This window comes from Shewanella sp. ZOR0012 (assembly GCF_000798835.1).
In the GTDB taxonomy this organism is placed as follows: Bacteria; Pseudomonadota; Gammaproteobacteria; order Enterobacterales; family Shewanellaceae; genus Shewanella; species Shewanella xiamenensis.
In genome coordinates this window covers 3,313,399-3,356,546 of sequence record NZ_JTLE01000094.1, presented here as the reverse complement: position 1 = coordinate 3,356,546, position 43,148 = coordinate 3,313,399, and the positions used below count along the sequence as shown (strand labels likewise).

Sequence of the window (43,148 nt, the reverse complement as noted above, 5' to 3'; positions counted from 1 at the left end):
TGAAGAAAAAAACTGGGAGGCGGGGGCTTTGCCCTTCCAATAATAGGAGGCTGCATGCGCCATCTGGATTTTACCTTGGCTAACGCCATCGAATACAGCAAAGGCAGGCATTAATTCTCCCGCGCCGTAGACGCTAATGTGCAATCGGCCGTGGGACATCTCATCGACAAGCGTGGCAAAACGCTCAGGGGCCATGCCTAACCCAGGAAAATTTTTTGGCCAAGAAGTGGCTAAACGCCATTCAATCACCTCTTTAACAGGAGGCCCTTCAGCAACGGAAATAGACTCCGCATGTTGAGATGAGGGATTACAGCCAGTCACGCCAAAAAACAATACTGCTAATAACAGCCCCCCCAAATAACGCATCACGCACTCCCCGCAACAAAAACTGTTAACCACATGAAAAATAGCACTCTTTTTGTAGAAAATAGGCGCTTAACTCGATAAATAGAACATATTGTTAACACAGAATATTCGACAGGGGAACCTAAGAATGAGACCAATTTGACTTAAAACAAAAAGCCACTTTAATAAAGTGGCTTTTTGTTTTAAGCATGACCCGTCCTAAATAGCGTTAATTAGCCGCGACAATTGGGGGTTTTAGGCACCTCGACGTTCGTCGCCCATTCACTTTGAGTAAAGGTATGAATAGATAGCGCGTGGACACCATTAGCTAACTCATCGGCTAAACAGTTGTTCACCAAGCGATGACGGGCAAGCAAACGGAGCCCTTCAAATTCATCGCTGACCACCACAACTTTAAAGTGAGTCACTGAATTAGGAGGTACATGATGACGATGACTTTCGTTAAGCACTTCTAAATAGGTTGGTGAGAAGCTCTCAGTTAACTTCTGATTGATGGTCTCAGCCACTGTGCTCTGCACTTGGGTATTGGACATATTCAACTCTCAATATGGGTAAATCCAGTGGCCGCAGAGTACTGCTTCAAGTATAAAAGATCAAATTTCAGCGCCCGTTTTGCAACTTAAAACCTAACAAATCCGACAACATTTTGAATTCAATAACCTTTCAATTATCCATGATAATTAACGATAAGTTGCCTAAATGTGTAGTTCCAACAAGGCTCTGTGACCTTTAGGCGCTTAGGTACACTGTGCAACCAGTCACGTTGCATAGGCCAGTGCATAATTAATAAATCACCACTATGTAAACTAATCGTGTATTTAAGCTTGCTATGTTTATGTTTAATCACAAAATCACGAGTCGCACCTAAGCTGATGGAGGCAATATCGCTGCCGTGGGCAATTTCAGGTTCATCATCACTATGGGCCCCCATACAATCCTGGCCATCGGCGTAACGGTTAACTAACACCCCATTACTGCCAAGGCTAAAATCTCGCTGCAATTTATCGCGTAATTTTTGCAGATACTGAGGCCAAGGCAAGGCGCGAATAAATAGCCCCGAATACATATAGTCACATCCCAAATCGCCATACCAAACCTGCTGGCGAGGGATCGAATGGTATCGTCCAAACACTTGAATTTGCGGGCGAGTAAGCGGATATGATTGCGCCTCATTAATCAACGCATTTTGCTGCGCCTTACCTAGATAATCCCGCACTAAGGTGATAGGTGGTTCGAGTTGTCCAATATCGAGGCTTTCGATGGCAAGCACATCATCAGGTGTATCCAAAGGATAATCCTCAAATTCGAATCCTAATTCAGCTTGTTTCATACTCCCACCTTATGCACAGTTCGCCCTTTCGACAATCAGCCTAACGCCAATGATAGTAGTGTTTTACGTAGGTTTGCGCAGCGTTGCGAGTCAACAGTGTATCCAGCCTCAGTCTGAGGATTCAAATTTGACCAGTAAACTTGGCTGCCATGGTACGGCATCAAAGACATACTTCAAGGTATACAAACTAAGGCAAACATCGCAAGCGGCCATGAAATCTGCGATAATCAGCGCCTTATTTTTATTGGCACAACACAACATGACGACACAATTTTCAGTAGCAGGAATAGAACTCGCACTATTTCGCTATCCCGCATCGCAGGAATCGAATCTTCAAGCGTGGGATGCCGCAGACGAGCATTTAATCAATAGTTTGATTGAAGGTGAACAACCAGCTGTGCCAACGGCCATTATTAACGATAGTTTTGGCGCCTTAAGTTGCGCCCTCTCGCGTATCAATCCCAACTGGCCGCTTCGCGTTGAAACCGATGCCAGAACCAGTTTTTTAGGTGCAGAGCAAAATCATCATCGCAATCAGTTGCCGATGGATAACCTGCAATGGTTTACCAGTAGCGACACCTTGCCTCAAGATGTCGCCTTAGTGTTGATGAAATTACCGAAGAATCTCACCTACTTTGCCCACCAGCTCATGCGCCTGTCGCAGGTATTACCGGCTGGCTGTCGCGTCTTAGTTGGCGCAAAAGCCAAATCAATCAACGCGAGTTTACTGGCATTATTTGCTAAACACTTGGGGCCAGCGAGCGCCAGCCTTGCATGGAAGAAAACCCGCGTGATCACTTGTATTAGTGATGGTAAGCCAAGAACACTGCCAAATGAAATCATTTGGGATATTCCAGAGTTTAACCTGAAAATCAGCAACTTAAGCAACGTATTTGCCGCCAACAAGCTCGATATTGGCGCACGAATTATGCTCGACAATCTACCCCAAGGAAAGTTTAAAACGGTTGTCGACCTTGGCTGTGGTAATGGCGTGCTCGGGCTTCGTGCCGCCCAATTATATCCCAATGCCGATATCCATTTTATCGATGACTCCGAAATGGCTGTTGCCTCGGCAAACGCCAATTGGACAACCAATCAACTCCCCCAAGGTAAGGGACATTTTCATTGGGATGATTGCATGAGCCACTTTCCCGATGATATAGAGCCTGATTTAGTGCTGTGTAATCCGCCCTTCCATCAGGGCGAAGCCATTACCGATCATATTGCTTGGCAAATGTTTTTAGATGCCCGTCGTCGGTTAAAAAATGGTGGGATTTTACATATAGTGGGCAATCGTCACTTGGCTTACCATGTGAAATTACAACGCTTATTTAAAAACTGCACCACCGTTGCCTCAAATGGCAAATTTGTCATCCTGCAAGCCCAAAAATAGTCCTTTCTACACCGCGAAACTGGCGCTAGCGATTAGCGCTGTTTTCGCAAAATTAGCTCAGATGCTCATCATCAGAATGTTCTGAACAGCGGCTTTTAACTAGCCGCCGCCCTAAGTTGTCAGTACAATCCGCGAAAGCAAATACATAAAACTAAACGACCTAGACTTTTATGTACCTGATTTATATGGATAGCGTATTTAGGATACTGATATGCAGTTAAAGGATGACGTAGAGCAACTCAAGGCAGAATTGACGCAATTAACGTTGCAGCACCTCGCGCAGCAATCTTCACTTGACCGCCAACTAGCTGAGTTCTCAGCCAAACTCGATTCCTTAAGCTTAAAGCTTGAACAGCAAAATTATGGCTCCACTCCAACGAGCAGCATAACTGAGCTAACCGCTGCCGAGTCATCCCCGATTGCGATCACAACAGATACCCACGCAATAGCGAGTCACGCCGCTCTGCAGTCCGAAACGGTTTCACATCCTATTAAGTCACAAGCCCCAGCCACGTCACCTTGGCAGGATGATCCATGGCAGCGCCAAACTAACCCGCGCTCTCGCGAGCAACATGATTCGCCACAAGCCACTGATATCGAGCTGATAAAGCAAACTCGGGTAGAACTAGGTGTTCAAGCAACAAGCCAAGTTGAAGCCCAAGTAGAAGCCTTTTTATCGCAAGGCGTTGCCGCAATAATGGCTCCCTTTGTGGCCATAAAAGAACAGCTAAAAGGCTTCTATCAACATTATCAAGCGAAGGGCTTGGGGCCAGTGTTTTTAATGACTGTGGCCGGCATTATTACCCTCACCCTAGGTTTTGGTTATCTGCTGCAATATTCCATCAATCACTGGTTTTCTGAACTCGGTAAAGCATTGCTCGGCTTTGGCTGTGCTAATGCGATAATCGCTGGCGGCATTTTTATCCGTCAAAAACGCCAAGGTATGGCCGACTTTGGCTCGGGAATCGTTGGATTAGGGCTGATCTTAAACTACCTGTGCGCTTATTTTATTGGCCCCTATTTTGAGATTATTCCCAACGGCGCCAGCTTTATTCTATTGCTATTGATTACCTTAGCGGGCTATGGCCTTTCAATGCGCCTCGATGCCAAAGTCATTGCGGTCATCGCCTTAATTGGTGGCTCAACGGCACCAATGATGCTGTTATCCCAAAGCTATGCGCCGCTGCTATATATTCCCTACTTACTGCTGATTGGTACTGGGGCATTAGCACAAAGCCGCAAATTGCAGTGGCCATTACTGCTTGAAATGACCGCCTTATTACATATCGCTTGTATTGAAGCCTTCAGCTATTTTGTCGATTTACCACTCCAGCAATGGCACGGCGAAGCTGTGCTGGCCGTTTTGAGTCTTAACGCGCTCTTTTATCTCTATGGGCTAGCTGGGCTTATCGTTAACTCATCGACAACATCACTAAGCCATAGGGTATTGGCACTGCCGATTGCGTTATTGGCTTTTGTGATTTTTGAACTGACACAATTTACTGCGTTTGCAGGGGAAATCTTTATCGCTAACGCACTAGTCTGCGTAGGGCTATACCTTAAACTTAACAATCGGCTCGCTAAATCCCAATCTAGCCTCTTGCTAGTGTTTGGCGGAAGCTTTGCCGCCTTTGCGGCACTTTATCTGGTAAGCCATGATTTCTTAGGATTAGTATTGCTACTCGAGGCAATATTGCTGTTGTGGATTGGGCTCAACGAAAAACTGATTTCAGTGCGCGCCGAAGCCTATGTCTTGCTAGTGATGGGACTGGCGCTCAATGCCTACAGCCTACTCTCGGGCTTGACCTTACTCGAACTCGGCGGCTTATCGCCAGTGGGTGCCCTTGGCTTCCCCCTTATCGCATTAGCTTTAAGTGCTGGCGGATTGTTATTTACAATCAATCAATTAAAAACTAATGAATCAACACTCTCCACCTTAGAAGGGCAACTCTGTTATCTGCTAAAAGAAAGCCTCAGCGGGTTTTATGTCGCGACGCTATTGATTACAGCTTATCTTGTTAGCAGTGATTACTACCTCGCCATTATGCCACTCCTTAGCCTGTTACTCTTATATTTAAGTAGCAAAGACAAACTGGTGGTCAGTGAGTTTGCCGCCTGGCTATTGCTGCTACCATTGCTATTCGCTGTAATCGAAGGCATTACTCTCTCCGGCAGCATGAGTTTTAGTGCACAGCCACTGATGGCCAAACTCGCGCGGATTGAATTGTTCGCAGCCCTATTATTGGGTCATTATTGGTATCGTAGATGCTATCCAGAATCCTTATTCGCTCAGGCCGCTAAACAGATACAAATCGGCTGTTATCTTCTTTTACCACTGTTTTTATTACCTAAAGTCATCCGCAGTTATTGGGAGTTTACCGCAGCCGCATTCTGGCTTAGCAGCCTATTCAGCCTTGGACTTGCCTATGTGGTTAGACACAAAGCCCTTGAGATTGAAACTAAAATTCTGACCTGGCTTGCCATACTCACCACAGCGAGCTTATGTCTGATTGAAATCTGGCAAGGGCTTATTGCGCTGCTGATTGGCATGCTTGTTATGGGATTTGTACTCATTCGTTATCGCACTCTCCCCGACAGGTGGCGGCTACTATTAACCCTTCAATGGCAACTGAGTCCCTATTACTTTGCACTGCCGTTGGCCGTACTTGTCTATGGATTAAATCGCACTGATGTGGTGGCTTGGTCGATGACGGCTTTAGCGCTCAGTGGCTACTTTGCACTATTACTCCAAAGAGGGACTAACCATACGGGCGAAAAGACCAGCTTATTCGGTCACATTGCCTGTGAAATCCAAGCCGCAGTGCGCTCAAGCTACAGTCTTGCCTACGGTCTTTGCCTTGGCCTAGCGCTGCTGCCTATCCTGCTGCATTTTGAGATATCGTTGAGAGTAGATTTGAATAATGCGTTACTGATCCTCTGCGAATTTACCGCCTTAGCATTGCTTGCCACGCTGATATTACGCCGCGGCGTTGCTATCCGTTTACATCGACGCTTCTTACCGCTGCAATGGTTAAAATGGGGTTGGCATGGATTACTTGCGCTCAGCTATCTCACCTGGAGTTATGTATTTGATAACATGATTGCCGCGCCGCTCAGTGCGATTTTATTAGTGGTGCATGGCAGTGTATTGATGTTTATCAGCTTAAAACCCCAACATGCGGATATGATCCGCCTCGCCGCAGGGATCTTTACCTTAGCCACGCTCAAGGTGTTATTACTGGATATGGCGTCCTTCGAACTGGTGCAAAAAGTCATCGCCTTTATGTTAATTGGAGTCATTTTACTGAGCGTATCTTACTTCTATCAAAAAGCGCGTAACCGCCTTCAAGAAGCAAATGAGTAAGAGACGTTTATCCTTCAAACGCAAAAGGCCGCTTCTACTAGCGGCCTTTTTCAAACACATACGATGATATGACAAACTTTACATCAATGCTTTTTCCAGCGCCTGCGAAACATCGGCGATAATATCGTCGATATGTTCAATGCCGACGGAAATACGAATGAGATCTTCAGACACCCCAGCTCTAGCAAGTTCATTCGCATCCAGCTGTCTGTGGGTGGTGCTGGCAGGATGACAAGCTAACGATTTCGCATCACCAATGTTCACTAAGCGCAAAACCATCTTCAGGGCATCAATAAACTTACCTCCCGCGATTTTACCTTCCTCTGGCGTTACCGCTTTAATACCAAAACTGATGATCCCAGAGGCTTTACCGCCAGTGATCTTTTCACAATTCTCACGGTAAGGACTGCTCGGCAGAGCACCATAATTTACCCAGCTAACGGAAGGATGCAGTATCAAATACTCGGCTAACGCGAGCGCATTAGCACAGTGACGTTCCATACGCAGACTCAGCGTTTCAAGTCCTTGTAACAACAGGAATGCACTGTGGGGTGAAAGTGCCGCCCCCGTATTACGCAGCGGCACCACACGGCAACGTCCGATAAAGGCCGCGGGGCCAAAGGCTTCGGTGTAGACCACGCCGTGGTAGGAAGGATCGGCCTGATTTAGCAAGGAAAAACGTTCTTTATTCGCCACCCAATCGAATTTACCCGAATCGATAATCACACCGCCGATGGTTGTACCATGGCCGCCAATGTATTTGGTGAGGGAATGAATAACGATATCGGCACCATGCTCAAACGGGCGACATAGTACTGGCGTGGCGACAGTGTTATCGACAATTAAAGGCACACTATGTTTATGGGCAATCTCGGCTAAACGTTTAAGGTCGACAATATTACCGGCGGGGTTACCGATAGACTCACAAAATAACGCCTTGGTTTTGGCATCGATTAAAGCTTCAAGTCCTTCAAAATCATCAAAGGCCGCCATCCGCACTTCCACTCCTTGGCGCGGCAGCGTATGGGCAAACAGATTGTAAGTACCGCCATAGAGCTGGCTGGTGCTGACGATATTATCGCCAACCTGAGTTAGAGCTTGAATCGCATAGGTAATAGCCGCCATGCCAGACGCCACAGCAAGCGCACCAATCCCGCCTTCAATGGCGGCAAGACGCTGCTCAAGTACGCTGGTCGTTGGATTCATAATCCGAGTATAAATATTCCCAGCAACTTTTAAGTCAAATAAATCAGCACCATGCTGGGTATCATCGAAGGTATAGGACGTCGTTTGATAAATAGGTACCGCAGCAGCTTTAGTCGTTGCCTCAGACTCATATCCGTGGTGTAACGCCAGTGATTCAAGTTTCATTTTTGCTTCCTTCCCCTGAAAAATTCCCAACCATTGCGCCTAAGCCAACACAAACATTGGGGGCACTTTGCGAAAATAGACACTAAAACCGCACAAGATTTGTGCACTGCACCCAAGCTACCAGACGGCCATCTAGAAGTCTAAACATTTTTATACATAGTGCTTTAAAATTTAACTGCTGCAATTAAAGAACAAGTATTTTGAGTAAAATAAGTTTCACCCATTTATCCGTTATTATATTGTTATTAATATGACAATCATTTTCAGGCTTGCTTTATTTTTTTAGTTGGCCTATGGTATGGACAGTTTATTAGTCATTAATCATTAACTCTGTTAGATGATTAATTTAATCTTAAAATTATATGGAGATGTAGCCCGTGTTAAAAAATGCATTTTCATTACTCAGACTTAAGTCAGCTTGGTTAATGCTGAATACACTTGATTATTTATCCCGCGCGGTACGCCTGTCTCTTAAATTCCCAGTTTAAGCCGAGTGCTACTCGCACTCGGCATCTGATTACCCACATTTCAATTTATTGCTCCTATTTTTATGCTGGGGCTTAGCTGTTATCTAGCTCATATTTGGGGTAGCTATGTTTTATTCTTTTTTTAGTAATCTATTTCAGTCTTTTATGTTGAAAACAGAAACCTATTACTTGCAAAACAGTTTTAATGCCTCATTACGCCCCACCGCACTGGCGGCGGTGATAGCAAAGCTCGATCAACTTAAAAGTGAAGAAACCCTAGATAAAGTGACCGTTGGGCGTGAAGTGCTCCTCGTTAATCAACAGGATCAGCAGGAGTATCGTATAGAACTGGTATACCCACCTAGACACAAACCAAGAGCGGGTCGCTACTCTGTCATTTCCGATTTAGGTGTGAGCTTACTGGGCCGAGCCAAAGGTGAATATGCTGAGGTAAATATTTTAGGTAAACCTGTGCTGTTTATGGTGAAGGATATTTCCCTTAGCAAGAGACAACCTAAAAATTAACGGCAAAACTAACAGGATTAGAATAAAGCATGTTCAAATTTCAGTGGCAACATGCTTTTAGGTCGCTATTTGCGGCGGCATCTAGCACAGGCATAAAAATATATTGGAGGATACGATTTTGAAGTTATTTACTGGCCGCGAAATAAATTAATAGCAGAGAGCTAACACTTACTCCTCTTAAAAACTTACTAAGTATGGCAGCGCTTATGTAGAAACCATAAAGAGGTCAAAGTGTTTTATCTCGCTCAGAATGCTTTAAATTATTCAAATTTATCGATAGATTAATTTGAACTAACTGTCGGTGAGAATGCGGCGCTACACTCGATAGTTTGACTTTACTTAATCTCATTTTAGTTAGGAGTATTTTCCATGAGTAAAGAAAAAGCGAAAAAACCGCCGATGAAAACCTTAAAAGAGAAGCGACAGGATAAGCGGAATCGCCAAAAAGCCTCCGATTAATGCCTGTTATAAAAATCCCTTAAATCCTCTCTTTTATGACATAGGGTGCGGCAATAGCCGCGCCCTATTTTTATGCCAGCTGGCGGCGATATTGCTCGGGTGAGTATTGAGCATATTTTTTAAACATCACAATATAGGGTGAAGTTTGGTTATAGCCCAATGTCAGGGCAACTTCTTTGATTGATAAGCCTTCACGTAGCAATTGCAACGAATAAATAAACTTATGTCGCTGACGCAATTCAGTAAAACTCATTCCAAGGCGGTCTTGGCAACGCCGAGCGAGTGTGCGTTCTGTGGTATGTAATTCACTCGCCCAGCTTTTAAGGCTTATTTGACTGGCTGGCTCGAGTTCAAGTTGCTGCAAAATAGGTTGCAACAGTTTATCTGTACTCGAAGGCAAAAATTGTGGCTGCGCCTGACCTAAGATTAACTGGTCAATTAACACCTCAACCAAACGTTTATCCGCATCCGTTTGTGCAACACGCACCTGCCGCTGGCGGAGATCGTTCACTATTGCCTGCGCTATCGGCGTCACCGCAAGTAAACAAGTTTCATCAGGAAAAACCTGCGCCCGACTCGTAACAATATTCAATGAGCAATAATGGATACTGCGGCGGGTGTAACTCTCATGCTCTACGCCTGCTGGCACCCAAATCGCATATTGGGATGGCGACAAAAATCGTTGTCCAGCCGCATGCAACTCCATAATGCCACCACTGATCAGCTGTAATTGCCCCCAAATGTGGCTATGTTTTGGTGTAATGGTATTGGGCAGAAAGGCTTCATAGTTGAAGAAAATATCTGCCACTGGCGCTTGCTCAGAATTAAGTGGATGGTAAACAGGGTGCATCGTACTCCTAAAACTCGACTTTACATCCAATCAAAACATCGATTGATGCGGTGGTTGTCTATCGAGGAACTGACATTGTCTTTTAAGCAATATTTATATCATAAAAGACCAGCAATAATAGCGACTATCTATGACAGCACGTTTGCCACTAGGCATCGGCTCGTTTCCCCCAATGAAGACTGACCTATGTTGTATTTATTTCCACTACTCGCCGTAATGATTTGGGCGGGTAACGCCATTGTTAACAAACTTTCCTTTGGAATTATCGCCCCTGAAGCCATTGCCTTTTATCGCTGGTTTTTTGCCATGCTTGTGCTTACCCCTTTTATGCTCAAAACCGTCTTGAAAAAACGTAGAACAATCATTCCTCTACTACCGAAATTAGCGACCTTAGCCTCCTTAGGAATGGTATTAAACCAAAGCCTTGCCTATTTTGCCGCCGCGACGACAACCGCCACCAATATGGCATTAATCAACTCGTTAGTACCTATGATAAGCCTGTTTTTAGCGGTACCTTTACTCAAGCAAAGGCTCTCGCCATTAGTTTTTGCTGGCAGCCTAATCTCACTGCTGGGCTTAGTGTTTATGCTAAGCCACGGGGATATGGCTAATCTGGCGATAGGGGTTACTGAGGGGGATTTATTATTACTTATCAGTGCGTTTGTGTACGCCCTTTATGGGGTACTGCTAAAACGCTGGCAGCTACCGATATCGACGTGGGAATCAGTGTATATTCAGGGCATTATCGCTGTGTTGATGTTAACTCCGCTGCTGTTTAGTGCGCCAAGCGTCACGATTAGCAGCCAAGCTGCACCACTTATTGTGTACGCCGCCCTTGGCGCATCACTCATCGCCCCTTGGGCGTGGATTAATGGCATTAGCAAATTGGGCGCCGAACGCACCAGTATTTTCTTCAATCTAATGCCAATTCTGGCGGCTATATTTGCGGCGATAATCTTAAATGAGACCTTAGCCGTTTATCACTACCTTGGCGGTTCAATGGTTATCTTGGGGGTAATGTTAGTGCAGATAAAGCCCAAACCTAAAATATCAGCCCTAAGCGCCTGTGCTGATTAAATCGACTCAATAGCCCCATATCAGTGGGGCTTTCCTACGATGATTCTCCTTAATTTTCTGTTGTTGCTGCAAACCACAAAATAGCGACTAAGCTATTTAATAAGCAATTTTGTCAGTACGTTATGGAGTACCCTATGTTTAATAGTATTCGAGTAAAGTTTTCGCTGATGTTTGCCATTATGGCGACCGCCTTGATCGTTATGGCAATTACTGATGCTATGCAAAGCCGCTCAACCCTTAAGCAAATGCAGGAGTTTAGTCAGTTATTTAATCCTGCGATTTCAGCCATTCTCAACGCTGACCGCGATCTCTACCAAGCACAGCTAAGTGAAGAAGTGTTACTCAGATCCGATCTGGGTAGTGATAGCCGTAAAAGTGAAATAGATAACTGGCAAGAGAATGTCGATCAGGCTCGCGATCGAATGGGGGAGTTTAAAAAACTCTTGCAGGATCATGCCCAAGTATTGCAATCCACCAATGGCTTTGAAGCACAGTTTTCGCTCTGGTATCAAGCCTCATCTGACGTGATAAATGCAGTAAAAAATAGTCAGTTCGACCTAGCAAGACAACTACACGAAAGCAAATCCAAAAAAGAGTTTAAAGCCCTAAGAAACATCTACAATGCCGCAGGTGAAGCCGCCGACAATCGCGTTAAAGAACTGGATTTACAAGCCACCGAGCAGGCTACAGCCCAAACTCAAATGTCAGTTACGATAGCTACGCTTGTCGCTATTGTCGCCCTCGTGATTGCCTACTTTGGCCCTAAGATTATTGTCAACGCGATTCAAGACATTACTAATAGAATTAATGACATAGTCGATGGCGATGGCAACTTAACCCAACGAATTCCTATCACTCGCCAAGATGAAATTGGCGAACTGGCCAATGCTTTTAACTTGTTCGTTGCCCAGCTGCAACAGATGGTAATCGCCATTATCAGCCAAACCAAAGATGTGAGCCATACTGTTGAAAACCTAGCGACTAAATCAGCTACTACCATAGGGATCAGCCACGAGCAGGAACAATTTGTCGACACCATAGTTACAGCCGTAAATGAAATGAGTGCCGCGGTAAGGGAAGTGGCCAGCAACGCCCTGCATACTGCTACCGAAATCACTAAGGTCAATGATCAGACTATTGAGGGGAAAAAAATCCTCACGCAATCGGTGCATCATATTCAGCAATTGTCTGAATCGGTTAAAAATGCAGTCGCTGTTATCGAAAAGCTCTCCGTCAACTCCGCTAACATTGCCTCGGTACTGGATGTGATCCGCTCAATTGCGGAGCAAACTAATCTGCTCGCTCTTAATGCTGCCATTGAGGCTGCTCGTGCTGGTGAACAAGGGCGTGGTTTTGCGGTGGTCGCCGATGAAGTACGTACTCTGGCGAGTCGTACCGAAACGTCGACTCAAGATATTCAGAGCATGATCGAAGAATTGCAGCGGGGCGTTAATGATGCGGTGAAGAGTATTGAATCAGGCGCCAGCCTCACCCATTCGACGGTTACCCTTGCCAGTCAGACACAAGATGCCTTAGATCAGATCCTAAATTCCACTTCTAAAGTCAGTGAGATGTCGACTCAAACCGCGACCGCAACAGAAGAACAAACCCACGTCACTGAGGAAATCAATCGTAACTTGACTGAACTGTCTGATAAAACAAGATATTGCAATATAGTGATCCAAGAAACACAGCAAATAGTGGTCAATACCCGAGCCATTTGTAGCAATCTACAAAAAGAAGTCTCGCGCTTTAAAGTCGCTTAAAGAGAGGCATTTGAGATACTGACCAAGCCCAAAAGGATTGGCCAGTTTTTATTTAAAACAATGGCTTGAAGAAAACAACCCGATAGGTACATCAAACTGCGGCACGTCAACCACACCGCCCTGGTACCGAGCATGTTTAAATATAACGGTTAACAGACTAACTGGCCGCCGAGCTGATTAATTTTATCTTTTGCAGCTTTAGCTGAAAGATAACCAGCCACCTTGGTTAGTGCATCTGCACGCCATGCGAAAGGCGCTTGAACGCTAACAACACGCTCATTAGACGCATCAAAGCTCATCATATCGACATTACCTGTCGGCAGTAATAATGCTGGACAACCTAGGCTCAATTGCTGCGAAACTCGTGAGCTTGCCAGAGCCATATTGCGGACTGTTATCTTCTGGCTTAATCCATTTGAGCCTCGACAAAGCACATCCAAGGAGGCAGAACCAAATACTCGCAAGTCCCCTCCCGCATTGACCCAACCACCAGAAACCCCTGCACGACGTAACTCACTTACTGCCATATCAACCGCATACCCCTTGGCGATACCGTCAAAAGTAACAATTAATGGCCGAGCTAACCGCGCTTGGTTCCCTTTAATTTCAATATCTTGCCAATCGCCCTGCAAAAGTAGCGGCATACCAAGGTAGCAAGGTAACGCCCCGCGAGACATCATTTCACCACCAATGGTGCAATTAAATAAGTTGTCGCTAGCTTTACCAAACCACTTGGCTAATTTAAATACCCTTAGACTATCTTGGCTTAGGGTGACCCAATGGCCAGGCTGACGGTTTAGAAGATTTAACTCACTATCTTGCTGATGAAAACTTAATAAACGTCCAATTTGTGCAATGCGAGAAAAAGCCGCAGTAATCGCAGCTTGAATGGCTTGCTCATCGAGTGTTGGTTGGCTGGGTTCTTCAACTACCGATTCGACTGCAATTTCAATTAACGTGCCCAGTAATGGCTTAGCTCTTCGTATCACGATGCTGCTGGCTATGTGAGGTGTGGATGAAGGATCACCGTTTTACCGCATCTGGTTACTAACAGCAAGAGTGGCCTTAGTATGTTATGCGAAAAGATACCCGCAAAATTAAAATGTTAAAAACTAACATAACTCCTCACACTCTCAGCACGTAGTACCGTGTCAAAAACAACAGAAAACCTAACAACACCGAATCGTACACCAACTTAAGATCCACTAAACTGTATCAGCGGTGGAGGAAGAAATAGCCCCCTATTGCTATATTACTGAGTAATCCACATTTAGCATTGGCTAACAACAACCAGTAAATCATTAATAGAATAGTTTTAATATACTGTTTATTAAGATTAAAAATTAAGACAAACCACGATTTAAACCTCTTTTTAACGAACAGATTACAACGGAAGTAAAAACATCTAGACGTCTAGATTGACAGTAAATTGGCAATCCAATATGCTTGGCACCAAGTTGCTAGGATATGATGCCAAGGCGACATAGATTTAGAGCGAGTTTGACTGCCAAGGAGCACGCAGACAACCCGCCGAGTAAAAGAGAAATTACATTGAGTCAATCAACCCAAACCACTGCACCGAGTAACCCGGCATCATTTGTTGCCCTGTTACCCTTATTCGTTTTTTTAAGTCTGTTTATTGGCGCAGGCGTCTATTTCCAAAGCCAAGGTGTGGACTTTGCTTTCTATCAATTACCGAGTGTGATTGCTATTTTGCCGGCCATTATTCTGGCTTTGGTGTTATCAAAGCAAAAATTAAATCAAGCCATTGATACCTTTATTGGTGGAATTGGCCATAGCAATATTATTGCCATGTGTTTAATTTACTTGCTGGCTGGCGGCTTTGCGGCGGTAGCGAAAGCCACTGGCGGTGTCGATGCAACCGTAGCCTTAGGTTTATCTCTTATTCCCTCAAACCTATTACTGCCAGGCTTTTTTGTGATTGCCGCCTTTATTGCAACGGCCATGGGTACCTCTATGGGTACAATCGCCGCCGTGGCACCTATCGCCTTAGGCGTTGCCGACCAGGCACAAATTGATTATGCCCTGATGGCAGGTGCCGTGATGTCTGGCGCCCTGTTTGGTGATAACCTCTCAATTATTTCGGATACCACGATTGCGGCCACTCGAACTCAAGGCTGTGATATGAAAGATAAATTCCGCGAGAACCTGATTTTTGCTATCCCAGCTTCACTGCTGACCTTTGTTGCCTTTGTCATCGCAGGACAAGGCCAAGCCGATCTAGCCGCTCAAGATATCGACTTTATTAAGGTGATTCCTTACCTGACGATTCTAGTATTAGCAGTTGCAGGGCTAAACGTGTTTGTCGTCTTAACCTTAGGCATACTGCTTGCGGGAGCCACTGGTTTGCTGACGATGGACTATGGCGTGATCCAATTTGGTAAGGATATCTACGCGGGCTTTAGCAATATGCAGGAAATTTTTATCCTGTCGATGTTAGTCGGTGGTTTAGCCGCGCTGATGCAGCAACAAGGTGGTTTAGCCTTTGTGAGCAAACAGATTGAAAAGCTCATCACCCGTTTCTCAAAAGCTCAAGGCGAAGCCTCATGCCGCGCGGCCGAATTAGGGATGGCGGGAATTGTAGCCGTGACCAATAGCTGCGTTGCTAACAATACGGTGTCGATTGTTGTCACTGGTGACATTGCGAAAGATCTCGCAGAAAAACACGGCGTAACACCTAAACGAGCTGCCAGTGTACTCGATATTTTTGCCTGTATTATCCAAGGGTTAATACCCTATGGTGCACAAGCGCTGTTAATCGCCTCGACATTTAGCATCACACCGCTAGCAGCCGTGTCCTATGCATGGTATTGCATGATCCTCGCAGCAGTAGCCATTGCAATTGTCATTTTCCGTAAACGCCACTGATGTAGTTAAGTATCACAAGGTTTATTGAAAGCAACACAAAACAAAGGGAGCCACTTGACTGGCTCCCTTTGTTTTAAAGGTTAAATGCAGCGCTATTTAGAATACTTGCCTTCATGAAGGGATTCAGGCAAGTTACACCCGATTATTCAACCTTGCCCCTTAACCCACACCACTATTCATTAAAAGCCAAATGAATCCAAGACAGCGTGAACCCAGTTTTTACGATTTACATCGCCTAATCACTTGGTTGATTGTGGGAGCCGCACTGCTCAGTGCGATAGGAGTGATGGTTGCTCTGTATGGACAATACCAAACCATGGGCGTTAGCGCCCTATTTATCCGCGCCGATTTTTTAGGGGACTATACCCACTCGCCCCTTGCCTATGTGTTTAATTTAGGATTATTGGCCGCAGGGATTTGCATGCTGATCTCTATGGCTGGGCTGTACTTACTCAAGCTCGATAGCTTTAGCCAATATATTGCACTCACAGGAGTTTGGGTTGGCACTTCGGTGATTTTGATGGGCATTTTTCCGATTAACTTTTTAACCATGCATAGACTGGTTTCCACTAGCTATCTCTTAAGCACGCTAACCTTGCATGCCTTAGTGATTATTGCCGGAGTCGTTCCTAAACTTATCTGCCCAAGGCCCTTGTTTTACTTGAGTTTATTAAGTTTTATCAGCGCTATTAGCCTGAGTTTACAACTGGATTGGAGCCAACTGGATTTTCCGCCCTGTGATATAGACAATCATTTCTGTTTGGTTAGTGCCAATATGTGGCTGCAAACGAACCTCAATATTATTTGGTGCTTAAGCCTTGCATTTGCGATGCGTCGTTTATCCAAAATCCTGTATTATCGCGCCCAAGTCCATCACCCGTTTTAACTTAATCATTTATGCGTCTAGCTAAATACCTTGCCCAATGTGGCATCAGTTCACGCCGAGAAGCCTGCCGTTTAATTGAGGCAGGACGCATTACGCGAAATGGTAAGATTGCCACACATCACGACCCAGTCCAGCTCGATGCAGATGGTCAATGCCTTGATAGTATTTGCTTGGATGCAAAGCCTGTATTAGGCAGCGAAACTCCTACCTATTGGCTATTCAATAAGGCCGTAGGTACAGATTGCCGTTTACTCAAAGACGATAAATCCAGCTTGATCCACTTACTGCCACCAACACCAAGACTCTACCCCGTCGGCAGATTAGATAAGGATTCCCGCGGATTATTGCTGCTCACTAACGATGGCGAACTCACCCACAAACTGATGCACCCCAGTTTTGCCCACAGTAAAACCTATCATGTGCAGCTAGAGAGGGCCTTCACCGATGAGTTTATTAAGCTAATGGCCAGCGGCGTAAAGTACAAAGAGGTAGATACTCTCCCCTGTAAAGTTCGTAGGCTTAGTGAAGATAAATTTGAAATAGTGCTGATCCAAGGCTTAAATCGGCAAATTCGGCGGATGTCCAGCGCCTTAGGTTATAAGGTTATCGATTTACAGCGAGTGGCCTTAATGACACTCAGCCTTGAAACAGTAAGCGAAGATAATTGTACAGAAAGCAAAGCAGCAACAAACACTCTACCAGAGGGAGAAATGCGACCGCTAACACCCACTGAAATTACAACGCTAAAAGCCGCACTAGCGATATAGTCAGATGAGGTGTGGTAACGAATCTCAGACCAATGTGACGTTACGCCCCATAAACCATTTATTCAGCTAAAAGATTTTAGACTGAGCAGCGCTAACGAGGTAACCTGAGCTCGGGATAAGTAGAGCCGCTGAATAGGCATCTTTTCGGGCCTCTGTGCGTTGGTCTGTCTAACCATAGCTCGCGATGCCGTACGACTGAGCGCCTTGATATACACAAAAATCTGCGCATTCAGTCAGAAAGAAAATATTTTTATCTTCAAAAAAAATCACTTATAGCATTGATTTAGTTTGTTAAATTTAGATTTTTTCGACACTCGTTACCCCGAGTTCAAGTAAGGTAAATTATTATGCTTTCAACATGTGAGTGGTTTATTGTGAATTTGGGTGATGCGCTTATATCACAATCAACATTAAGCGCACATCAATATCACCTAACCAAAGTTTATCAACAAGCTGGTAGCCCTGAGAATCTGCTGGCAGTATTTAAGCACGAATCCCAAGATCTCCATTGCCACATAAAGCTATTTCTTACTTCAGAATTTCAAGAATTAGCAATGTTAGATGGCGCCGTCAGATGCGTTAAACCTAATTTTAGCGGTACTAGCTATTTGGCGGGCAATCCGAGTTATATGCTCAAAAAATAGTGAACAACTACACATAGAGGCTATACAGCACCCGTATTGCCAGCAGAATCAATACCACACCAGAAAGTTTATCAATCAAGCCCGCTTTTTCCCGCAACTTAGGCAATATACTCGAATGGGATAACACTAACGCAATTAAGGTGTACCATAGCCCATCAACTACCAGTGGTGTTAGTACTATAAGTGCTTGACCTGTAAAACTATCTGCAACCATCACAAACTGGCTAAACAGCGCTAAAAAGAACAGCATAATCTTAGGATTGAACAGGGAAATCGCGATACCATCGCGCGCCGCCGTGAGCGTATCCGTCGCCTCCCCCGCCGTAAGTTTTGCCTGCATGCCACCGTTTGAGCGTAATGCTTGGAGCCCCATCCATGCCAGATAGAGCGCGCCTAAAATCGCTATCCCATTAAAAACCAAAGGCGCATTTTTCAGCATTACCGCAAGACCAAGTAGCGTGACTAGCGCATAGACCCCTATGCCAATCGAGTGCGCCCAAGCACACACAATCCCTTTCCCGCGACCACCGCCTAAGGTATGACGCACGACCATCGCCAAACTCGGCCCAGGGGACATAGCGCCCAAACAACAAATCGCCAATAGTCCCAACCAAGTACTAAAGCTCATTTTCACCCCTTTAAAGCATAAAAAGGCCCTCAAAAGGGCCTTCACAGGAGTGGCAGTTTAACACTGGCCTAGCAATACGGTCACTCTCATTTCACCCCGTTGGGATGATAAAAAGCGCGAATATCTTGCACCAGTTGCGCAAGCGATGCAGGCTCTACATACATCATATGACCCGCCTTGTAGTAATGCATAGTGACGCGGCTATTATCAATGCCGTTATCGGCAAAGGTATTTTCAGTCGCAAAGAAGGGCGTTGCGAAATCAAAATATCCGTTACCGACAAAAATACGCAAGTCTTTATTCTCGCGCTGCGCCTGTCCTAAATAGGGTGCCACATTCACATAATGCATTTGTTTACCGCTAATATTCCAGTTCCAGCCACGGTTAACATCGGTGGAAAGCACGTTGAAGGGGCGTGATAATTTAACCCCTAAATCCTCATACAGATATTGATGGATAGCCGCTGTATAAGCACCATCAATACCATATCCTGACGGGTCGTTATCGGTCGAGTCACCGCCACTGTCGTAATCTTTGCCAGTATAGCGACTGTCTAACCGCCCGATGGTCAAATCCTGATCCCTGAGCAATTCCTTGGTATAGCGACTCGCACTCACCCGTAAATTTACTCTGTCGAGGTAGGACTCACTCAAGCCCGTAAATCGCGCCAACTGTTTGCGTACAGCTTGATAATCACTTTGCGCTAAACGGCTGCCCTGTAATAGGGCTAAGGCGTAATCCTTTATAGCAAATTGACGCGCCTGTTCGACAAATGCTTCGAGCCCCAAGGCCTTATCGGCATCACTGACTTTGTTATGATAAAACGCAGTCGCCGCCATGGTCGGTAAAAAACCAATGTAGGGTTGGTTGTTGCCCGGTTGATAGCGAGCGTGACTAAAGTCGAGAATCGATGAAATCAGCATCACGCCATTGACAGAGATATCGGTCCAGCCGCCTTGGAGTTCATCCACTAATGCCGCGGCTCGCGTCGTACCATAGCTTTCACCGGCAAGGTATTTGGGCGAATTCCAACGCTTATGTTCAATCAACCAACGGCGGATAAACTCGGCAATGGATTGGGCATCTTCTTTTACGCCCCAAAAATCGGTGCCTTTCTTCTCACCCAGGGCGCGGCTAAAACCGGTACCCACAGGATCGATAAACACTAAGTCAGATTCATCGAGTAATGAGTAATCGTTAGCTTCAATCCGATAAGGTGCCGCACCATCATCTTTGGCATCACCGGGCACAATCACGCGTTTGGGCCCAAAGAGTCCCATGTGCAGCCAAAGCGAGGCTGAACCTGGGCCACCGTTAAAAATAAACGTGACTGGGCGTTTACTGCTGTCCTGCACATCATCCCTTAAATAAGTAATAGAAAAAATACTGGCCTGAGGCTCACCCTTATCATCCTCTAAAATGGTCTCCCCACTAATGGCTTGATAACTGATCTTCTGATTTTGAATCGTCATTTTATGCTTAGTGGTCACCACCTCTGGCACTAACTTATCCACTTTGGCTTCGCCTTTTTGAGCAGGCTCGGCATGGCCGACCATGGACACAGTAAATAACAAGGGCAGCAACATACTTGCCCATGTTAGCCCTGCGGGCGTTGACTTTTTATTTAGCACTCGCATCAATTATCCTTCCCTTCTGTAGTCATTATTTTGTGGTCTTTTTATTAGTGCACCAGCTTACAAAGACTGCGCACTCGGCGCAAAAGCACAATTGCAACTGAATGCGTCAAAGGTTTAATCGGCTTTTAAAACATAAATTCACGCAGATTTAAGCTGTTAGCCGCTAAGATAGAATGGATTATCGGAAACTTATGCAGGCATCTATGGGCACTATCACTCTCATCAGTCTGGTCATTCTCGCATTACTTGTGGGCGCGATTGGTCTGTTAATCTGGCAACGTAGCAAAGGTAAGCGCATTCCACTGGCGGTGATTTTTGTATTGGGATTTTTCGCCGTTGGCCTAGGCGGAATTATCGGTTTTGTGCATAAAGGCGAAGATTATCAAGCCTATCAAAAGCTACAGTGGCGCACGCTGGCCCCCGAAAAAATCGCCCCACTGGTCGCCCAAGGCTACACAGTGTTTGTGGATATCACCTCAGACTGGTGCAGCATTTGCCAAACCAATAAGGCTGAAGTCACCCATAGGGAGCAAGTGGTGAATGCACTGATGGCCGACAAGATTATTTTGATGCAGGGAAATTGGAGCGAAGCCGATTCCACCATCGCGAACTACATGCAACATGAAGGAGTACCGGGTACACCTTACAATAAGGTCTATGGTCCAAGGGCGCCTAACGGCATAGTACTACCGTCTAAACTCACCATCGATGCCGTGCTTAATGGCTTAGCCCAGGCTAAAGCCTTGTAATCTATTTTGCTTATTTGGCTTAATCTTCAAAAATGGAGTATTGAGAGCGCAATAAAAAAGGCTGCATCGCAGCCTTTTTGCACACTTCAAATCAGTAGAAAGCAATTTTCCGGAAAGGTGGGCAGAAAATCACTCCGTACTCTCAACAGCCGTCTAACCCCAAAACACTATAAAAATAGTTTTATAACTAGCGAGTTACTTAAATAAATATCTTAGCAAAGTAATGCATATTCCCATATAAGGGTAAGCGTACTGGTCTATTTCAACCTCGCCAATAATATTTATGAAACATTTTTATAACAATTTAGCAATTTAAGCCAGTACTAAATAAAACTTTCTATTGATTAAAATATAAGCTTTTTATTATCAACAAGTTAATGGTCAGACCTCTAAGCTAGCCTCTAAACCATTCTATTCAAACATGACAAAGCAACTCGCGATATATCGCGAGACGACTCAAGGGGTTATACTCTGGGCACTCATTCGTATTAAGGAATCAACGGAATGACATCAACACAGCCCGCCGTAATGCCCTTGGATAAACATTTTCTGCCAGAAAATCAGTTACTACTCAATGCCGTGGGTGAAGGCATTTATGGGTTTGATTTAAATGGTAATGCTGTCTTTATCAATCCCGCCGCCGAGCGCATGACGGGCTGGAAGAATGAAGAGTTACTCGGCAAAAATATCCATAATTGCCATCATCATAGCCATGCGGATGGCAGTCATTATCCCCAGGAAGATTGCCCCATCTACAACACCTTAAAGGATGGGATTGCAAGGGAAATTACCCACGATGTGTTTTGGCGTAAGGATGGCAGCAGCTTTCCTGTGTATTACAGCTCTACGCCCGTCTATCGGGACAACAAACTTATCGGTGTAGTCGCGATATTTCGCGACATTAGTATTCAAAAACAAACCGAGCAGTCGCTACGCCAGGCTTTAGCACAGGTTCAAGCTCTGTCGGAGCAACTGGCCAGCGAGAATCATTATCTCCAAGCCGAGTTAGCCGATAAGACCGGCGATGTGGATATTTCGGGCAGTAGCGCGGTGATCCGCCATATGATCCAGCAACTGCATATGGTGGCCAATACCGACAGTACCGTATTGATTTGTGGCGAGAATGGCACAGGCAAAGAGCTGGTTGCCCGCAACTTACATCAACTGAGTCGCCGCAAAGATAAGCCCATGATCAGCGTTAACTGCGCGGCATTTTCAGCCTCACTGTTAGAGAGTGAGTTGTTTGGCCATGAGAAAGGCGCCTTTACGGGTGCGACTCAACAGCGCAAGGGCCGCTTCGAACTCGCCCATCAAGGTACACTGTTTCTCGATGAGGTGGCCGAATTAAGTTTGGAGGCGCAATCTAAGTTACTGCGAGTGATCCAAGAGCAATCCTTTGAGCGACTCGGCGGCAGCGAAACCATCAAGGTCGATATTCGCTTAGTCGCCGCCAGTCATCATGATTTACTCAAACGCGTTGAACAGGGCTTATTTCGAATGGATCTCTATTACCGCTTGAATGTCTTCCCAATCCAAGTGCCACCGCTCAGGGCGAGACTGGAGGATATGCCCGAGCTTGTCAGCCATATACTGCACTCCCTTAACCGTAAGCTGGGTAAAAAAATCCGAGGGGTAAGTCAAAAAGGCCTAAAAAAATTAATGGCCTACAGCTGGCCTGGTAATGTACGCGAATTGCAGAATATCCTTGAGCGTGAGGCTATATTATCTCAAACGGATATTTTACATATCCATGCCATGCCCACGAATCACCTACAGACTCAAACCGCGGCTTCACCATTACAAACCTTGGCCGAGGCAGAAGCACAGCATATTGAGCAAACATTAAAACTGCTGAACTGGCGTATTTCGGGCGCAAACGGCGCTGCCAGTGTACTCGGCGTCCCGCCAAGTACCCTCAGATCGCGAATGAAGAAGCTCGGGATTACACGTCAAATCACTAATGATGAATAGTCTCAAAAACGCGATATATCGCCAATTGACGATATATCGCGACACACATAAAAACCAATCTAATTTAAATCAATAAATATCAAATAGTTAAATGCAAATTATTTTGGCCTAACGCTTGCTATAGGGAGCCGAATCTTATTTAAGCCGTTAGGACAGCATATGCCCAAGAGTGACACCCAACACAGAGAGAACGCCAAACATCCCTCTGCCGAGCAATTTATCCCGGTAAAAAATATCCAGGCGGAAGATAAGCCTGCACACAAAAGCAGTGACCAGATTCATTTCCGAGAGCAGAAAGGCTATTTTCAGCGTCTCAGAACCACAATGAATAGCCTGTTAGTACTGCTGTTTTTTGCACTGCCGTTTATTTCATTTGATGGTCGGCAAGCGATACTGCTGGATGTGAGTCAGCAACAATTCTTCTTTTTTGGCCTCACGCTCTGGCCACAGGATTTCACCTTACTCGCTTGGGTGTTTATTGCCGCGGCTTTTGGCCTCTTTTTTATAACCGTGTTTTGGGGACGGGTCTGGTGCGGCTATCTTTGCCCACAAACCGCGTGGACCTTTATGTTTGTCTGGCTCGAAAGCAAAATTGAGGGTAACAGCAATAAACGCAAGTTGCTCGATAAGGCGCCATGGTCTGCGAGTAAACTCGGTAAAAGAACGCTCAAACACAGCCTGTGGGGATTAGCCGCCTTGATTACTGGCTGTGGATTTATCAGTTACTTCATCCCAGCCCGTGAACTCTACTTGGATATTTTTACTGGCAACGCCGGCTTTTGGACAACCTGCTGGGTATGGTTTTTCGCGATTTGCACTTACTTAAACGCTGGCTGGATGCGCGAACAAATGTGCTTACACTGCTGTCCCTATGCGCGTTTTCAGGCCGTGATGTTCGATGCCAACACCAAAACCGTGACCTATGATGCCGCACGCGGCGAAGCCCGCGGCCCCCGTAAACGCAAGCAACAAACCGAACTCGGTGATTGTGTTGACTGTAATTTATGTGTTGAGGTCTGCCCGACGGGGATTGATATTCGCCAAGGCCTTCAATACGAGTGCATTAACTGCGGCGCCTGTGTCGATGCCTGTAATGAAACCATGCAAAAATTCGACTACAAACAAAACCTTATTAGCTATGTTAGCGAGAATGAATTAAAGGGCATCACCCATTCCAATTTGCGCTCGCCACGCTTTTTAGGTTACGGCGCTGCCGTTGTTATTATGTTGGTTGTAATAGGTTTAGATCTCTCCAATCGCAGTGAAATTCAGCTTAACGTCATTCGCGATAGACAGAGTCTGTACCGCGAAACCGCCGATAACAAAGTTGAAAATACCTACCAGCTGAAGATCCGTAACAAGACTCAACAAACCAAGCAATACCAACTCGCGGTCAACAGCGAAATGCCATTCAGCTTAATTGCCGACCCGGTAATCACCCTCGCGGCGGGTGAACAAGCAGATTACCCCGTGACAGTGTTAGCCGATAAGGATGCTATCCCTGCGGGACGCAAACTTATCGAATTCTCGGTAACGGATGTCAGCGAACCCAAACAAAGCGTCAGCCAAGAAACCGGCTTCTTTAGCCCTTAATTCATAGCCTCAATGCTCCCATTTAGCCGTAGACAACCAATAAGACGCCATCGATTGAGCGTCTTATTGGTTTTTAAAATGGCCACATCCTATTGCGCGCCCTTTTCTTTCCCCCAATTCACCTACCAATTGCTATAAAAATGCCCCTAAAACATCAACACGCCCTAATATACCCAAGTTAATAAAGACTTAACTCTACTCCGCCCATATAGAGTAAAAACACTATTTTTAACATAAAGATAGTAGCAATCTTTGGATAGAATTATTTGGCGATAAAGATTGACCTTATAGGTTGAATCCTTCTAATCTAAACACTCGTTTGATTTTAAAATAATAATAACGACTAAACCGATTTGAGGTAGTTAGGCATGGCATACGATCAAGAGTCACAACTCGAACTTGGCAAATACTCTTCACTCATAGACTTAATCGAACGCACTAGCCAACGCTTTGGCGATAAAACCGCATATGCTTGCTTAGGTAAAAGCAGTAGCTTCAATGAGATAGAACGTGATTCACGCTATTTTGCTGCTTATTTACAAAATAACACTAACCTAAAACCTGGCGATCGGATCGCGATTCAATTACCCAACATTACCCAATTTGTCATCGCCGCCTATGGCGCACTACGAGCAGGCCTGATTCTCGTCAACACTAACCCGCTTTATACTGAACGTGAGCTTATCCATCAGTTTAATGACTCAGGCGCTAAGGCCTTAGTGGTATTGTCAGATCTGTTGCCAACCCTCGCCAAAGTGGTTGCAACCACACCAATTGAATTGGTGATTTCGACCCACCCGTTAGATCTTATCGATCCGCAAGTTCAGCCCAAAACGGGGCTTAAAAATGTCGAATTCTGTCACGTATTAAAACAAGGTGCAGAGCTACCGTTTACGCGCTTTATGCCCGCCTTAGGCGATTTAGCCGCGCTGCAATATACCGGTGGCACAACGGGTCTTTCTAAGGGCGCAATGCTGACCCACGGTAATATGCTCGCCAATGCGGCGCAGGTAAAATCCCGCATCGGCAGTGTTATCACCGAAGGGGAAGATACCTTTGTCGCGCCACTGCCGATTTACCATATCTACGCCTTTATGGTGAACTTGGTGCTGTATTTTGAATGTGGTGGTTGCTCGGTATTAATCCCAAATCCCCGTGATATTAATGGCTTAATCAAGACGCTGGCGAAATACCCCTTCACCGGTTTTGCAGGGCTTAACACCTTATTTGTCGCCTTGTGTCATCAACCTGAATTTAAAGCGCTGGATTTCAGTCATTTAAAAATCACTATTTCTGGCGGTACAGCGCTGACCGCTGCCGCAGCCAATCTATGGCAGCAAACCACAGGCAATACCATCAGTGAAGGTTATGGCTTATCCGAGACCTCGCCAGTGATCTCGCTCAATGCACCGGGATATCAAAAGATTGGCACTATCGGTAAGCCCGTTCTCGGCACTGAGGTCAAACTGTTAGACGAAAACGGTAATGAAGTCGCGCAAGGGGAAGCCGGTGAGCTCGCCGCCCGTGGCCCACAGGTGATGCTAGGTTATTGGAATAATCCCCAAGAAACGGCTAATGTGATGACGGCTGATGGTTTCTTTAAAACGGGGGATATTGCGATTCTGAACGAGGAAGGCTTCCATCAAATCGTTGATCGCAAAAAGGATATGATTATTGTCTCTGGCTTTAACGTCTATCCTAATGAAGTCGAAAACGTGCTTGCTAGCCACCCAAATATCATCGAATGCGCCGTAGTTGGCGTAAAGGATGAGCACTCTGGAGAAGCAGTCAAAGCCTGTATCGTGCTCAAGGATGACAGCCAAGACCCTGAACTGATGAAAACCACCATCATCAACTTCTGCCGCGAGCAACTCACTGCCTACAAGCTACCTAAGTTGATTGAATTTATGCCGCAGCTACCTAAGAGTACCGTGGGTAAAATTCTGCGCAGAGAGCTTAAAAATCAGCCTTAAACTTGTGTAAACATCAGTAATTTGAGCAGTCTTAAATCCAAAACAAAACCCCAGGTAGCACTCTGGGGTTTTATTTGAGCCTCTTTACCCAATCCAAGTCTTACTCGCTCAATGGGTTAACCTCATCCGTTAGCAGCTGCAAAGTGGCAAACTCTCGATATAAGGCATTGGTTTGCATTAGAGTTTGATGCTTACCACAGGCAACAATTCGCCCCTTATCAAACACAATAATTCGATCGGCATTAATTACGGTTGCAAGCCGATGGGCGATGATCAGCGTAGTTTTACCCGCCATTAACTCATCAAGCGCCTGCTTCACTTTTTGCTCACTCAAGGCATCGAGTGCACTGGTGGCCTCATCGAGTAATAGGATGGGCCTGTCGGCTAAAATAGCCCTCGCAATGGCAATGCGTTGTTTTTGCCCGCCGGATAAACGCACACCACGCTCACCCAAATAGGTTTGATAACCTTCATTAAATTCACTGATAAACTCATGGGCACGGGCCGCAATACAGGCATCAATCACTTCCTGCTCGCTGGCATCAACGCGGCCATAGCGCACATTTTCCAGCACACTGGTGGCAAAAATCACTGAGTCCTGCGGCACCAGCGCAAACTGCGCCCGCAAATCCTTTGGTGAAAGCTCAGCAATATCAATCCCATCCAATAAGATACTGCCAGATGACGGCACATAAAACCGCTGTAATAACTGAAATAGCGTGCTCTTGCCGGCACCACTCGGGCCGACCAAAGCCACCCGCTCGCCGGCATTTATTACAAGGTCTAAGTCGCTGAGCACTAACTGAGTTTGCTCGGGATAATGGAAGTTAAGTTGTTGCAGTTGCAGCTCGCCGCGTACTTTATCTGGCAGAGTTTTAGGCACCAGTGGCGCCGGAATATCGACCTCAGTTTCGGCTAATTCGATTAAGCGTTCTGCGGCGCCCGAGGCGCGTTGGATTTCCCCGACCACTTCACTAATGGTCGCAACCGCGCCTGCCACCATGACCGCATAAAACATAAAGGCTGAGAGTTCGCCGCCCGTCATCTTACCTGACATCACATCGTGGGCGCCGACCCAAGTCACTAGCGCAATGGCAGCAATACTGAGGAACATCACTGAAGAAATCAGCAGCGCGCGGTAACGAATGCGGCCGCTGGCGGCGGTCATCACATCTTCGACACGGCCATTGAACAGGCTGCGGTCCTTATCCTCATGGCCATAGGCCTGCACTGTGTGGATCTCATGCAAGGTTTCATCCACATAGGCACCGAGATCCGCCACCCTATCTTGGCTTTCGCGCGCTAAGGTACGCACTTTTCGGCCAAAGAAACCGACAGGCCCCAACACCAAAGGCACGGCCAGTAGCACGAGCAGTGTCATCTTCACGCTGGTGATCCCCATCATCGCCAGCCCACCAATAACCGTCACGCCAGAGCGCAGTGCCATAGAGAGACTCGAACCGACAACGGTTTGCAGTAAGGTTGAATCGGCGGTAAAACGTGAAATCACCTCACCAGTGCGCACCTTGGCATAAAATGCCGGAGATAATTTAAGTAATTGATTATAAACTGCAAGCCGAATATCGGCACTGACACGCTCCCCAAGCCATGTCATCAGATAAAAACGGCAAAACACCGCAGTGCCACTCACTGCGGTGATCAGCAGCACCAATAGAATAATTTCATTCAGTCGCTGGGCATTATCCTTAATAAAACCTTCGTCCACCATCAGCCGCACGCCTTGGCCGAGAGATAACCAGGCCAAAGAACCGATCAATAAAAATACAATCGCCGCAACCACTCGCAAACGATAGGGCTTAAGAAATTGCCAAATCCATGGCAATACTGCCCGTTGGCGAACCGAGGTGTGTGAAGATTGTTGAGACACAATGGACTCCAATAATGGTCGAAGAGGTGGAATGCTCGAATCGGTGGGCTCTATGAGCGGTTTGTTCACTCTTGTTATCCTTCGGCTTTATTTGTCATTCAACTTAGCACAAATGACAATGAACTGAGCACACAAGAAAGCGCACACGATAACCAAAGTGATGCTAGCAAAGCAAAAATTCAAGGCTAAGAATATAAAAGCCAAAAATAAACCCGCATTGATAGCGGGTTTATGATTGTGCCTTGAGTAGGGCAAGATCAAAGCACAGAGTGTAAAACACAGATATCTAAGCTACCTGCATATCTTCAGGCGTTTTTGGCGTGCCGTGGTGACCATCGCGCTTCCAGTTCACATCAAGCAGTTCGCTGCCTGTCAAACTAAAGGCTTGGCCAAAGCCTTTGACATACAATCCTTGATGTGGCGCTAACTTGTACAGGTTAAAGTCCGTCAGCGCCGCCAAATTATCCGACATGTCGCCAAAACGTTTAGATAACAGGCTGACTCCTTTGCTAAACGAAGCCGTATCACGTGCAACCGCTTGAGCCATGGCATCAAAGGTTAATCGTTTGCGAGCGAATACAGATTTGGCTTCAGCTTCATCCTCCACCAGCATAACAGACACTTTAGTCGACTGTTTAAGATTATGGCCGTGGCGCGCTAAATCACTCACCAAGATATAAAAACCATCGTCCGCTAATGCAAATGGCGCGTAACTGGCATTAGGTTGACCATCAGTATCGACGGTGGCGAGTTGTAAGGTTTTACGTTGCTGTTTAAAGGTCTCAATTTCAGGTAACAGTTTGTCTCTTAAACGCTGTTCTTGCTCGGAAGTTTCAGGCTTCATATTGGTTTCCTCAATAAATTACGTTCATCAATGTTAATCAGCAAAGGAGGCGGCCAGCGCTTTAAAACGGTGCACTTGCTCAGGAAAAAGCACTCTTTGCTTGTCACGTCCTAAATAAACTTTAAATACCACCTCACCCTGAGGTCCAAAAAAGTTAATTGAATGGCTCTCGCTGCCCCTAAAAGGTCTGCTGATTAAGGCTATCGCCCGCATGCCATCCAATTTAAGATGGCCATGTAAGCCATCCCCTTTGCTGTAGAGGTTGTAGTAGCCATGGGCAAATTTTCCTTGGGGAAAATCGCCTTTAAATTCAAATACACTGCCCGAAAGCATCACTATGGTAGTTAACGAACCCCACTCGGGTAAGCTTTGTAGTAACTCGTCCATATGGGCCAAAGGTAAAAACACTCGCTGCGCTTGAGGTAAGGCGGTAACCACCTCAAGCTCAGCAATCCCTAACTCACTGGCCAATTGTGCAGGCATTAAATCTGGTTGAGTTTCAAATCGTTGTCGCAACATTTGCTGGGTTTCAGCATTTGAATCTCGGCGACTCAGCACGTTATCCGTGTTTTCAATGTCGACTGTTTGGGTCATTTCCTAGATCCTCTATCCCAAGGTTTAGAACATGTAGCGTGCAGACAGCTTCATATTACGGCCAGGCTGATACAAGGTTTGCCATGCCTGCAGATACTTCTCATCACCAATGTTTTCAATGGCAAAATCAACTCTCAGGCCCGACATCACGCCCATCGCGGGCTCCCATGCTAGGTACACATCCCAAAGAGTGTATTCATCATATTTTGCAACACTGTAACCTTTGGGTGTATTCGCTTGGCTGGCCACATAGGTCACTCGCGTGCCTAGCTTCATATCGCCTTCCATAATCACTTGGGACAAGTCGACATTAAACTTATTGGCTGGCATCCCTTCGATATAATCGCCAGTGTTACGGTCTTCTCCGCGGGTTTGACCATAATTCATCGCTAAACGCGTTTGTCCGATGCGATAACGACCGCTGAGCTCAAAGCCCGTTAATTGAGCGTCTTCCACGTTGTTCCACGAGGTTGTTTGCTCGAGTCCTGGTATCCCCCGAAATGGATTAGAGACTTGCTGAACAATAAAATCGTCCACATCATTACGGAAGATGTTTAAGGTAATGGCTAATTCATCATCACCAGCTAAGTCATTGAAGCGAAGGTCAGCTTTAAGCTCTTTATTACGCGCCACTTCAGACTTTAGGTCAGGATTCGTCGCAAAGGTGTTACATAACCCTTTGGGTAAAAAACCCGGTATTGGCGGAATGCAGTAATGGGTACCGCTAGAGAACATTTCCTCCACCGTCGGCGCTCGGAAGGCCTGATCATAGCGCGCACTTAAGGTCAGCCATGGCTGCGTTTGCCAACTTAATCCAAGTGAAGGAGATAGCTCAGTATCATCAGCAGATGCATTCAGGTTATGACTCTCGTTTTTAAAACTGTCATAACGCAAAGCAGCATCGAGGTTTACCGTTTGTGTCAGTTGCACATCCGCCCGAGTAAAAGCTCCCCATACCGTTGTTTCGCCATCAATATCCTCAGGACGCTGCCCAACCTGTCCCTTATCGTCTCTAACGGTTTTAAGGGTATCGCGATAGCCATCCACACCGTAGGTCAACTTAGTGTTACCGAGTTGAGAACTATTGTTCACATTAACGCCAACGGTGCGGTATTCAGTGCTATCTAATTGGCCTTTAGTGACGCGGTCTTCATCGTAATCTGTGCTATTCCAATAAACCTGCACATGAGTATCCAAATAAGGATTATTGGCTGGCGCTAAGCTGTAATTGAGGGTGATATTTTGATCGTCCGTTTTGCGGCGCACTAAAGGCACTGAGCTACTCACAGCCGCAGAAGGATTACTTGGCACCAATTCATTAATCTTGTTAACTCTTGCCGATAACGCTAAGCGCGAGGCTTCATCAGCCTGCCAGCCGAATTTAGCCAATCCACTGCTTCCTGAAGAAGCGCTGTTGGCTAAGGTTTCATCATTGCCGGTATTAATATTGTTGGAATCAACATAACTGCCATTGAGCAACCAATCGACTGTTGCTTGCTGGCCATAGACTGCGGCGCTGGTTTTAGTGCGGTCGCCATTGGTGTCATAGCCTTGCTTGACATAACCACCAAAGGTTTCATTTGGCGCTAAAAAATCCTGAGCAGACTTAGTATTTTGTGCAACAACACCGCCGAGGGCACCACTGCCCCACAAACTACTGGCAGGACCACGGATCACCTCGATAGATTTAAGTAGTTCAGGGTCCATAAAATAGGAACCGCGATGGCCAGAACTGGTATTTTGCCTCGCACCATCGATCGTTTGTAAAACACGATCACCGCTTAAACCACGAATTTCGACGCCCTGAGAGGTCGCTCTTGGGCCATTTGTTAAGTTAATATTCGCTTCGTTTTTTAATACTTCGGCAACCGATGAAGCCTGTGAAACGTTAAGCTGCTCTTCTGCGACAACAGCCACACTTCGACTGGTTTCAGACACTTTCTCACTCAAACGCGTCGCACTCACTAACACTTCATCAAATTCAGTTTCGATAACCCCCTGTTCAGCACTCTTCTGAACCGCAGTGGGTTTGACGCCTTCTTCAGCCGCTAACGCAAAACTTAGCGCCGTACTACTTAGTGCCATCGCAACGGCGATCACTAACGGCTTTTTGTTCATATTATCTTCCTCAAATTATTAATTTTATTAATCAATTAGTATCTAAAAGACCCGTAACAGTCATTCGCCTACCTTGGCATTTTGCTAGTTTTTTGAGCATTCACTTTAGCAATTGCAGGCACTCTAACTGAGAATATAAATTTGATCAAATAGAAATCATTATCATTTGCGATCTTATTTATATTTATGTATCTTAATTAGCAATGATTGATGAGTGAATGCTTTTGGAATTGGAAGGTTTGCCGTGACACCAAAACGATATTTAGCTTTTGGCGCATTAACTGTTGCGATTCAAACGGGTGTGATTGCATCGCAGCCTTCGATTTCATTACCGAAGGATCTTAACGAATCTGCTCAAATGCACGCATTCAATGAGGTAAACAAAGCGGTTACCTTAAGCTTTACAGCACATCATTCAGTGGAAAAATCAGCGGTCATATCTGAGCTAAACAGTACGCCAGCGAATGCAGATCCCGTGGATACGATCTCCCCAAATGTACCTAATGCAAGCTCGTCTAATGCCAAGGTAGCTAATGCCCGTTTGTCTAATGCCAGTAAGCGCCAAACGGCGCCAAAACGAACTGATACGGCGACAACTGAAATGGCAAGGCAAGCCCACGAACCGACCACAGCTAAGCCGCAAACTGTTAAATCCGCTGAACAAAACAAGCCAACGCCGAACACATCCTCTAAGGCAGATGCGACAACGGCTATGAAGCTAATGGCTGCAAATACACTGCATCAACAAGAAACAGAAGAAATAGCAAAATCTTCTGAGCGAGAGATATCGCAAATGGCAGAAATCAAGACTCAAGATAATGCAGCTATTAACAACAGCGATGTGACACCCACAAGTGCCAGCAAGAACACCAAAGCCACTCCCGAGGTTATCGAGCTGGCAACACCCACTTTTGCCAGTCAACCTCCCCAACCAACATATCCGCGCATGGCGCGAAAAAAAGGCTTGGAAGGAACCGCAACAATTGAAGTGATGTTTAACGAATTTGGACAACAACTCGCCCTCACGTTAGTCAAAAGCTCTGGTGTCAGCCTGCTGGACCAAGCGGCACTAGAGGCGGTAGAGACTTGGCAGTTTGAGGCGCCAAGCCCAAAACTGGCGAGCCATTACAAGGTGAGGGTACCGATTCGCTTCGCCTTAAATTGATCCTGTGGCGATGCAATGCTTAACCACGCTAATCCTATTGCAACGAATTTGGCTGAATGCTTGATAACAGATCTAACTATAGAGACTCACCGCTTATGACTGACTTTTCTACCCTACATGGCCAGCTCGGTTCACTCACCTGGCCTTTGCTGATATGTGCATTCCTTGCCTTGATGATTTGCCTTGAGCGTAGCGCACTGTTTTTACAACAATCCGTAGCGTCAATCTCCCCAAAAAAACAAGCTTGGGTTAAAGAGCTACGCCACTCTGATGCCAAACCGACAAGCGAAAACATTCAAGCTTTACTCTCTAAAACCAGCCATCAGCAGGATTTACTGGCCCGTGGCGCAACACTGCTGTTAGCGCAAGCACATCAACCCAAACCACTTAGGGAAGAATTACTCAGTCTATGGCTGAATAAACAACAAAGGGAGCTGCAAGCGGGCCTTAAGATTTTGCAAGTGATAGGGATTATTAGTCCGCTACTGGGGTTACTCGGTACGGTGCTTGGGTTAATTGACATGTTTGCCCAACTTAGCCAGTCCCAAGGGCCAGTCACTCCTGCGCAACTCAGTGCGGGGCTTGGTCTGGCGATGAATACTACCGCTGCAGGTCTTATCATTGCGGTGCCGACCATTACCGCCGCGCATTTATTCGGGATCTGGGCGCATAGCCAATGCTTAAAAGCGAGCCATGTGCTGAATCAAATTAACTTATGGTTATCCGGTGTAGACAAGCTACCACTTGAGCAAGACTTATATCAGGCATTCGCTCGAGGAAATCAGGCCAATCAAACACCTAACACTTCACACGCCGCATCTATTGAGTCTCAGCCATGATAAGCACTCACCACACGTCGTTACCCCAAGCAGGGATCAGTGCCTTAGAGCCACTGCCCAGCGTCGATCTTACGGCATTGATTGATATTATTTTTATTGTTTTAGTGTTTCTGTTACTCACGGCAAATAGCCGTTTGCTGAGCTTACCCGTTGATGTACCTCAAAGCCCAAGCAGCGCCATTACTGCACTCGAGCATAAGCAATCGATAGCCATCAATATTATGGCGACTTCACCCTACTGGGCGATTAATGGCGAAAAATTTGCTGATTTAACCGCATTTAATTCAGCCTTTGAAGCGCAGTTAACGGCTCAACCACAGGCCACCGTCATTATTGCTGCCGATAAGGCCGCGCCAGTTGAACCGCTAATGCAGCTACTGGCACTTTTGCAGGGCAACGCCATTAATCAAACCCAAATTTTGATGGAACATTAACCCTAAACCTTAACTCAATCGTGTTTTAACCCGTTTACCCTGCAAGGTTGATAACACCTCGACCTTGCTTTTAGATGGATCAGGAGTTTACCCATGTTGTTTCAAGCTGTGCGTTATCGATTTAATAAACTCAGTCAACCGACCGATAGCAATGTATTCAATAAATGGTTGTGTCTACTCCCCGCAGTCATAGCACTCGTTTCATTTAATGCTTGGAGTGCAACTCAGGATATAAAGTTGGTGAGCGCGGGGGCGGGTGTCACCGAGTTAGTGCTGGCGTTAGGGGCGGCCGATGAGTTAGTGGCTGTCGATGCCACCAGCTATGTGCCTGAACAATTAAGCTCAGTCGCTAAACTGGGATACCACCGCATGCTTTCAGCTGAAGGCATTATGGCACTCAGCCCTACACTAGTTGTAGGGTCCGACGTAATGGGCCCAGAAACCACCCTTAACGTACTAAAACAAGCCAATATCAAGGTAGTGCAATTACCCTCAAGCGCCGATGAGCAACAATTAATGCGCAATATCGATACGCTGGCACAATCGCTTAATCGAACAGACAAAGCGGCCCCGCTAAAGCAGGAGTTGCATCAAAGGCTAGATAAATTAAATAAGCAAAAACAACAACTCAGCCAACATAATGCTCAGCCAAAAATCCTCTTTATGTTATTACAGGAAGGACGAGGAGCCCGAGTCGGTGGCAAAGGTACCGCTGCCGATACCATTATTGCGCTATCGGGCGCAAAGAATATTGCAGACTTTGAAGGCTACAAGACATTGTCCCAAGAGGGCATTCTCGCCTTACAACCGGATGTGATTTTACTGTCTAACCGCAGCGAAAAAACTGACTCGCAAACCAACACTCAAACAACCCAGGCTCTATTAAAGGAGATGCCGCTGCTAGCGCATACTCCCGCAGGCCAAAATGGCCATATCCAAACCCTTGCCCCGCAAGCTTTACTAGGAGGCTTAGGCATTAGCGCCATTGGTGCTGCCGAAACGCTTGCAGATACCCTGCTCACTCAAGGTAAAACGGCGGGCAAATAACCATGTTACAGTATCGCTGGCTTTGGCCCACAATGATGATGATCCTCATCCTGAGCAGCTTACTCTCGGTGAGTGTCGGTCCCGTAAGCATTAGTCTTATGGACTCCCTCAGTGCGGTATTTAATTGGGCAACCCAGCAAAGCATTGGCGATCTTGCACCCCATGAGCAACTGGTGGTAAGTAACGTGCGTCTCCCCAGGACCTTGTTAGCCCTTACGGTAGGCGCAATTCTTGCTCAATGTGGCGCTGTGATGCAGGGATTATTCCGTAATCCACTGGCAGACCCAGGTATTATCGGGGTGTCATCGGGAGCCGCATTAGGTGCGGCCATCTGTATCGTGTTATTTCCCGACGTGGGATCTTTTATGATTTCCCTTGGCGCCTTTCTCTGTGGGTTAGCCACAACCCTGATCGTTTATCGTCTGGCGAGTAACGGTTTAGGCACATCTGTGGTGTTATTACTGCTTTCCGGCGTGGCGATTGCAGCGCTAGCAGGAGCGGGCATAGGCGTACTGACTTATCTCGCTAATGATATGGCATTACGTGACTTAACCCTTTGGCAAATGGGCAGTATTGCGGGAGCTCAATGGCAATATGTCGGCCTGTGTTTACTGGTATTAGTGCTGCTGAGTTGGCGTTTTCAGCGTGATGCCATGGCACTTAATGCCCTGCTACTGGGTGAAGCTGAAGCCAGACATTTAGGGATTGATGTCGACCGTCTTAAGTTAAGACTCATCCTACTCTGTGCATTAGGCGTAGGCGTGAGTGTGGCCGCAACAGGGATTATCGGTTTTATTGGTCTAGTGGTTCCCCATTTAGTGCGGATGATTTTGGGGCCAGATCATAAACGACTTTTACCCATGAGCGCCCTCTTGGGCGCTGCGCTTTTAGCCTTAGCTGACATAGGTGCGCGGGCATTTTTACCCCCCGCCGAATTACCTGTCGGCTTAGTCACAGCACTTATCGGTGCGCCATTCTTTATCTTTTTACTCCTGCAACAACGCAGCAAATTAATCTAAGCGAGAACTTCATGGCTATGAGCTTATCGGCTGCGCCCGTCGCTAAACAACATTTTGAACGTACCCAATTAACCGTGGATAGGCTCAGCTACGCTATCGGCGATAAGGCGGTGTTGAACAACATTCGCGTGCAATTTCAACCGGGCAGTGTCACCGCACTTTTAGGGCCTAATGGGGCAGGCAAGTCCACACTTTTAAAGGCACTGTGCCAAGAGATCCCCACTGCGCAAGGCAGCATCAAGCTTGGCCACTGCCAACTGGTGGATTGGCCAAGGGCTGAACTGGCAAAATCTCTCGCCGTTCTGCCTCAACATGCCAGCTTAACCTTCCCCTTTACCGTGGATGAAGTGGTGGCAATGGGGCTTTATCCCTTAACCTTGAGTCAAAAAGAAGGCCAGCAGTTAGTCACAAAATGGCTTGCCGAAGTGGGTGTATTGCATTTAGCTCGGCGCAGTTACCCCACGCTTTCTGGGGGAGAAAAACAAAGGGTGCAACTGGCGAGGGTGTTAACGCAGTTAAGCCAATCCCCCTTCCCGCCGATTTTACTGTTAGATGAGCCAACCTCAGCACTGGATCTGGCGCAGCAACACAAAGTATTAGCGCTAGCAAAAAATCTCGCCCACAAGCACGCCTACACTGTGATTGTGGTATTGCACGACCTCAATCAGGCAGCCCGTTACAGCGACAGAGTTATCGTCCTCAAACAGGGTGAAATCGTCAGTGAAGGTACACCTAACGACGCATTATCGATTGATATAATTCGCCAAGTGTGGGATTACGAACCTGAGTTTATTTCGGCACCACAGGGTGGTTACCCACTGATTTTTTAATGCAAAATTGACTTCACTAGCGCCTTTAGCGGCACAGTTGTGGGTATAATCGCTGCAATAGACAGCTAAAGTCACAGTGTGAACAGATGAAAACCACTATCTCAACAGAAACCCAGCAAGATGCCCTAGCTATGGCGAAGGCCACTCAAAAACCAGGACAAACCAAAGAACAAACTAAGCTGATTGCCCAAGGGATTGAAAAGGGCATTGCCGAATATAAAAAACTGCAAAAAGCCAAAGCTCGCGAGCGGGATAAGCAGAGAAAACAACAGTTAAGGGCAAAAAACCAACAAGTAAACGCGGCTGGCGAGATGGATGACGGCGAAGATTTTTCGCTGCCACAGACTCAATTTACTCCTATTACTTGGGCAGCCATCGCCCTGTTAGCCCTTAGCTGGCTAGGTTTTGGGGCATATATCTTCCTTTAACGGGGGAGATTCGCGCGTATCGTATCAAAGTAGCCAGTCAGCTCCTGTGGTATAAACTCTTGTACAATTAGCGCCTTAGTGTCGATATTGCCAGCCCTTAGCTGGACTCGCCCCGTATCGGGTAAAAAGGCCAACTCAAGCCAGTTGGCTCTATCGGGGTAGCCATCGAGTGTTAGGCAAAGCGCGTTATCCCGCTCAATCGCAGACTGACAATCCCAGCATTGGCCGATAAGATCGAGCAACACTTGCCCGCTTTTCATATCGGTTAATCTGGGCGCGTACACCCAATGGGACATGCGCATTTCGTGGGGGATCGTCTCAAGCTTAACGCGGCCCTGTAGGAAAAACTGTTCGGTTAACATATTCGGATCATCAAAGTAGTTATCGTGTATGAATAGATCGTGTATGAATAAAAATGACTCGGTAATGGCCTGATTAACTCTCTGGTTTACTGATTAACTATCTGGTTTATAAGTAGATTAACTCATTAAGCCTTCTAATCGATTCGCAAGCCGCTTGGCTAAGCCTTTTTGCCAAGCCGCACTCTTGGGCTGGCTGTAGAGCCTATCTTCCCATGCAAAAATCTTGTTCATGCCATGATAAGCAAGCCACGGTAAAGGTTCAGGTTCCCAAGGCGTTAATACTTGCTGAACCGGGGCATTAAAAGCCCAAGGCATAGTAGTAAGCGGCGTATCACGCGCTAAGATCAAGTCCACCAGCGTGCGGGCAAAAAGATTGGCAGCCCCAACACCTTCGCCGCCGTAACCACCAATAAGCCCCAATCCTACATTTTTATCGTAAATAGCGTGGGGCGCAAACTGCCGTGCTAAGGCTAAGGTACCGCCCCAACCATGAGTAATTTGCACATCCGCCAATTGCGGAAATAACGCCAACAATAGCTGATAGCGAAAGCCAAATTCCCCTTTAAAAGCCGATTGACGATGGCTAGCGGAAGATTGGGCATTAAAGCACTCGGGATTAAATCCAAATTCAGTCCGCACTTTAGCGCCAAATCCGTAGCCACCACGGGCGCCAAATATCAAACGGTTATCAGGACTTCGCTGACCATAGGTAACGATGCGGCTAGCATCACTAAAGGTCGCGCGATTAGCTAAACCAATGTCCTGCCACATTTCATCCGTTAACGGCTCAGTGGCGATCAGTAAACTCTGAACAGGTAAGGTAAATCGTCCCAATTCACCCAATTGGCGAAGATAGCCTTCAACGGCGGGCACCACAATCGCCGCACGAACATTTCCTTGTGGCGTCTGTAATTGGGTTTGCGCATCACCAAGATACACCATGTGATTTACTGGGGTATGCTCGTAGATCTTCACCCCTAAACTTTGCACCAGATCAGCCAAACCACAGACGAGTTTCGCTGGGTGTATCCGCGCACAATGGGGTGTATAAAGCGCCGCTTGGCCGTAGGCCATGGAGACTTGTTTATCGAGTTCGGTTTTATCCAGCCAACGAATATCTTCTTCACCAAAGCCATCTGCGCGCCACTGTGCTAATTCGGCTTGAATATTGGCTAATTGCTCAGGATAACGCGCGGCTACCCGTAAATTGCCGCCATGGTGTAAATCACAGTCGATATGATGCTTGGCGCAAACTGCGGCAACTTCAGCAATAGTTTGTTGGATCAAGGCTTTTGCTATTAAGCGCGACTCACCTTGAAGCTGATTAAGATAGGCTACATCGCCACTAAAACCGCCCATCAACCAACCGCCATTTCGCCCCGAAGCGCCTTGGCCAATGGTGTCAGCCTCAAGAATCACCACGGATAAATTGGGCTGGTATTGCTTAAGATAATAGGCCGTCCATAGTCCTGAATAGCCCGCGCCAATAATGGCGATGTCTGCGGCAATATCATGTTGTAGCGCAGGTAAAATAGTTCTTTGACTTAATTTAACTTCGGTATCAAACCAAAATCCGCGCTCTTTCACGCCACTGATTCACTTAATGCCACGGTTTCACTTAATGGAGCGACGCCGATAATTGAGGCAATTTCCTCGAAATGTGTATCAACCCACGCACTGCTAATTGGCCCCCAGGTCAAAATGCGATAATAACCTGCATTGTTTCGACTGCCATCTTGCACAAATTCGACGCAAATACCGATATCTTCAAACGCGGCGATAGCATCCTGCAATGTCCGCCTCGGCATTCCAGTCAACTTATTGAGTGATAACAAGTTATGTCGATCATCGTCCATTAAATGCGCTAAATATAACTTACGTAAAAACGCCTTATGTTGTTTCGATATTGACTGAGTAGCAGATTCGAGGGGCATAAAAAATCAATCCAAATATTGACCAAGTGAATATAAAACTACTTGATATTCAGTGAATAAGAAATAGCCTCCATTCAAATTATTCGAGCAAATTGACCCGTTTGACATCTGTTCCCACAGATACATTTTCGCATTTGCTTGTATAAGCTCTCCATCACTGTTATTTGTAAAAAAGATTAATCAATGGGAGAGCCAACGATGGGCCAAATGATGACCGCACAGCAAGTGCTATATTTCTGGTTTGAGGAAATCTCACCTCAATCTTGGTGGATAAAAGACCCAACATTTGATGCACAAATCCAATCTCGCTTTGAAGACCTATTAAAACAAGCCAAGCGCGGTGAGCTTGCGCATTGGCGCGTGACACCTCAAGGTCGTTTAGCCGAAATCATCGTACTGGATCAATTCTCGCGAAATATCTATCGCGACACGCCAGCAGCGTTTGAGGCCGACACCATTGCGCTGGTCCTTGCCCAAGAGGCTGTTGCACTCCAAATTGATAAGGAGCTTTCTCCCAAACAAGTACCCTTTTTGTTTATGCCTTTTATGCATAGCGAATCCCCAGCCATCCATCAAGTTGCTGTAAAATTGTTCAATCGAGAGGCTGCAATCGCTAATCTCGAATTTGAACTAAAACACAAGGCTATTATCGACAGATTCGGTCGTTATCCTCATAGAAACAAAATATTAGCTAGAGAGTCGACAGCAGAAGAAATCGCTTTTTTACGCCAGCCGGACTCGTCATTTTGAATATAAACAAGCTTTATTCAGATAAAAATAACTGTGGCTATAGATTAACAAACTACACTTACAATGATATGTCAGGGGACAACTCTGGGCATCATGAGATGGCCAATGGTGTGAAAGGTAACAGTGCGTAATGAAACAAACTAACCATATTTCCTGCGTCTCTAGAATGACCTGTATTCGCTACCCATTGCTAGCAGTAATTGCATTATTGTATCCCCAATTAATCCAAGCGGCGGAACTGAAAATTGGCGTGAGCCTCTCCATTCCTCCCTATGTCATCCAAGAATCTGATAGCGGCCTAGAACTCGATTTGCTGTATCAAGCACTTGCAGTCAAAGGGCATACCGCCAATATTGAATATTTGCCTTTAGCACGCACTTTCCATGAACTTAGGGAGGGCAAACTAGACGGCATAATCAACGTAAAAGAAGGCATGATCGAAAACGTTTTCTACTCTAATGTGGCGATTCGTTATCAAAATTGCGCAATCAGCCTAGAGAAAAATAACTTTTCGATTAATAGCATTAAAGACTTAACGGATAAAAAAGTCGTTTCCTTTCAACGTGCAGCAAGCTTCTTAGGTGATGAATTTGCTCAAATGACTAAAGCTAATCCTAGTTACCAAGAACAAGCTCGGCAAATACAGCAGGTTTACATGTTGATGAAACACAGGGCTGATGTAGTGGTTATGGATAAGAACATTTTCACGTACTATCTTAGACAGGCATTTATTGAGGGAAAACTCACCGAAGTAGAGAGTAAACAGGTGGCGGTATGTCATCGCATTTTTCCACCGACTGAGTATAAATTTGCGTTTTTAAGCGAGCAAATCCGTGACGACTTTAACCTTGGGTTAAAACAAATTACCGAAGATGGGACACTGATCGCCTTACAAGAAAAATATCGGCAACTCATGTCCCTAGAGAATGAAGCTGAAGCCTCAAATACCATTGTGGATCAATCAAAACTCAAGCAAGATCCTTTATAAGTTAACTACTTAACTACTAATACTGGGCATTTCGCCAATCTAACAACATCTTGACTCACATGGTGCTTTAAAAAATCCACTAAGCCGCTGCTGCCATGGCTTGCAATCACAATCATACCCGCATCGGCTGACTCAGCTAAAATCTCTTCGCTCGCATCACCATGACGAACAATACATTTAACCTTTAGTCCAACCGCTAATCCCTGCTGCATTTGCAGCTGTAGACTCTGCATTTTTGTCTCCACAAACTCGGCTAACTGTTGCTCAAGTGTCGCGGGAGTATCTACCGCAATACCATAACAATGGGCACTTCTTGCAGGGCTGACAACATGCAGCAAACGGATATCTACGTGATATAGATTAGCCATTTCAACCGCATAATTAAGCGCATGGGCGGCAGTTGCCGAAAAATCCGTAGGGCATAACACTTCTTGAGTACGCATAATTTTATCCATCACTTAGGTTGTTGTGCCCAATATTAGGGCAAATGGCATTGCTTATAATCTGTATTTTATCGCAGTAAATCGGGACAAGCAGCTAGGCCGTAAAATTAATTATGCTTTAGCAATCAAAAACAAAGGGCGCCTTAGCGCCCTGTAATCTACCCAATACAGACTATTTCACGACCAATACAGGGCATGCCGCGCCATTGGCAACAGCTTCGGCAACATTCGTATGTAAAAAGTGCGAAATTCCGGTTCGTCCATGGCTAGCAATAACCACCATACCCACATCCTTACCATTCGCCTCCTCGAGGATTTGATCGACGGGGTCGCCGCGGCGGATAAGGGTGGTAATCGGTAATTCGGTCTTGAGTCCCTCGAGTAACGCCTGCATTTTAGTTGCTGCGGCCTCCTCCATGCTTTTAGCGAGCTCCTCAGGGGTAATCGCTAAAATCATAAAGTTTTCATCACCAATAGGTTGCTCAACAACGTGTAAAATCTTTAGCCCTACATGGTATAGATTTGCCATTTCAATAGCATAACGTAGCGCATGGGCCGCAGTTTCCGAAAAATCTGTGGGCCAGAGTATTTGACCTGAACGCATAATCTGTTCTCCTTAATGGCTAGTCATCGTGAAGCTCATCTTTGAGCCAAGTAATGGCATCCAGTTTGTCAACAAAAAACTTAACCTCGGCCGGAGTAAACCAGTTTGCCAGCTTTGCCATCACTTCCTGTAGAGTCGTTTTACCGACAATAGCAA

38 protein-coding genes and 1 pseudogene (1 of these 39 running past the window's edge) are annotated in these 43,148 nt (G+C 46.0%); 21 read left to right on the top strand and 18 right to left on the bottom strand.

What is annotated here, in order from left to right; all coding sequences use genetic code 11:
- From L976_RS16335 to L976_RS16325, 3 genes and pseudogenes are all read right to left on the bottom strand, one after another.
- Positions 1 to 366 (bottom strand): annotated as a pseudogene (locus tag L976_RS16335) (ABC transporter substrate-binding protein); the annotation flags it as partial.
- 212 nt (positions 367 to 578) lie between these two features.
- The gene (locus L976_RS16330; protein ID WP_047538443.1) at positions 579 to 899 is read right to left on the bottom strand and encodes a BolA family protein; all 321 of its coding nucleotides are present in this window, start codon (positions 897 to 899) and stop codon (positions 579 to 581) included.
- A 134-nt stretch (positions 900 to 1,033) separates the two neighbouring features.
- Positions 1,034 to 1,696: an alpha-ketoglutarate-dependent dioxygenase AlkB family protein gene (locus L976_RS16325; RefSeq protein WP_047538440.1), complete on the bottom strand. Its 663-nt coding sequence runs from the start codon at positions 1,694 to 1,696 to the stop codon at positions 1,034 to 1,036.
- 259 nt (positions 1,697 to 1,955) lie between these two features.
- Here L976_RS16325 and L976_RS16320 point away from each other — a divergent pair, with 259 nt between their 5' ends.
- Together L976_RS16320 and L976_RS16315 are read left to right on the top strand one after the other, a co-directional pair.
- Positions 1,956 to 3,089 (top strand): methyltransferase, encoded by a 1,134-nt coding sequence (locus L976_RS16320; RefSeq protein WP_047540627.1) that lies wholly within the window; start codon positions 1,956 to 1,958, stop codon positions 3,087 to 3,089.
- 211 nt (positions 3,090 to 3,300) lie between these two features.
- A complete protein-coding gene (locus L976_RS16315) occupies positions 3,301 to 6,453 on the top strand; it encodes a DUF2339 domain-containing protein (protein WP_047538437.1) in 3,153 nt (1,050 codons plus the stop codon).
- Between the two features lie 78 nt (positions 6,454 to 6,531).
- Here L976_RS16315 and L976_RS16310 read toward each other — a convergent pair whose 3' ends face one another.
- The gene (locus L976_RS16310) at positions 6,532 to 7,824 is read right to left on the bottom strand and encodes an O-acetylhomoserine aminocarboxypropyltransferase/cysteine synthase family protein (protein WP_047538434.1); all 1,293 of its coding nucleotides are present in this window, start codon (positions 7,822 to 7,824) and stop codon (positions 6,532 to 6,534) included.
- Between the two features lie 593 nt (positions 7,825 to 8,417).
- On the opposite strand from L976_RS16310, the gene L976_RS16305 reads away from it, so the two are divergent.
- Entirely contained in the window at positions 8,418 to 8,816 is a 399-nt protein-coding gene (locus L976_RS16305) for a GreA/GreB family elongation factor (protein ID WP_047538432.1), read from the top strand.
- A 529-nt stretch (positions 8,817 to 9,345) separates the two neighbouring features.
- On the opposite strand, the gene L976_RS16300 is transcribed toward L976_RS16305, so the two are convergent.
- A complete protein-coding gene (locus tag L976_RS16300) occupies positions 9,346 to 10,125 on the bottom strand; it encodes an AraC family transcriptional regulator (RefSeq protein ID WP_047538430.1) in 780 nt (259 codons plus the stop codon).
- Between the two features lie 186 nt (positions 10,126 to 10,311).
- Between L976_RS16300 and L976_RS16295 the strand changes: the two genes are divergently transcribed.
- Positions 10,312 to 11,202 carry a DMT family transporter gene (locus tag L976_RS16295; RefSeq protein ID WP_047538428.1) on the top strand — a complete coding sequence of 297 codons (891 nt, stop codon included), beginning with the start codon at positions 10,312 to 10,314 and terminating at the stop codon, positions 11,200 to 11,202.
- A 134-nt stretch (positions 11,203 to 11,336) separates the two neighbouring features.
- Complete coding sequence (locus L976_RS16290; protein ID WP_047538426.1) at positions 11,337 to 12,968, top strand: methyl-accepting chemotaxis protein; 1,632 nt, start codon at positions 11,337 to 11,339, stop codon at positions 12,966 to 12,968.
- A 149-nt stretch (positions 12,969 to 13,117) separates the two neighbouring features.
- Here the strand turns inward: L976_RS16290 and L976_RS16285 are convergent, their stop codons facing one another.
- The gene (locus tag L976_RS16285; protein ID WP_037415047.1) at positions 13,118 to 13,957 is read right to left on the bottom strand and encodes an FAD:protein FMN transferase; all 840 of its coding nucleotides are present in this window, start codon (positions 13,955 to 13,957) and stop codon (positions 13,118 to 13,120) included.
- Between the two features lie 562 nt (positions 13,958 to 14,519).
- Here L976_RS16285 and L976_RS16280 point away from each other — a divergent pair.
- From L976_RS16280 to L976_RS16270, 3 genes are all read left to right on the top strand, one after another.
- The gene (locus L976_RS16280) at positions 14,520 to 15,857 is read left to right on the top strand and encodes a Na+/H+ antiporter NhaC family protein (protein WP_037427081.1); all 1,338 of its coding nucleotides are present in this window, start codon (positions 14,520 to 14,522) and stop codon (positions 15,855 to 15,857) included.
- Between the two features lie 190 nt (positions 15,858 to 16,047).
- Positions 16,048 to 16,743 carry a hypothetical protein gene (locus L976_RS16275; protein WP_047538423.1) on the top strand — a complete coding sequence of 232 codons (696 nt, stop codon included), beginning with the start codon at positions 16,048 to 16,050 and terminating at the stop codon, positions 16,741 to 16,743.
- A gap of 11 nt (positions 16,744 to 16,754) precedes the next feature.
- Positions 16,755 to 17,510: a 23S rRNA pseudouridine(2604) synthase RluF gene (locus L976_RS16270; protein WP_047538421.1), complete on the top strand. Its 756-nt coding sequence runs from the start codon at positions 16,755 to 16,757 to the stop codon at positions 17,508 to 17,510.
- Between the two features lie 651 nt (positions 17,511 to 18,161).
- Here the strand turns inward: L976_RS16270 and L976_RS16260 are convergent.
- Both L976_RS16260 and L976_RS16255 read right to left on the bottom strand, forming a co-directional pair.
- A complete protein-coding gene (locus tag L976_RS16260; protein ID WP_037427088.1) occupies positions 18,162 to 18,782 on the bottom strand; it encodes a LysE family translocator in 621 nt (206 codons plus the stop codon).
- An 86-nt stretch (positions 18,783 to 18,868) separates the two neighbouring features.
- Entirely contained in the window at positions 18,869 to 20,419 is a 1,551-nt protein-coding gene (locus L976_RS16255) for a S10 family peptidase (RefSeq protein ID WP_047538417.1), read from the bottom strand.
- Positions 20,420 to 20,622: 203 nt separating this feature from the next.
- Here L976_RS16255 and L976_RS16250 point away from each other — a divergent pair, with 203 nt between their 5' ends.
- The 4 genes from L976_RS16250 to L976_RS16235 all read left to right on the top strand — a co-directional run bounded on the left by L976_RS16250 (position 20,623) and on the right by L976_RS16235 (position 26,705).
- A complete protein-coding gene (locus tag L976_RS16250; protein WP_037427092.1) occupies positions 20,623 to 21,168 on the top strand; it encodes a thioredoxin family protein in 546 nt (181 codons plus the stop codon).
- A gap of 504 nt (positions 21,169 to 21,672) precedes the next feature.
- Positions 21,673 to 23,139, top strand: a complete 1,467-nt coding sequence (locus tag L976_RS16245) for a sigma-54 interaction domain-containing protein (protein ID WP_047538414.1) — start codon at positions 21,673 to 21,675, stop codon at positions 23,137 to 23,139.
- A 159-nt stretch (positions 23,140 to 23,298) separates the two neighbouring features.
- The gene (gene ccoG / locus L976_RS16240; RefSeq protein WP_047538411.1) at positions 23,299 to 24,732 is read left to right on the top strand and encodes a cytochrome c oxidase accessory protein CcoG; all 1,434 of its coding nucleotides are present in this window, start codon (positions 23,299 to 23,301) and stop codon (positions 24,730 to 24,732) included.
- 368 nt (positions 24,733 to 25,100) lie between these two features.
- A complete protein-coding gene (locus L976_RS16235) occupies positions 25,101 to 26,705 on the top strand; it encodes a long-chain-fatty-acid--CoA ligase (protein WP_047538408.1) in 1,605 nt (534 codons plus the stop codon).
- 100 nt (positions 26,706 to 26,805) lie between these two features.
- Here the strand turns inward: L976_RS16235 and L976_RS16230 are convergent, their stop codons facing one another.
- The 4 genes from L976_RS16230 to L976_RS16215 form a co-directional block, all read right to left on the bottom strand.
- The gene (locus L976_RS16230; protein WP_156143194.1) at positions 26,806 to 28,593 is read right to left on the bottom strand and encodes an ABC transporter ATP-binding protein/permease; all 1,788 of its coding nucleotides are present in this window, start codon (positions 28,591 to 28,593) and stop codon (positions 26,806 to 26,808) included.
- 286 nt (positions 28,594 to 28,879) lie between these two features.
- The gene (gene hutZ, locus L976_RS16225; RefSeq protein ID WP_047538404.1) at positions 28,880 to 29,437 is read right to left on the bottom strand and encodes a heme utilization protein HutZ; all 558 of its coding nucleotides are present in this window, start codon (positions 29,435 to 29,437) and stop codon (positions 28,880 to 28,882) included.
- 33 nt (positions 29,438 to 29,470) lie between these two features.
- The gene (gene hutX, locus L976_RS16220; protein ID WP_373867204.1) at positions 29,471 to 29,956 is read right to left on the bottom strand and encodes a heme utilization cystosolic carrier protein HutX; all 486 of its coding nucleotides are present in this window, start codon (positions 29,954 to 29,956) and stop codon (positions 29,471 to 29,473) included.
- Positions 29,957 to 30,055: 99 nt separating this feature from the next.
- Positions 30,056 to 32,149: a TonB-dependent hemoglobin/transferrin/lactoferrin family receptor gene (locus L976_RS16215; RefSeq protein WP_047538398.1), complete on the bottom strand. Its 2,094-nt coding sequence runs from the start codon at positions 32,147 to 32,149 to the stop codon at positions 30,056 to 30,058.
- Positions 32,150 to 32,393: 244 nt separating this feature from the next.
- Between L976_RS16215 and L976_RS16210 the strand changes: the two genes are divergently transcribed.
- The 7 genes from L976_RS16210 to L976_RS16180 all read left to right on the top strand — a co-directional run bounded on the left by L976_RS16210 (position 32,394) and on the right by L976_RS16180 (position 37,911).
- Complete coding sequence (locus L976_RS16210; RefSeq protein WP_047538395.1) at positions 32,394 to 33,314, top strand: energy transducer TonB; 921 nt, start codon at positions 32,394 to 32,396, stop codon at positions 33,312 to 33,314.
- Positions 33,315 to 33,409: 95 nt separating this feature from the next.
- Complete coding sequence (locus tag L976_RS16205) at positions 33,410 to 34,153, top strand: MotA/TolQ/ExbB proton channel family protein (RefSeq protein ID WP_047538392.1); 744 nt, start codon at positions 33,410 to 33,412, stop codon at positions 34,151 to 34,153.
- Positions 34,150 to 34,587, top strand: a complete 438-nt coding sequence (locus L976_RS16200; RefSeq protein ID WP_047538389.1) for an ExbD/TolR family protein — start codon at positions 34,150 to 34,152, stop codon at positions 34,585 to 34,587. The genes L976_RS16205 and L976_RS16200 overlap by 4 nt, the downstream gene beginning before the upstream one ends.
- A 93-nt stretch (positions 34,588 to 34,680) precedes the next feature.
- Positions 34,681 to 35,634, top strand: coding sequence for a hemin ABC transporter substrate-binding protein (locus tag L976_RS16195; protein WP_047538386.1), 954 nt, complete (start codon positions 34,681 to 34,683; stop codon positions 35,632 to 35,634).
- A 2-nt stretch (positions 35,635 to 35,636) separates the two neighbouring features.
- A complete protein-coding gene (locus L976_RS16190) occupies positions 35,637 to 36,653 on the top strand; it encodes a FecCD family ABC transporter permease (protein ID WP_047538383.1) in 1,017 nt (338 codons plus the stop codon).
- An 11-nt stretch (positions 36,654 to 36,664) separates the two neighbouring features.
- Positions 36,665 to 37,483, top strand: coding sequence for a heme ABC transporter ATP-binding protein (locus L976_RS16185; protein WP_052184010.1), 819 nt, complete (start codon positions 36,665 to 36,667; stop codon positions 37,481 to 37,483).
- Positions 37,484 to 37,569: 86 nt separating this feature from the next.
- The gene (locus L976_RS16180; protein ID WP_047538380.1) at positions 37,570 to 37,911 is read left to right on the top strand and encodes a DUF2956 domain-containing protein; all 342 of its coding nucleotides are present in this window, start codon (positions 37,570 to 37,572) and stop codon (positions 37,909 to 37,911) included.
- On the opposite strand, the gene L976_RS16175 is transcribed toward L976_RS16180, so the two are convergent.
- The 3 genes from L976_RS16175 to L976_RS16165 form a co-directional block, all read right to left on the bottom strand.
- A complete protein-coding gene (locus tag L976_RS16175; RefSeq protein WP_047538377.1) occupies positions 37,908 to 38,273 on the bottom strand; it encodes a hypothetical protein in 366 nt (121 codons plus the stop codon). The genes L976_RS16180 and L976_RS16175 overlap by 4 nt on opposite strands.
- A gap of 117 nt (positions 38,274 to 38,390) precedes the next feature.
- Positions 38,391 to 39,860, bottom strand: coding sequence for an NAD(P)/FAD-dependent oxidoreductase (locus L976_RS16170; protein ID WP_047538374.1), 1,470 nt, complete (start codon positions 39,858 to 39,860; stop codon positions 38,391 to 38,393).
- The gene (locus L976_RS16165; RefSeq protein ID WP_047538371.1) at positions 39,857 to 40,207 is read right to left on the bottom strand and encodes a winged helix-turn-helix domain-containing protein; all 351 of its coding nucleotides are present in this window, start codon (positions 40,205 to 40,207) and stop codon (positions 39,857 to 39,859) included. Before L976_RS16165 ends, L976_RS16170 begins: the two co-directional genes overlap by 4 nt.
- Positions 40,208 to 40,405: 198 nt before the next feature.
- Between L976_RS16165 and L976_RS16160 the strand changes: the two genes are divergently transcribed.
- Together L976_RS16160 and L976_RS16155 are read left to right on the top strand one after the other, a co-directional pair.
- A complete protein-coding gene (locus L976_RS16160) occupies positions 40,406 to 40,957 on the top strand; it encodes a DUF924 family protein (protein WP_047538368.1) in 552 nt (183 codons plus the stop codon).
- 166 nt (positions 40,958 to 41,123) lie between these two features.
- Positions 41,124 to 41,945, top strand: a complete 822-nt coding sequence (locus L976_RS16155) for a substrate-binding periplasmic protein (RefSeq protein ID WP_231570547.1) — start codon at positions 41,124 to 41,126, stop codon at positions 41,943 to 41,945.
- Between the two features lie 5 nt (positions 41,946 to 41,950).
- Here L976_RS16155 and L976_RS16150 read toward each other — a convergent pair whose 3' ends face one another.
- The 3 genes from L976_RS16150 to L976_RS16140 form a co-directional block, all read right to left on the bottom strand.
- Positions 41,951 to 42,388 carry a universal stress protein gene (locus tag L976_RS16150; protein ID WP_037421547.1) on the bottom strand — a complete coding sequence of 146 codons (438 nt, stop codon included), beginning with the start codon at positions 42,386 to 42,388 and terminating at the stop codon, positions 41,951 to 41,953.
- A 172-nt stretch (positions 42,389 to 42,560) separates the two neighbouring features.
- Positions 42,561 to 42,992, bottom strand: a complete 432-nt coding sequence (locus L976_RS16145) for a universal stress protein (RefSeq protein WP_047538365.1) — start codon at positions 42,990 to 42,992, stop codon at positions 42,561 to 42,563.
- Between the two features lie 19 nt (positions 42,993 to 43,011).
- A protein-coding gene (locus L976_RS16140; protein ID WP_037421553.1) for an STAS/SEC14 domain-containing protein crosses the window boundary here: on the bottom strand, positions 43,012 to 43,148 show its end. 262 nt of this gene lie beyond the right edge of the window; the window shows 137 of its 399 coding nt (coding positions 263-399); its start codon lies beyond the right edge, outside the window — the gene reads right to left on this strand; the stop codon is at positions 43,012 to 43,014.

Bases quoted from the DNA above. Each gene is read 5' to 3' on its own strand.
- L976_RS16205 (WP_047538392.1), top strand. From the start codon at position 33,410: ATGACTGACTTTTCTACCCTACATGGCCAGCTCGGTTCACTCACCTGG.
- L976_RS16175 (WP_047538377.1), bottom strand. From the start codon at position 38,273: ATGTTAACCGAACAGTTTTTCCTACAGGGCCGCGTTAAGCTTGAGACG.
- L976_RS16235 (WP_047538408.1), top strand. From the start codon at position 25,101: ATGGCATACGATCAAGAGTCACAACTCGAACTTGGCAAATACTCTTCA.
- L976_RS16190 (WP_047538383.1), top strand. From the start codon at position 35,637: ATGTTACAGTATCGCTGGCTTTGGCCCACAATGATGATGATCCTCATC.
- L976_RS16260 (WP_037427088.1), bottom strand. From the start codon at position 18,782: ATGAGCTTTAGTACTTGGTTGGGACTATTGGCGATTTGTTGTTTGGGC.
- L976_RS16165 (WP_047538371.1), bottom strand. From the start codon at position 40,207: ATGCCCCTCGAATCTGCTACTCAGTCAATATCGAAACAACATAAGGCG.
- L976_RS16195 (WP_047538386.1), top strand. From the start codon at position 34,681: ATGTTGTTTCAAGCTGTGCGTTATCGATTTAATAAACTCAGTCAACCG.
- L976_RS16300 (WP_047538430.1), bottom strand. From the start codon at position 10,125: ATGCACCCTGTTTACCATCCACTTAATTCTGAGCAAGCGCCAGTGGCA.
- L976_RS16185 (WP_052184010.1), top strand. From the start codon at position 36,665: ATGGCTATGAGCTTATCGGCTGCGCCCGTCGCTAAACAACATTTTGAA.
- L976_RS16330 (WP_047538443.1), bottom strand. From the start codon at position 899: ATGTCCAATACCCAAGTGCAGAGCACAGTGGCTGAGACCATCAATCAG.
- hutX (WP_373867204.1), bottom strand. From the start codon at position 29,956: ATGTTGCGACAACGATTTGAAACTCAACCAGATTTAATGCCTGCACAA.
- L976_RS16320 (WP_047540627.1), top strand. From the start codon at position 1,956: ATGACGACACAATTTTCAGTAGCAGGAATAGAACTCGCACTATTTCGC.
- L976_RS16325 (WP_047538440.1), bottom strand. From the start codon at position 1,696: ATGAAACAAGCTGAATTAGGATTCGAATTTGAGGATTATCCTTTGGAT.
- hutZ (WP_047538404.1), bottom strand. From the start codon at position 29,437: ATGAAGCCTGAAACTTCCGAGCAAGAACAGCGTTTAAGAGACAAACTG.
- L976_RS16295 (WP_047538428.1), top strand. From the start codon at position 10,312: ATGTTGTATTTATTTCCACTACTCGCCGTAATGATTTGGGCGGGTAAC.
- L976_RS16290 (WP_047538426.1), top strand. From the start codon at position 11,337: ATGTTTAATAGTATTCGAGTAAAGTTTTCGCTGATGTTTGCCATTATG.
- L976_RS16160 (WP_047538368.1), top strand. From the start codon at position 40,406: ATGGGCCAAATGATGACCGCACAGCAAGTGCTATATTTCTGGTTTGAG.
- L976_RS16255 (WP_047538417.1), bottom strand. From the start codon at position 20,419: ATGCGAGTGCTAAATAAAAAGTCAACGCCCGCAGGGCTAACATGGGCA.
- L976_RS16155 (WP_231570547.1), top strand. From the start codon at position 41,124: ATGACCTGTATTCGCTACCCATTGCTAGCAGTAATTGCATTATTGTAT.
- L976_RS16310 (WP_047538434.1), bottom strand. From the start codon at position 7,824: ATGAAACTTGAATCACTGGCGTTACACCACGGATATGAGTCTGAGGCA.
- L976_RS16150 (WP_037421547.1), bottom strand. From the start codon at position 42,388: ATGCGTACTCAAGAAGTGTTATGCCCTACGGATTTTTCGGCAACTGCC.
- L976_RS16215 (WP_047538398.1), bottom strand. From the start codon at position 32,149: ATGAACAAAAAGCCGTTAGTGATCGCCGTTGCGATGGCACTAAGTAGT.
- L976_RS16270 (WP_047538421.1), top strand. From the start codon at position 16,755: ATGCGTCTAGCTAAATACCTTGCCCAATGTGGCATCAGTTCACGCCGA.
- L976_RS16180 (WP_047538380.1), top strand. From the start codon at position 37,570: ATGAAAACCACTATCTCAACAGAAACCCAGCAAGATGCCCTAGCTATG.
- L976_RS16275 (WP_047538423.1), top strand. From the start codon at position 16,048: ATGAATCCAAGACAGCGTGAACCCAGTTTTTACGATTTACATCGCCTA.
- L976_RS16250 (WP_037427092.1), top strand. From the start codon at position 20,623: ATGGGCACTATCACTCTCATCAGTCTGGTCATTCTCGCATTACTTGTG.
- ccoG (WP_047538411.1), top strand. From the start codon at position 23,299: ATGCCCAAGAGTGACACCCAACACAGAGAGAACGCCAAACATCCCTCT.
- L976_RS16305 (WP_047538432.1), top strand. From the start codon at position 8,418: ATGTTTTATTCTTTTTTTAGTAATCTATTTCAGTCTTTTATGTTGAAA.
- L976_RS16200 (WP_047538389.1), top strand. From the start codon at position 34,150: ATGATAAGCACTCACCACACGTCGTTACCCCAAGCAGGGATCAGTGCC.
- L976_RS16245 (WP_047538414.1), top strand. From the start codon at position 21,673: ATGACATCAACACAGCCCGCCGTAATGCCCTTGGATAAACATTTTCTG.
- L976_RS16145 (WP_047538365.1), bottom strand. From the start codon at position 42,992: ATGCGTTCAGGTCAAATACTCTGGCCCACAGATTTTTCGGAAACTGCG.
- L976_RS16315 (WP_047538437.1), top strand. From the start codon at position 3,301: ATGCAGTTAAAGGATGACGTAGAGCAACTCAAGGCAGAATTGACGCAA.